The organism is Vibrio sp. Vb339 (assembly GCF_902751245.1).
In the GTDB taxonomy this organism is placed as follows: Bacteria; Pseudomonadota; Gammaproteobacteria; order Enterobacterales; family Vibrionaceae; genus Vibrio; species Vibrio coralliirubri.
Window position 1 is genome coordinate 1 of the sequence record NZ_CADDIS010000012.1, and the last position, 57,671, is coordinate 57,671.

Annotated in this window: 55 protein-coding genes, 1 rRNA gene and 1 riboswitch; of the genes, 17 read left to right on the forward strand and 39 right to left on the reverse strand. The window is 45.1% G+C overall.

All coding sequences use genetic code 11. The annotated features are described in order from the left end of the window. A 16S ribosomal RNA gene (locus HRQ85_RS24965) occupies positions 1-480 on the reverse strand; the annotation flags it as partial. Between the two features lie 623 nt (positions 481-1,103). Here HRQ85_RS24965 and HRQ85_RS24970 point away from each other — a divergent pair. Next, positions 1,104-1,556, forward strand: coding sequence for an RNA recognition motif domain-containing protein (locus tag HRQ85_RS24970; protein WP_017061054.1), 453 nt, complete (start codon positions 1,104-1,106; stop codon positions 1,554-1,556). Here the strand turns inward: HRQ85_RS24970 and murI are convergent. Genes murI through btuB form a run of 3 tightly spaced genes read right to left on the reverse strand, consistent with a single transcriptional unit; the run spans position 1,519 to position 4,935 of the window. Then, positions 1,519-2,325 carry a glutamate racemase gene (murI, locus tag HRQ85_RS24975; RefSeq protein WP_216655524.1) on the reverse strand — a complete coding sequence of 269 codons (807 nt, stop codon included), beginning with the start codon at positions 2,323-2,325 and terminating at the stop codon, positions 1,519-1,521. The genes HRQ85_RS24970 and murI overlap by 38 nt on opposite strands. Before the next feature lie 60 nt (positions 2,326-2,385). Then, complete coding sequence (locus HRQ85_RS24980) at positions 2,386-3,051, reverse strand: adenine nucleotide alpha hydrolase (protein WP_172380849.1); 666 nt, start codon at positions 3,049-3,051, stop codon at positions 2,386-2,388. Positions 3,052-3,099: 48 nt separating this feature from the next. Further along, positions 3,100-4,935 (reverse strand): TonB-dependent vitamin B12 receptor, encoded by a 1,836-nt coding sequence (btuB, locus tag HRQ85_RS24985; protein ID WP_172380850.1) that lies wholly within the window; start codon positions 4,933-4,935, stop codon positions 3,100-3,102. Positions 4,936-4,975: 40 nt separating this feature from the next. After that, a riboswitch (cobalamin riboswitch) is annotated at positions 4,976-5,180 on the reverse strand. 154 nt (positions 5,181-5,334) lie between these two features. Between btuB and trmA the strand changes: the two genes are divergently transcribed. After that, the gene (trmA, locus tag HRQ85_RS24990) at positions 5,335-6,444 is read left to right on the forward strand and encodes a tRNA (uridine(54)-C5)-methyltransferase TrmA (protein WP_081231055.1); all 1,110 of its coding nucleotides are present in this window, start codon (positions 5,335-5,337) and stop codon (positions 6,442-6,444) included. Between the two features lie 80 nt (positions 6,445-6,524). Here the strand turns inward: trmA and HRQ85_RS24995 are convergent, their stop codons facing one another. Then, positions 6,525-6,896 carry a YijD family membrane protein gene (locus HRQ85_RS24995; RefSeq protein WP_004736696.1) on the reverse strand — a complete coding sequence of 124 codons (372 nt, stop codon included), beginning with the start codon at positions 6,894-6,896 and terminating at the stop codon, positions 6,525-6,527. Next, complete coding sequence (gene fabR, locus HRQ85_RS25000) at positions 6,896-7,537, reverse strand: HTH-type transcriptional repressor FabR (RefSeq protein ID WP_010438693.1); 642 nt, start codon at positions 7,535-7,537, stop codon at positions 6,896-6,898. The genes HRQ85_RS24995 and fabR overlap by 1 nt, the downstream gene beginning before the upstream one ends. A 327-nt stretch (positions 7,538-7,864) precedes the next feature. On the opposite strand from fabR, the gene sthA reads away from it, so the two are divergent. Continuing rightward, positions 7,865-9,265 carry a Si-specific NAD(P)(+) transhydrogenase gene (gene sthA, locus HRQ85_RS25005; protein ID WP_172380851.1) on the forward strand — a complete coding sequence of 467 codons (1,401 nt, stop codon included), beginning with the start codon at positions 7,865-7,867 and terminating at the stop codon, positions 9,263-9,265. A 183-nt stretch (positions 9,266-9,448) separates the two neighbouring features. Here sthA and dinF read toward each other — a convergent pair whose 3' ends face one another. From dinF to HRQ85_RS25025, 4 genes are all read right to left on the reverse strand, one after another. After that, the gene (gene dinF, locus HRQ85_RS25010; RefSeq protein WP_172380852.1) at positions 9,449-10,804 is read right to left on the reverse strand and encodes an MATE family efflux transporter DinF; all 1,356 of its coding nucleotides are present in this window, start codon (positions 10,802-10,804) and stop codon (positions 9,449-9,451) included. A 117-nt stretch (positions 10,805-10,921) separates the two neighbouring features. Continuing rightward, positions 10,922-11,800, reverse strand: a complete 879-nt coding sequence (locus tag HRQ85_RS25015; protein ID WP_172380853.1) for a class I SAM-dependent methyltransferase — start codon at positions 11,798-11,800, stop codon at positions 10,922-10,924. 97 nt (positions 11,801-11,897) lie between these two features. Next, positions 11,898-12,518: a transcriptional repressor LexA gene (gene lexA / locus HRQ85_RS25020; RefSeq protein WP_019820514.1), complete on the reverse strand. Its 621-nt coding sequence runs from the start codon at positions 12,516-12,518 to the stop codon at positions 11,898-11,900. 94 nt (positions 12,519-12,612) lie between these two features. Then, a complete protein-coding gene (locus HRQ85_RS25025) occupies positions 12,613-12,975 on the reverse strand; it encodes a diacylglycerol kinase (RefSeq protein WP_048615036.1) in 363 nt (120 codons plus the stop codon). 220 nt (positions 12,976-13,195) lie between these two features. Between HRQ85_RS25025 and plsB the strand changes: the two genes are divergently transcribed. Next, entirely contained in the window at positions 13,196-15,619 is a 2,424-nt protein-coding gene (gene plsB / locus HRQ85_RS25030; protein ID WP_048615034.1) for a glycerol-3-phosphate 1-O-acyltransferase PlsB, read from the forward strand. Between the two features lie 102 nt (positions 15,620-15,721). Here the strand turns inward: plsB and ubiA are convergent, their stop codons facing one another. Continuing rightward, a complete protein-coding gene (gene ubiA / locus HRQ85_RS25035) occupies positions 15,722-16,576 on the reverse strand; it encodes a 4-hydroxybenzoate octaprenyltransferase (RefSeq protein WP_048610746.1) in 855 nt (284 codons plus the stop codon). Beyond that, positions 16,577-17,119 carry a chorismate lyase gene (locus HRQ85_RS25040; RefSeq protein ID WP_172380854.1) on the reverse strand — a complete coding sequence of 181 codons (543 nt, stop codon included), beginning with the start codon at positions 17,117-17,119 and terminating at the stop codon, positions 16,577-16,579. It abuts the gene before it with no gap. Between the two features lie 162 nt (positions 17,120-17,281). On the opposite strand from HRQ85_RS25040, the gene HRQ85_RS25045 reads away from it, so the two are divergent. Next, positions 17,282-17,689, forward strand: coding sequence for a flagellar basal body-associated protein FliL (locus HRQ85_RS25045; RefSeq protein ID WP_048610748.1), 408 nt, complete (start codon positions 17,282-17,284; stop codon positions 17,687-17,689). A gap of 86 nt (positions 17,690-17,775) precedes the next feature. On the opposite strand, the gene glpG is transcribed toward HRQ85_RS25045, so the two are convergent. The 6 genes from glpG to ftsY form a co-directional block, all read right to left on the reverse strand. Next, positions 17,776-18,618, reverse strand: a complete 843-nt coding sequence (glpG, locus tag HRQ85_RS25050) for a rhomboid family intramembrane serine protease GlpG (protein WP_172380855.1) — start codon at positions 18,616-18,618, stop codon at positions 17,776-17,778. A gap of 58 nt (positions 18,619-18,676) precedes the next feature. Then, on the reverse strand, positions 18,677-18,997 hold the full coding sequence (gene glpE / locus HRQ85_RS25055) for a thiosulfate sulfurtransferase GlpE (protein ID WP_017061039.1): 321 nt from the start codon (positions 18,995-18,997) through the stop codon (positions 18,677-18,679). 440 nt (positions 18,998-19,437) lie between these two features. Continuing rightward, positions 19,438-20,295 carry an RNA polymerase sigma factor RpoH gene (gene rpoH / locus HRQ85_RS25060; protein ID WP_017055518.1) on the reverse strand — a complete coding sequence of 286 codons (858 nt, stop codon included), beginning with the start codon at positions 20,293-20,295 and terminating at the stop codon, positions 19,438-19,440. A 177-nt stretch (positions 20,296-20,472) separates the two neighbouring features. Then, positions 20,473-21,441: a permease-like cell division protein FtsX gene (gene ftsX, locus HRQ85_RS25065; RefSeq protein ID WP_017061038.1), complete on the reverse strand. Its 969-nt coding sequence runs from the start codon at positions 21,439-21,441 to the stop codon at positions 20,473-20,475. After that, the gene (ftsE, locus tag HRQ85_RS25070; protein WP_004736585.1) at positions 21,428-22,105 is read right to left on the reverse strand and encodes a cell division ATP-binding protein FtsE; all 678 of its coding nucleotides are present in this window, start codon (positions 22,103-22,105) and stop codon (positions 21,428-21,430) included. The genes ftsX and ftsE overlap by 14 nt, the downstream gene beginning before the upstream one ends. Positions 22,106-22,183: 78 nt before the next feature. Next, a complete protein-coding gene (gene ftsY / locus HRQ85_RS25075; RefSeq protein WP_172380856.1) occupies positions 22,184-23,458 on the reverse strand; it encodes a signal recognition particle-docking protein FtsY in 1,275 nt (424 codons plus the stop codon). Positions 23,459-23,688: 230 nt separating this feature from the next. Between ftsY and rsmD the strand changes: the two genes are divergently transcribed. Both rsmD and HRQ85_RS25085 read left to right on the forward strand, forming a co-directional pair. Then, a complete protein-coding gene (rsmD, locus tag HRQ85_RS25080; protein WP_017066764.1) occupies positions 23,689-24,291 on the forward strand; it encodes a 16S rRNA (guanine(966)-N(2))-methyltransferase RsmD in 603 nt (200 codons plus the stop codon). Positions 24,292-24,301: 10 nt separating this feature from the next. Further along, positions 24,302-24,568 (forward strand): DUF1145 domain-containing protein, encoded by a 267-nt coding sequence (locus HRQ85_RS25085; protein WP_016784000.1) that lies wholly within the window; start codon positions 24,302-24,304, stop codon positions 24,566-24,568. 117 nt (positions 24,569-24,685) lie between these two features. Here the strand turns inward: HRQ85_RS25085 and HRQ85_RS25090 are convergent, their stop codons facing one another. From HRQ85_RS25090 to HRQ85_RS25105, 4 genes are all read right to left on the reverse strand, one after another. Next, positions 24,686-25,270: a YhgN family NAAT transporter gene (locus HRQ85_RS25090; RefSeq protein ID WP_017063768.1), complete on the reverse strand. Its 585-nt coding sequence runs from the start codon at positions 25,268-25,270 to the stop codon at positions 24,686-24,688. Between the two features lie 230 nt (positions 25,271-25,500). After that, on the reverse strand, positions 25,501-25,737 hold the full coding sequence (locus tag HRQ85_RS25095) for a YecH family metal-binding protein (RefSeq protein WP_017061034.1): 237 nt from the start codon (positions 25,735-25,737) through the stop codon (positions 25,501-25,503). Between the two features lie 90 nt (positions 25,738-25,827). After that, on the reverse strand, positions 25,828-26,448 hold the full coding sequence (locus HRQ85_RS25100; RefSeq protein ID WP_050622213.1) for a lysoplasmalogenase: 621 nt from the start codon (positions 26,446-26,448) through the stop codon (positions 25,828-25,830). A gap of 928 nt (positions 26,449-27,376) precedes the next feature. Next, a complete protein-coding gene (locus HRQ85_RS25105; protein ID WP_004736595.1) occupies positions 27,377-27,751 on the reverse strand; it encodes a hypothetical protein in 375 nt (124 codons plus the stop codon). Positions 27,752-27,995: 244 nt separating this feature from the next. Here HRQ85_RS25105 and HRQ85_RS25110 point away from each other — a divergent pair, with 244 nt between their 5' ends. After that, on the forward strand, positions 27,996-28,325 hold the full coding sequence (locus HRQ85_RS25110) for a DUF2500 domain-containing protein (protein ID WP_172380857.1): 330 nt from the start codon (positions 27,996-27,998) through the stop codon (positions 28,323-28,325). A gap of 60 nt (positions 28,326-28,385) precedes the next feature. Here HRQ85_RS25110 and HRQ85_RS25115 read toward each other — a convergent pair whose 3' ends face one another. The 7 genes from HRQ85_RS25115 to rhtB all read right to left on the reverse strand — a co-directional run bounded on the left by HRQ85_RS25115 (position 28,386) and on the right by rhtB (position 34,743). Next, positions 28,386-29,399 carry an acyltransferase gene (locus HRQ85_RS25115; RefSeq protein ID WP_017061031.1) on the reverse strand — a complete coding sequence of 338 codons (1,014 nt, stop codon included), beginning with the start codon at positions 29,397-29,399 and terminating at the stop codon, positions 28,386-28,388. Positions 29,400-29,544: 145 nt separating this feature from the next. Continuing rightward, the gene (arsJ, locus tag HRQ85_RS25120) at positions 29,545-30,765 is read right to left on the reverse strand and encodes an organoarsenical effux MFS transporter ArsJ (RefSeq protein ID WP_172380858.1); all 1,221 of its coding nucleotides are present in this window, start codon (positions 30,763-30,765) and stop codon (positions 29,545-29,547) included. A gap of 97 nt (positions 30,766-30,862) precedes the next feature. Next, positions 30,863-31,354: a cyclin-dependent kinase inhibitor 3 family protein gene (locus HRQ85_RS25125; protein ID WP_172380859.1), complete on the reverse strand. Its 492-nt coding sequence runs from the start codon at positions 31,352-31,354 to the stop codon at positions 30,863-30,865. A 22-nt stretch (positions 31,355-31,376) separates the two neighbouring features. Continuing rightward, positions 31,377-32,378, reverse strand: a complete 1,002-nt coding sequence (locus HRQ85_RS25130) for an ArsJ-associated glyceraldehyde-3-phosphate dehydrogenase (RefSeq protein WP_172380860.1) — start codon at positions 32,376-32,378, stop codon at positions 31,377-31,379. A 40-nt stretch (positions 32,379-32,418) separates the two neighbouring features. Beyond that, complete coding sequence (locus HRQ85_RS25135) at positions 32,419-32,760, reverse strand: metalloregulator ArsR/SmtB family transcription factor (protein ID WP_048610763.1); 342 nt, start codon at positions 32,758-32,760, stop codon at positions 32,419-32,421. 99 nt (positions 32,761-32,859) lie between these two features. After that, positions 32,860-34,080, reverse strand: coding sequence for an EAL and HDOD domain-containing protein (locus HRQ85_RS25140; RefSeq protein ID WP_172380861.1), 1,221 nt, complete (start codon positions 34,078-34,080; stop codon positions 32,860-32,862). Between the two features lie 45 nt (positions 34,081-34,125). Continuing rightward, positions 34,126-34,743: a homoserine/homoserine lactone efflux protein gene (gene rhtB, locus HRQ85_RS25145; RefSeq protein WP_048610767.1), complete on the reverse strand. Its 618-nt coding sequence runs from the start codon at positions 34,741-34,743 to the stop codon at positions 34,126-34,128. Between the two features lie 81 nt (positions 34,744-34,824). Here rhtB and HRQ85_RS25150 point away from each other — a divergent pair, with 81 nt between their 5' ends. Continuing rightward, the gene (locus HRQ85_RS25150; RefSeq protein WP_048613039.1) at positions 34,825-35,805 is read left to right on the forward strand and encodes an alpha/beta fold hydrolase; all 981 of its coding nucleotides are present in this window, start codon (positions 34,825-34,827) and stop codon (positions 35,803-35,805) included. 182 nt (positions 35,806-35,987) lie between these two features. Continuing rightward, a complete protein-coding gene (locus tag HRQ85_RS25155; RefSeq protein WP_172380862.1) occupies positions 35,988-36,815 on the forward strand; it encodes a Cof-type HAD-IIB family hydrolase in 828 nt (275 codons plus the stop codon). A gap of 87 nt (positions 36,816-36,902) precedes the next feature. Here the strand turns inward: HRQ85_RS25155 and HRQ85_RS25160 are convergent, their stop codons facing one another. After that, positions 36,903-37,370 (reverse strand): EVE domain-containing protein, encoded by a 468-nt coding sequence (locus HRQ85_RS25160; protein ID WP_172380863.1) that lies wholly within the window; start codon positions 37,368-37,370, stop codon positions 36,903-36,905. Between the two features lie 39 nt (positions 37,371-37,409). Here HRQ85_RS25160 and HRQ85_RS25165 point away from each other — a divergent pair, with 39 nt between their 5' ends. Further along, positions 37,410-38,954, forward strand: a complete 1,545-nt coding sequence (locus HRQ85_RS25165; protein WP_172380864.1) for a COG3650 family protein — start codon at positions 37,410-37,412, stop codon at positions 38,952-38,954. Positions 38,955-38,956: 2 nt separating this feature from the next. Continuing rightward, complete coding sequence (locus HRQ85_RS25170) at positions 38,957-39,553, forward strand: tRNA-uridine aminocarboxypropyltransferase (RefSeq protein ID WP_172380865.1); 597 nt, start codon at positions 38,957-38,959, stop codon at positions 39,551-39,553. Positions 39,554-39,699: 146 nt separating this feature from the next. Here the strand turns inward: HRQ85_RS25170 and HRQ85_RS25175 are convergent, their stop codons facing one another. From HRQ85_RS25175 to lptM, 8 genes are all read right to left on the reverse strand, one after another. After that, positions 39,700-42,180 carry a bifunctional diguanylate cyclase/phosphodiesterase gene (locus tag HRQ85_RS25175; RefSeq protein WP_172380866.1) on the reverse strand — a complete coding sequence of 827 codons (2,481 nt, stop codon included), beginning with the start codon at positions 42,178-42,180 and terminating at the stop codon, positions 39,700-39,702. Positions 42,181-42,372: 192 nt separating this feature from the next. Next, positions 42,373-44,871 (reverse strand): bifunctional diguanylate cyclase/phosphodiesterase, encoded by a 2,499-nt coding sequence (locus HRQ85_RS25180; RefSeq protein WP_172380867.1) that lies wholly within the window; start codon positions 44,869-44,871, stop codon positions 42,373-42,375. Positions 44,872-45,039: 168 nt separating this feature from the next. Further along, complete coding sequence (gene yigB, locus HRQ85_RS25185; protein WP_172380868.1) at positions 45,040-45,756, reverse strand: 5-amino-6-(5-phospho-D-ribitylamino)uracil phosphatase YigB; 717 nt, start codon at positions 45,754-45,756, stop codon at positions 45,040-45,042. 15 nt (positions 45,757-45,771) lie between these two features. Beyond that, complete coding sequence (gene xerC / locus HRQ85_RS25190; protein WP_019825207.1) at positions 45,772-46,704, reverse strand: tyrosine recombinase XerC; 933 nt, start codon at positions 46,702-46,704, stop codon at positions 45,772-45,774. Next, positions 46,673-47,371, reverse strand: coding sequence for a DUF484 family protein (locus tag HRQ85_RS25195; RefSeq protein WP_017061014.1), 699 nt, complete (start codon positions 47,369-47,371; stop codon positions 46,673-46,675). The genes xerC and HRQ85_RS25195 overlap by 32 nt, the downstream gene beginning before the upstream one ends. 44 nt (positions 47,372-47,415) lie before the next feature. Continuing rightward, positions 47,416-48,246, reverse strand: coding sequence for a diaminopimelate epimerase (gene dapF / locus HRQ85_RS25200; RefSeq protein WP_017061013.1), 831 nt, complete (start codon positions 48,244-48,246; stop codon positions 47,416-47,418). An 11-nt stretch (positions 48,247-48,257) separates the two neighbouring features. Continuing rightward, the gene (gene lysA / locus HRQ85_RS25205; protein WP_172380869.1) at positions 48,258-49,511 is read right to left on the reverse strand and encodes a diaminopimelate decarboxylase; all 1,254 of its coding nucleotides are present in this window, start codon (positions 49,509-49,511) and stop codon (positions 48,258-48,260) included. A 42-nt stretch (positions 49,512-49,553) separates the two neighbouring features. After that, entirely contained in the window at positions 49,554-49,670 is a 117-nt protein-coding gene (lptM, locus tag HRQ85_RS26515; protein WP_063524726.1) for an LPS translocon maturation chaperone LptM, read from the reverse strand. A gap of 75 nt (positions 49,671-49,745) precedes the next feature. Between lptM and cyaY the strand changes: the two genes are divergently transcribed. Next, positions 49,746-50,060 (forward strand): iron donor protein CyaY, encoded by a 315-nt coding sequence (gene cyaY, locus HRQ85_RS25215; RefSeq protein ID WP_017061010.1) that lies wholly within the window; start codon positions 49,746-49,748, stop codon positions 50,058-50,060. Positions 50,061-50,131: 71 nt separating this feature from the next. Here the strand turns inward: cyaY and HRQ85_RS25220 are convergent, their stop codons facing one another. After that, complete coding sequence (locus HRQ85_RS25220) at positions 50,132-52,660, reverse strand: class I adenylate cyclase (RefSeq protein WP_172380870.1); 2,529 nt, start codon at positions 52,658-52,660, stop codon at positions 50,132-50,134. Positions 52,661-53,004: 344 nt separating this feature from the next. On the opposite strand from HRQ85_RS25220, the gene hemC reads away from it, so the two are divergent. The 4 genes from hemC to HRQ85_RS25240 are packed head-to-tail and all read left to right on the forward strand — an operon-like array spanning position 53,005 to position 57,100. Next, on the forward strand, positions 53,005-53,943 hold the full coding sequence (hemC, locus tag HRQ85_RS25225) for a hydroxymethylbilane synthase (RefSeq protein WP_172380871.1): 939 nt from the start codon (positions 53,005-53,007) through the stop codon (positions 53,941-53,943). Positions 53,944-53,945: 2 nt separating this feature from the next. After that, the gene (locus tag HRQ85_RS25230) at positions 53,946-54,674 is read left to right on the forward strand and encodes a uroporphyrinogen-III synthase (RefSeq protein WP_172380872.1); all 729 of its coding nucleotides are present in this window, start codon (positions 53,946-53,948) and stop codon (positions 54,672-54,674) included. An 18-nt stretch (positions 54,675-54,692) separates the two neighbouring features. Further along, positions 54,693-55,919 (forward strand): uroporphyrinogen-III C-methyltransferase, encoded by a 1,227-nt coding sequence (locus HRQ85_RS25235; protein WP_172380873.1) that lies wholly within the window; start codon positions 54,693-54,695, stop codon positions 55,917-55,919. After that, positions 55,919-57,100 carry a heme biosynthesis protein HemY gene (locus HRQ85_RS25240; RefSeq protein WP_048662859.1) on the forward strand — a complete coding sequence of 394 codons (1,182 nt, stop codon included), beginning with the start codon at positions 55,919-55,921 and terminating at the stop codon, positions 57,098-57,100. The genes HRQ85_RS25235 and HRQ85_RS25240 overlap by 1 nt, the downstream gene beginning before the upstream one ends. Positions 57,101-57,671: the final 571 nt, after the last annotated feature.

Here is a 57,671-nt window from a genome sequence, read left to right on the forward strand (position 1 = left end):
GCTATTAACAACACCCCCTTCCTCACAACTGAAAGTACTTTACAACCCGAAGGCCTTCTTCATACACGCGGCATGGCTGCATCAGGCTTTCGCCCATTGTGCAATATTCCCCACTGCTGCCTCCCGTAGGAGTCTGGACCGTGTCTCAGTTCCAGTGTGGCTGATCATCCTCTCAGACCAGCTAGGGATCGTCGCCTTGGTGAGCCATTACCTCACCAACTAGCTAATCCCACCTAGGCATATCTTGACGCGAGAGGCCCGAAGGTCCCCCTCTTTGGCCCGTAGGCATTATGCGGTATTAGCCATCGTTTCCAATGGTTATCCCCCACATCAAGGCAATTTCCTAGGCATTACTCACCCGTCCGCCGCTCGACGCCCATTAACGCMCCCGAAGGATTGTTAGTGTCGTTTCCGCTCGACTTGCATGTGTTAGGCCTGCCGCCAGCGTTCAATCTGAGCCATGATCAAACTCTTCAATTTAAGATTTTGTGACTCAACGAATACTGACTTCAAAACTAATATTTACCGAAGTAAACATGTAATTCTAAAGCTATTACCATTCCAACAGAATGATAATGAATTGACTGTGCCGAATAACTACAAGTAGTTAAACGTATTGGTCACTCAGTTCATTGAAATCATTGTGTTACCGAAGTAACTGTCATTACCTAAGTAATAACGTTTTGATATTCATCAACGAGTGCCCACACAGATTGATAGGTTTAAATTGTTAAAGAGCGCTAGCGTTTTGTGATTCACATCTCAGTCGCTAGGGGTGCGTACTATACCTGCACCACTTTGAGAGTCAAGGGTTATTTTCAAACTCTTTTTCTCTACCGATTTTGCTGTGTGACTTTCGTCTCACTCCGTGTCGGTGAGGCGGCATTATAGAGAGATTGAGATGGAGCACAAGGGCTTTTTGAAATAAAAGTTTTGTTCGCCTAAAAAGCCACCAGATCCGCATTTTTCGAATAAAAACTAAACATTTGAGACGTATCACAGCAATACATTGGAAAAATGGAAGCCATGAACGTAAGATTCATGTGTCTATTTTGTTAATGGTAGATGCGTCTATTTCGTTTATTAATATGTAGTATTCCGATATGAACTCAAAAAAATCGATGTTGTTAATTGTCGCACTGGCTGTATTAGGCGGCATTGTTTTCTCTCAGGTAGATATATCGCCTGCAATTACCTTTATCCTTGGTGTCTTGGCTTCCGCTTTTGTTGTTAACTTTTCAAGCACCGACTCAAAATCAGATTCAGAACCTAAGGCTTCAACCAAAACACTTTATGTGGGTAACCTTCCATACAAAGCGAACGAATCACATGTACGTGAATTATTCTCAGAGCATGGTGAAGTATTTGCAGTACGTTTAATGAAAGACAAACGTACTGGTAAAAGAAGAGGCTTTGGATTTGTTGTTATGGCAAGTAATGATGTGAATCATGCAATCTCTGCACTTAACGATAAAGATTACATGCAACGCACTTTAAAAGTACGTGTTGCAAATGATCCTAAACATCCTGAAGCGGACGAATCTGAACTGAGCTAAACCCTAACTGCTTTAACATACTATTTAGTGCACTTTCTTTTTTAGGAAGTGCACTACAAAAAGCCTCACGCACTCCCTCTTCTTTATTAATGCTTTCCAAACCCAACAAATCTTGAACCCGCTTAGCTATCGCTTTACCAGAATCTATTAGCACTACACTTTCACCCAGTACTTGTTGAATCTCAGATTTGATCAGTGGGAAATGAGTACACCCTAATACAGCCACATCAACAATGTTGATCATCGGTTGAAGGATTAGTTGCAGCTCTTCAAGGTCAATCGCCTCCCCCCTGAGTTTATCTTCGGCCATATCCACCAGCCGAGTAGAACCTAAAAGTTCGACTCTTTTATTACTCGAGAAGTTTTTGATGAGCTCGTGTGTGTACTCACGAGTAATCGTTGCGGGAGTAGCAATGAGACCCACCGCTTTATTGGCAAGTAGGGATGCAGGCTTGATTGCCGGAACAACGCCAACAATTGGGATTTGATTATTAGCGCGGAGTGTAGGCAAGACAATCGTACTTGCAGTATTACAGGCTATCACTACGATATCTATTGCGTGGGTAGCCACAAAGCTGGCGACGATGCTTTGGACTCTGCGAACAAGGACTTGTTGATCGAGTTCACCGTATGGGTAAGCCTCGTTATCGAATACATAAGTATAGTTATGATTCGGTAGTAACTGGCTTATCTCCTTATATACAGATAGGCCACCCACTCCAGAATCAAAGACCAATATATTTTTTTGCAGACTATCCGACACAACGATTACCTATAATAAGTTTCGCTGCAATGATACTCCTTCGCTTAGTTTTCGCCAATCCTCACTCTATATAATGCAAGCTTGATAACGTTGATGAACAAAGCGCTCACCCTGCTCTACATTTTCCATCTCTATCTTAAGCTTTCCTTTAAAGCATGGCGCTGACGTTACTAAGGTATGGAACTCGCCATCTTCGCCACATGGATCGACATGACTCGGTAAGCTGTCTATTAGCTCAAGCGTGTATTCTTTCCCGCAATAGCCCATGTCCAATGCATCACTATCGACTGTGACGAGAAAGGTTTCGATTCCTCTGTCTATTATTTCACTCGCAAGTGCCTGACTGCTCTCTCCCATTAGAGGAAATACACACTCCCAACCCGCTGGTTCTATATAGCTTCTTCGATAATCGGCAATGCCATTGCAAAACATATCGCCGAATGCCACGGCATCGATAGATAAACCAGAGCCTTTAAGCGCCGTAACAATGGTACTTTGATAGATCTCATTACTAGGGAACACTTCCGGAAGTTCAATCGTTATTAATGGCAAACCGACTAATTGCGCCTGCATGGCAACAACATCAATCGGAGTCACTTGGAAAGGAACTTCATCTCCAACATATGTCGTATAGAGAGCAACAACTTCATATTCGGAGCTTTCAAGTAGACGCTCTAGCGTTAATGTCGAGTCTTTACCTGACGACCAACTTATGACGACTTTCTTTTTCATTGATATACCCAATAAGAAAAAACCGCCCGGAGGCGGTTTAGGTGTAAATTAGAATTGGTAAATAGCATTTACGTAATATGTACGCTCTGGAGATGGGTATCCACCAGCTGTCTCATACTCTTCATCAGTCAAGTTATCTACTCGACCATTTAAAGTAAGGTTCTCATTCGCATAGTAGTTAACTGACACATCAAATAAACTATATGCTGCAAGATCTTCAGAGAAGTCAGGTCGCTCACCTACGTATTGGTAACCTAATGAAACATCAACCTCATCAAAACTAGCTATCGCATTATACTTGTAGATCTCTTTGGCGCGGCGGACTAGCTGCTCACCTGATTGGTCTTCAGGATCTTGAAAATTGGCGCTTACTTGATGGTTAATAAAGTAAGTATCAAACCCTACGACCATTTCCACACCACGTAATTGGCTTTCACCATCAGTGTTGTAGTACTTACTCGTCGCATAGTTATAGTCAATCAAGTCTTCGACATTAGTATCATATCCAGTAATCGACCAATCAACACCCTTAACTAGACCACTAAAAGTCAGCTCTACCGAATCAGCTTTTTCTGCATCTAGCTGCTCATTACCGTAGTAGCTATATAATTGATACAAGTTAGGCGCCTTGAAGGATGTACCATAAGCTGCTTTAACAACAAACCACTCCGCATAACGATAGCCTAACCCTGTGTTGTAAGTGGTTTCGGTACCGAATTGCTCATTATCGTCAACACGAAGGCTCAGTTCACCAAACACTTTATCCGCATCTGCGTTTAATGCTGCGAAGTATGCAACGTTAGTTCTGTCATATTCAGTATTCGATGGCTTTACAATGTAAGCTTCATCTCGCCAATCGACACCACCGCTTAACGTCAGTGCTGAAGTAACTTTGTATGAGTTTACCCATTGAACATTAAGTTGCTCAAGCTCATCAGATGTAGCCGAAGAAGAGTTCTTGCCTAGAGACTTTTCGTAATTCCAGTTGTCTTGGTTCTGATAGTTAACAAGAAAATCTGACTTGAGTTCACTACCACTAAATTTAACGCCGGCAGCAACGGTAGAGTTTTGAACTTCAGCTTCTTTGTAAGAGTGAACGGGCGCTCCAGTAATATAATCAACATACGACCCATCATATTGAGAAATCGTCTCGAACATTCGGAAGTTAGCGAAGCCACTCCACTGTTGATCAAAATTATGCACATACCCTATTAAAGCATTACGAGATTCAAAACCGTGACGGTCACCATCGTTGACTCCAGGCATTGGGTGAACGTTATAGCCCTCATCAGAATCGTAACCAACGGATACGTTCAAATGACCGTTTTCACCAACCTTATTACCACTAACAAAGCTAAGCTCTTGATAATCTAGACTTCCCAGACCCGCACTTACTGCTGTTTCTTCGTTGTCAGAACTCGCAACTGTAATGATATTAATAACACCACCGATCGCCTCAGAACCATACATTGATGCACGAGCTCCACGAACATATTCCACTCGGTCAACAAATGTTATTGGTAACTGGCTAAAATCGACACCACCCTTTGCTGCTCGAGCAAAACGAATACCGTCAATTAATACGAGAACCTGATCAGAGTTAGCTCCTCGAACAAAGATCGAAGCTTGTTGGCCTCGGCCTCCATTTTGTGAGACTTGGATACCTGTCAGTCGTCTAAACACATCGGTTAAAGATTTCGCTTGAATACGGGCGATATCTTGGCGAGTCACAACCTCAACTTGAGCAACAACACTTTCGGTGCTTTGCTCAAAACGGTTAGCCGTAACCACCATGGTTTCGTCAGTAGATGCTTCTTGGGCGTGTAAATTGGAGATAGGTGAAAGCAGCGATGCTACAGCAACCGCTAAAAGGGATTTGTTCATGTTGTGATCCTAAATCGCGTAAATTCCTACCAAACCACATTGTATGGTTTAGCTACTGGCAGGTATTCGGACTCAAGAGCACAACCTTATGGTTTACCTCATATTCGACTTCCCACAAAAAGCTATTTGCAGTGTCTTGTGAATATTCGTTCTCTTTTACCGCTGCGCGTCAGTTCTGGATTCACACCAGATTCCCTCTTCAGCCATCTATACATCCAAATGGCACCAGCTTGCGGGAGATAGTATTAACCTATGAATCATTTGTCTAGTCTAAGATAGTTATAAGCTATAGTTTTCATGCTCGATTTACATTGAATGACTCTCAACACTGGACAAGCGCCTGTGATTGAATAAAATCTGCGCTCTTGATTTAAAAGCACGACAGCAAAAGGCATAACAATGGCGAATTTAGATGTAAACCCGCAACGCTACCAAGAACAACTGGCAGAAAAGACAGAGCGTCTTACAGAAATGTTCTCAGAATATGATGTGCCTGAACTGGAAGTGTATGAATCTCCAGAACAACACTACCGCATGCGTGCTGAGTTCCGCGTGTGGCATGAAGGTGACGATATGTATTACGTCATGTTCAATCAAGAGACTAAAGAAAAATACCGCGTAGACCAGTTCCCTGCAGCTAGCCGTCTTATCAATGACCTAATGCCTCTATTAACAGATGCAATGAAGGACAACCACTCTCTACGCCACAAGCTATTCCAAGTAGACTTCCTTTCTACGTTAAGCGGCGAAATTTTGGTGTCATTGCTTTACCACCGTCAATTAGGTGAACAGTGGATTCAAGATGCTAAAGCACTTAAGCAGCAATTAAACGATGAAGGTTTTAACCTAAACCTGATTGGCCGTGCGCGTAAGATGAAAATCGTACTGGACCGCGACTACGTAATTGAAAAGCTAGATGTGAATGGTGATAGCTACATCTACCAACAAGTAGAGAACAGCTTTACTCAACCAAACGGCAAAGTGGCAGAGAAAATGTTGGAATGGGCTGTCGACTGCACTCAAGACAGCAAAGGCGATTTGCTTGAGCTTTACTGCGGTAACGGTAACTTCTCATTAGCGCTGGCACAAAACTTCGAGCGTGTACTGGCAACAGAACTGGCGAAGCCGTCAGTAGAATCTGCACAATACAACATCGCGGCGAACAACATTGAAAATGTTCAGATCATCCGTATGTCTGCAGAAGATTTTACCGTAGCAATGGAAGGCAAGCGTGAATTCCGTCGTCTACAGCAAGCGAACATCGATCTTAAGAGCTACAACTGCAACACTATCTTTGTTGATCCACCGCGTTCAGGTATGGATGTTGACACTTGTAAGATGGTTCAAGGCTACGAGCGTATCATGTACATCTCTTGTAACCCTGAAACATTGAAAGAGAACCTAGACATCCTACGCGAAACGCACGACATCACTCGTTTTGCTCTGTTTGATCAGTTCCCTTACACCCACCACATGGAAGCGGGTGTGTTCTTAGAGCGCAAAGCATAAACCTCGCTTTCTCGGTCTAAGACAAACAGCAGATACAAAAAAACGAGCCAATTGGCTCGTTTTTTTATTTGTAGATTGGTTTAAGCGGTTTTACCGATAAAGCCTAGCTTCTTACCTACCCAGGCTAAAAGCAGCATCGCGACAATAATCGCAAAGAAGTTTGAGCCAGCATCAGGGTGTTGTGCTTTCACGAAAGCCGAGTGGCCAAATGCACCCACGAAGAAACAAGCTAGACCTACTAGTGGGATATCTTCAGATACTGGGTTAGTTAGGTACTCTTGGTAAAGCGCTTGTACTGCCAAAACTAAAGCGATCAGCGGGAAAATAGAGAAGCCCACTTCGCTCATTGTTACCCAAGATAACAATGCATCACCACACACACCAGCTACAACAGCAAGTACGAGTGTCTTTCTTTCAGAACCACGGTTTACAGTATTATTTTCATTCGACATTATTCAATCCCGCCTTTTAATCGGTTACGTTCACGTTCTTTACGATACCAAAAAGCTCCTTTGGCCATCATTCGCAATTGCATGATCAAGCGTTCAGCCAATTCATCTCGCTGACGTCGATCTAAATCTAATGCTTCTGCCCCTGAGTTAAAGACTAAGATGACCGAGGCTTCCGCTTGAGTGAAAGCTTCGTCCCTTGTCATGCCAGTCGTTATCAAATATTCGGTTAACTCAGCAGAGAAGTGCTGTATCTCACGAGCTACCGCTGCACGAAACTCAAATGAAGTTCCTGAGCGCTCTCGCAATAACAGTCTGAATACGTTAGGGCTGCTTTCAATGAATTCCATAAAGGTTTCAACCGATGTGCGAATCACACTGCCTTCTTTGACTATGCGTTGCCTAGCTTGACGCATTAACTGGCGCAACAGTAAGCCACCTTCATCAACCATGGTTAAGCCAAGCTCATCCATGTCTTTGAAATGACGATAAAAGGAAGTCGGTGCTATTCCAGCCTCACGAGCGACTTCTCTCAAGCTTAGATTGGAAAAACTACGATCGGCGCTGAGTTGGCTAAATGCTGCATCGATTAAGCTGCGACGAGTTTTTTCTTTTTGCTGTGCGCGAATGCCCATTGGTTTCATACTTTATCAATTTCTTCTTTTACAGCCTAAACAGGCATGTCTAATACTCTGTTCAATATAACGCGAATCACTTATTTATATAAGGCACTCTGGTTATATAAGACACTAAACATACCTCTTTGTTCACGTACCGAAGTAAATACGTTCGAAGAAAAAATTTCAATATCCACACTGTCATTTGGAGACATACGACATACCAAATATTATTTTTTCGATAACACTGCGTGATCCCACCGACTCTCTGATGCCCTTTTCATGTACCCAAGAACAGAATCAGTTAAAATCTCGCTAAAGCAATGTTAATCAAATATAACAAGGAAGATATCTATGCCGCACTCCAACCACTTTGATGTAATCGTAATTGGTAGTGGCCCCGGAGGAGAAGGGGCAGCGATGGGATTAACCAAAGCCGGGTTGAACGTTGCAATCATTGAAAAAGAGAGCAGCGTTGGTGGTGGTTGTACTCACTGGGGAACCATTCCTTCCAAAGCACTGCGTCATGCCGTAAGTCGTATTATCGAATTCAACAGTAATCCGCTGTTTTGTCAGAACAACAAAAGCATTCACTCAACGTTTTCCAACATTTTGGGTCATGCCAAATCAGTTATCGACAAGCAGACTCGATTACGTCAAGGCTTCTACGACCGCAACCAGTGCACGTTGGTATTTGGTACTGCACGTTTTATCGATACCAACACTGTCTCGGTAATGCAAAGCGATGGCACTGAAGAACATTACAGCGCAGATAAATTTGTTATCGCGACAGGCTCTCGCCCTTACCAACCAGATAACGTCAACTTCCTGCATGAACGTATCTACGACAGCGACTCGATTCTTTCTCTTAAACACGACCCGCAACACATCATCATCTATGGTGCTGGCGTTATTGGTTGTGAATACGCATCGATTTTCCGCGGTTTGGGTGTAAAAACCGATCTTATCAATACTCGTGACCGTCTGTTGTCATTCCTAGACAATGAAACCTCAGACGCGCTTTCTTACCACTTCTGGAACAGCGGCGTCGTGATTCGCAACGATGAAACCTTTGAGAAAATTGAAGGCACGGACGATGGCGTGATTATTCACTTAGAATCTGGCAAAAAGATGCGTGCTGATTGCCTACTGTATGCCAATGGCCGAACGGGTAATACCGATAAACTGAACCTTGGTGCTGTTGGCTTAGAAGCAGACTCGCGTGGGCAAGTCTCAGTAAATACCAATTACCAAACCAATGTTGACCATGTTTACGCTGTCGGTGATGTGATTGGCTACCCTAGCCTAGCAAGCGCTGCTTATGACCAAGGTCGATTTGTGGCTCAGGCAATTGTGAAAGGTGAAGCTGAGCGCCACCTTATCGAAGACATTCCAACCGGTATTTACACCATCCCTGAGATCAGCTCTGTTGGTAAAACCGAGCAAGAACTTACCGCAGCTAAAGTACCGTATGAAGTAGGACGTTCTTCTTTCAAACATCTCGCTCGTGCACAAATCGCGGGTAAAGATATTGGTAGCTTGAAAATCCTATTCCACCGTGAAACCAAAGAGATTTTAGGTATCCACGTGTTTGGTGAGCGTGCTGCTGAGATCATCCACATCGGTCAGGCGATCATGGAACAGAAAGGCGAAGCCAATACCATCGAGTACTTTGTGAATACGACCTTCAACTATCCAACAATGGCCGAAGCTTATCGCGTCGCAGCGCTTAACGGACTTAACCGTTTGTTCTAAACAAAGAACCAATAGGACTATTTGACCACCTGTAGGCCAAATACATAAACAGCAAGCCACGCGCTTGCTGTTTTTACTTAAAGTGTTGAATAGTAAAGCATTGATAGTAATTAGATCATGATGTTCTAAATACCCCTTTACCTGTACAGCCTCATTTACTATCCACAAGCAGAGCCCTCAGAGCTAAGCGAGAAACTCACCCTTCTTCCACTGAGAAACAAACAACACACCAAGACCAATCCCACGCATTGCCATAAAGCTCAGCATCGCTAACCACAGTGCATGGTTCTCTAAACCTGATACTAAATAGAAAATCGCGAAGAAACTGCAGGTCGCAACAAACATACTATTGCGCATATCCTTGCCCTTGGTTGCTCCAACAAAAATACCATCCAACAAGAAGCACCACATAGACACCAATGGCATTGCAATCAGCCATGGCAGATACACCTCAGCTTGGCTCTTCACGTCTGGGATTGTGGTGATCATATTAATTAAGTTAGAGCCAGCGATTGCAAACGCTATGGTCAGTACCAAACAAATATTGAAGCTCCAGAAGAAAGTGCCAATCAATGACTGGTTCAGCTCATCTTTGTCTTTCGCGCCTATCGCCTTACCTACCATCGCTTCCATTGCGTAGGCAAAGCCATCCATCCCATAAGAGATGATCATCAAGAAACTCATCAACACGGCATTGGCCGCAACAACATCATCGCCAAAGCTTGCACCTTGGAAGGTCATGAAAGTGAAAGTCGCTTGTAGACACAATGAACGAAGAAAGATATCGCGATTCAGTTTCACGAAACGACTCAAACCTTGGCTGGTTTTCTTAAGCAGATCCCATGGCGATGGTAATTGTTTCTTCGCCCAGATTCGGTAAACACAAATCAAGCCAAATGTTAGACCGGCATAATCGGCCATTACAGAAGCCAATGCTGCACCTTCCACTTGCCACCCTAAACCGATAACAAAAACGATATCCAAAACGATATTGGTGAGATTGGTGATAATCACCATCCACATGGGCGCTTTGGCATTTTGAGTCCCGAGCAGCCAACCTAAAATAACAAAGTTAGTCAGCGCAGCAGGTGCACTCCAAGCGCGGATTGAGAAATATTGCTGACCATAGTGCTTAACTTGATCACTGGCGCTACTCAATGAGAAAACTAAATCGGCGACTAGACTGTGTAAAAGCAAAAAGATACCAGCAAACCCTAAGGCCATGGTCACGCCTTGCACAAAGACTAAACCAAGTTGCTTGCCATCGTCTGCGCCATAAGATTGTGCTGCAAGCCCAGTTGTCGACATACGCAAGAAACCGAGCAACCAAAAGGTCACGCTGATCATTGTGCCGCCCAGTGCCACACCACCTAAATACCAAGAGTGCTCTAGGTGACCGATAACCGCCGCATCGACTAAGCCCAACAGTGGAACAGTAATATTAGAGAGAACCATCGGGATCGCGAGCAACAGCACTTTTTTATGCATCGCCTGATTGGATAGCGTTTGAAAAATAGTTTGGGGATTAAATAGCTTCACGATCACCTCTTAGATTAGAGGCGATAGTTTAACCTAGTGGCTGGGCTTTCACTATGTTGTGGAATTTTACTTATACCGGCTATGTGCTCAGTTACTCGAAATACAGAACCGCTAGGGTTACCACTTAACGAGCACTAACTGTGGCGTTAAACGCTTTTTGACCTGAGAGATCTTACAAAGAAGTCGCTGCCACAATTTCCAACGGTTGCATTGCTGGTCTAGTGGAGAAAACGCTTTTACCCATTGCGCCCATGGCAGCCAATTAAGGACGCTGTCTACCGGAGAAGACAGGCCATGCGCATACTTTCCTGAACCAAGTTTTTGCCCCAACGTACTTGAGCTTTTATCTCCAGCTAAGACTAAACACGCATGTGCATGAGTAAAATAGCGGCTCAAAGACTGAATGAAATTCGCGGTCTGTTGTTCATTGTAATCCAGCAGAGCATGTTCGCACACCACCATCACTGAGGCTTGTTCTGGAATATTAAGTTCATCCAACCAAGTCAGATCGTCAACCGAACCACACTCCAAACGGTAGCGTTCATTCTTGTGGAACAGGCGTTGGCGCCAAACTAGATTTTCAGTTACATCCAATTCAACCCAATGACAGCGGCCATTATCTAAACGGTAGAAACGAGTATCGAGGCCTGCCCCAACATTGATAATCCAAGCATCTGGATTATGTGATAGAAATTGTTGAACTTGAGAGTCACAAAGCTGAGTCAATGTTGCGTAGAGAAGTTGTTGTTGGTCGAGTTCACCAGTAAGACATTCTGGTGCTAATTGGCAACGCTTGCAGGCTTGAGCTGCGATAGGATCATAAACGAGACCATCATCGGCAAGGCTTTCGCGGCTGCGAAACCAAAGATGTTGAACGAGGTTGGTCGGAACTTGGAATTCTTGATGTGCAGACCCTTGTTCAGAAGAAGCCTTTTGAACAGAGGAGCGCGGCTTACGAGTAAGCGGCTTCATTTGAGGTTTGGTTGGGTTTGGCATCATCATCTTCCTTGTATCTCGACAAAGAAGATGATAATGAATATCAATTACAATAACAAGTTATTGAGAATAAATATCAATAAGCTGTTTGTACTGACTACATCCAGTCGGTGTTGCGAATAATACCAACCGCAAGCCCTTCAATAGACAAGTGTTGAGATTCTAGATCGACATGGATTGGAGAAAACTCTTCATTTTCAGCATGTAACAGAACCGTTGAACCTTTACGTTCTAGGCGTTTTACCGTTACATCATCATCGACACGAGCCACAACAACCTGACCATCGCGGACATCTTGTGTTTTATGAACAGCTAATAAATCACCATCCATAATACCGATGTCTTTCATACTTTCGCCATTTACACGAAGTAAGAAGTCAGCTTGTGGTTTAAACATGCCTGGATCAACTTGGTAATGCATTTCTACATGCTCTTGAGCCAAGATAGGCTCACCAGCGGCAACCTGACCGATTAATGGTAAACCTTGCTCTTCGTTCGCTGCATCTTCAAGCAAAATACGAATACCGCGAGACGCACCCGGGATAATCTCAATCGCTTCTTTACGAGCAAGAGCTTTCAAATGTTCTTCTGCAGCATTAGCAGAACGGAAGCCTAGTTCACGCGCGATTTCTGCACGTGTCGGTGGCATACCGGAATCTTCGATCTTACCTTTGATAAGGTCAAAGACTTGTTGCTGGCGGGGCGTTAACGGCTTCATGATTCACCTGTCTTTTTATACAGTTGACTGTGAGTATATCCAGTAACTGAACAAAAGCAAAGCAATTGGTTGTTTTTAGTTCATTTTTAGCAAATTACAAAAACAAGATCTCTAGCCACACATAACCTGCGAGTGCCAAACAGATGAAAACCGCTGCCGAACCGACATCTTTCGCCATTCCAGATAACTCATGATGCTCACTGCCGATTCGGTCGACAACCGCTTCAATCGCGGTATTGATTAGCTCGACAACCATCACCAATACCACCGATGAGATCATTAAGATTCGTTCAACTTGGCTTACATCTAAGTAAAATGCCAACGGAATAAGCACGGCCGCCATGAACACTTCTTGTCGAAATGCAGCCTCGTTTTTAAACGAACTCGTAATGCCTTGCCATGAAAAGCCTGCAGCTTTGATGATGCGTTTGAATCCGGTGTTTGATTTTTTGGTCATTTTTAACCCTATACTCAATCAGTCGATGAATGATTTTCCACAAACTTAACGGCAATATGACTATTTCCATTAAAAGGTTAGACCAGTTTCTGGTATTCTTGCATCGATTAAATTTACGCCTAGGCTTATCCCTATTTCACTCATAGGATTTATCCTTTTTATCAGAGAAATAGAGATACGCTTCAGCACATTGAAATAACTATTGAGGCAGTGAACCTATATGTCTTCTGGACAATCTTTTTCACGTTCATTAATGAAGCTACCTTTATCCGTATTGGTAAAGGGCACATCAATTCCTTCAAACCCTGTTGAGGATTTGAACATTGATTTGAGCAAACCGATTGTATACGCCTTACCGTTTCGCTCAAGTGTCGACATTCTTACATTGCAAAAACATGCACTTGAATTAGGCCTACCTGATCCGTTGAGCAAGCTTGAAATCAACGGCAAATCACTGCAACGCTACGTTTTTATCTCTTCTCGCAAAACTCTACTGCAAGACGATGATTATGTACCAAGCTCTTCAATTGAAGTGTTCTCTGAACTGCTTTCACTGCACGCTGACGACTCTGAACTCGATGTTCAAGTTATCCCTGCTACAGTGCTGTGGGGACGTAAGCCTGGTAAAGAGAATAACCAGAAGCCTTACCTACAAGCAATGAACGGCTTAGAGAAATCAAAAGCGGTATTGCTCGCAGGTCGTGACTGTCTGGTGCGTTTCAGCCCAGTGGTTTCTCTACGCTACATGGCTAATTCACATGGCACCGACAGCACCATCGCGCACAAATTGGCGCGCGTGGCACGTATTCACTTCTCTCGCCAAAAGCTTGCTGCATCAGGCCCTAACCTGCCAAGCCGCCAAGCTCTGTTTGATCGCCTACTAAAATCAGAAGCGATCAAAAAAGCGATTGAAGACGAAGCGCAAGCAAAGAACATCTCAATCGAGAAAGCGAGCAAAGAAGCTCAAGACATCATGGACGAGATTGCTGCGAACTTCTCTTACTCGCTGATCAAACGCGGTGAGAAGATTCTTGGTTGGCTGTGGAATAAGTTGTACCAAGGCCTGCATATCAGCAACGCTTCAACGGTTCGTAAGTTGGCTCAAGATGGTCACGAGATTGTTTACGTGCCTTGTCACCGTAGCCACATGGACTACTTACTGCTTTCTTATGTGCTTTACCACGAAGGCATGGTGCCTCCGCACATCGCTGCGGGTATCAACCTGAACTTCTTCCCTGCCGGTCCTATTTTCCGTCATGGTGGTGCGTTCTTTATTCGTCGTAGCTTTAAAGGCAACAAGCTGTACTCGACGATTTTCCGTGAATACCTAGCGGAATTGTTCGCTAAAGGTTACTCAGTAGAGTACTTCAGCGAAGGTGGTCGTTCTCGTACAGGTCGTCTACTGCAAGCGAAAACGGGCATGCTAGCGATGACAATCCAAGCAATGCTGCGCGGCATGAACCGTCCGGTGACTTTGGTTCCTGTGTACATCGGCTACGAACACGTGATGGAAGTAGCGACTTACGCGAAAGAACTTCGTGGTAAGCGTAAAGAGAAAGAAAACGCGAGCTTAGTGATTCGTACCATTCGTAAGCTGCGTAACTTTGGTAAAGGCTACGTGAACTTCGGTGAGCCGATTCAGCTTAACCAATATCTGAATGAACACTCACCTGAGTGGACCAAAGACATCGACCCAATGGGTACCAGCAAACCACAATGGATGAATCCGGTGGTTAATGACTTGGCGACCAAAATGATGACGCACATTAACGATGCGGCAGCGACCAATGCACTGACCCTTTGTGCAACGGCACTATTGGCTTCAAGACAGCGCGCATTGTCTCGTGACTCTTTGGTTTCTCAGATCAATTGCTACCTGTCTCTGCTTAAGAACGTTCCATATTCTGCAACGTTCACTGTGCCAAAAGACAGCGCTGAAGATTTGGTAAAACATGCTGAGTCACTGAACAAGTTCTTGATTGAATCAGACTCAATGGGCGACATCATTTCGCTAGACCGTCACCAGTCCATTCTGATGACCTACTACCGAAACAACATCATTCACTTGTTTGCTCTGCCATCGTTAATTGCACAAATGACCATTCGTCAGCGTGGTTTATCGATTGACGCAATTCAAGAGAACGTTGCTGCTATCTACCCGTTCTTGAAGAAAGAGCTGTTCCTAAGCTACGACGAAGACAAGCTTGAAGGCGTGGTTTCTAACATCATTGAAGAGCTGGTTAACCAAGGTATGCTTGTGGTTTCTGATAACGAAGTCACCATCAACCAATCAAACAGCCAAGCACTGATGCTGTTAGGTCGTACGATTTCAGAGACGCTACAACGCTACTCTATTGCTCTGAACCTGTTGGCAGAGAATCCTGATCTGGATAAATCTGATCTTGAACAGAAGAGCCAAGACATTGCACAGCGACTTGGCCGTCTACAAGGCATCAATGCACCAGAGTTCTTCGATAAAGGTGTGTTTGCTTCAATGTTCGCCACTCTGAAACAGCAGCAATATCTGGATAACGATGGTAACTGTGATTTAGAAAAGACTCAGCAATTCGCTAAGCTTCTCTACTCAATGCTTTACCCAGAAGTACGTTTGACGATTCAGGAAAGTATCCACCAAGCGGAATAATCTCAGCTTGGCGTCGCTTTCATTGCAAAGCGAAACACGATCAAAAAAGGCACCCTATGGGTGCCTTTTTCTTTAGCATTCGTTAACTCGAAAAGCTGATGCTTACCAGAAAGTAATGAACAAGCCCGCTGTCACTGCCATTCCAACATAGTTGTTGTTTAGAAAGGCTTGGAAACAAAGGTCTCGATCACGGTGGCGCATTAGATGTTGTTGATACACAAACAAGCTTCCCGCTACCAACAATGCCCAATAGAAGGTATCACCTAGTTGGTAATGCATGCCTAACGCAATCAGCATCGCTAGGGTGACGAGTTGCAAAGAGCCCACAATCAGCTTATCGAAGCGACCAAATAGAATCGCCGTCGATTTAATACCAATCTTCAAGTCATCATCTCGGTCAACCATCGCATATTGCGTGTCGTAAGCAATCGTCCACAACGCGTTAATCACGAAGATAAACCACACAATGCTTGGCAGTTCATTGGTTTGTGCCGCCCAAGCCATTGGTATCGCCCAACTAAACGCTAAGCCGAGAAATAACTGTGGAAGATGCGTAAAACGCTTCATGAAAGGGTAAATGAACGCCAGACCCACACCAATAAATGAGAGCTTAATGGTCAGTGGATTCATAGTGAGTACCAGCAAGAATGAAACCACGGCTAGCACTAAAAAGAGCAGAATCGCTTCTTTACTGGAAACCAAACCTGAAGGTAATGGACGCTGCTTGGTACGTTTAACATGACCATCTACTTTACGGTCAGCAAAGTCATTGATCACACAACCAGCTGAACGCATCAACACTACGCCGAGTACAAAAACAACCAATACATCAAAATCAGGCATACCTTGTGCGGCGATAATCAGTGACCACAAGGTCGGCCAAAGGAGTAACAGGGTACCAATCGGGCGATTCATTCGCGTTAATTGCCAATACGCCTTCGCTTTGGTGGCAAGCATTTACACACTCTCCTTAGAGTAAATGGGTGATGTTGGTAAAAACAGTTCTGCCACAAGCATCGGTTTATGGTTCATCCATAATCGAGAACGACGCGCGAGTAATCGCTCATCGCCTGCGTTAACCCAACCGACTTGCAGCGCATCTCGCTCCACGTTCTCAGCACTGAAAACGGTCAATCCAAGCGGGACATTACCTTGTTGAGAAAGGTCTGAGTGCTGATGATCTTCTAATGTGACTCGGGGAATCAAGGTTCGACCTAACACCCACGGTTCATCATCACCCTTTAAAATCACTTTACGCAGTAAGCAATCAAACGATGATAAAAGATGTTCCTCGTCCTGTTGCAGCATTGAGCGTTCTACAACTTGATTATGAAGCAACTCAACAGACAGGTGCTGACAGCACTTCCCCAACTTGCGGGAAAGAGAACCTTGCTCCATCAGCCACTCTTTGCTGGTTTCATTAGGAAAATCAAATGTTTCTGTACTTTGCCAATCTACATTCATTAACGAATTAAGATACAGCGATATTGGCTGATTCATACTAGTATTCAATAGGTGACTTTACACGTACAATAAAGCTTCAACTTTCGAACAAAATTAAAGCGTTCTTCGAATTGTAAACGTATTTAGATTTAGACCGCTCATTGTAACAAGACTAATGCGTTTCGAATATCGCGAATAAACTAAAGAAAAGTCACAAATATGCACAAACGTTATGTAGCCCAAATATTTCTTGCGATTACCCTACTCTTTTCAGCATCAAGTTTCGCTGAAGAGGAGTCGGCAGCTAAACTCGCCTACTTCACGCTAGAGCCAGACCTGACCACCAATTTTTACACTAAAGGTAAAAAACTGGGCTACATTCAGGTTCGCCTCGACATCATGGTGGCAAATAGTAACGACTTGGCCGCTATTGAGCATCACCAACCACTGATTCGCGATGCGGTGATTGAATTGCTTGGCAAACAAAACGAAGAAACCATTAAATCTCTATCTGGCCGTGAAGACTTAAGAAAATCCTTAGTTGAACACCTCAACAAGATTTTGCTTCCAGAGACAGGTAAAACCCTGATTGCTGACTTACTGTTTACCAAGTACCTTTATCAGTAATGATGCAAAACGAATCCCAATAAAAAAGCGGCTCATCTGGCCGCTTTTTTGTCTCTACCGTTTAGCTACTCACCATAAGAGATGAGTTAACTTCTTGCCGAGCTTGGTGCTTTCATCGCATCGATAAAGCCAATAATCACACCAGCGGCTAGGCCAGCTAAATGCGCCGTATTGGCGATAGCCATAAATGGCTGCATGTACCCAAGTACCAACCACACCAACATAAAGCCGACAATCTGTCTTGGAATGCCTAAACCAAGTTGTGGCGCCTTCGCACCAACCACCCATAAGTAACCAACCAAGGCATACACAACACCAGACAAACCACCGAAGTTTGCCCCTTCAACCCAATACTGCCCAGCGCCTGAAAGCGCAGAAGATACAGCAAAGATCTGAAGCAGCTTGAGGCTGCCTAGTTTCTTCTCAATGTCTCCTCCTAGCTGCCACCACCACAAAATATTAAATGCGATGTGCATAACAGAGAAATGTAGAACGGCATGACTCAGCCAACGCCACAATTGCCATTGCTGTCCATCAACCGCTGGGAAATGCAGGGCATTGAAAATTGCTTGGCCAAAACCGATCTGTTGCAGCGCAAAAATCACCACACACACCAACATCAGACTTAGTGTCACAGGGCCTGCTTTGGCTTTGATCATGCCCATAAAGCTTGGCGTGTGGTAATGGAAGTTGCTCTTTCTGGTCTCTGCCATGTCCCAAGACGCCGCTTGATAGCGCTTATGATTGGGGTCAGCCAGAAAACGATTCAGCTCAGCTTCGGTTTCAACCTGAAATTGGTCATCAAGAAGCCAAAGAGCAAAACGCCCTTCTCCCTCTGGAGACATCTGAATAGGAATCTGACGAGAGGCCATATAATCAATAAATGCTTGAGCAAGACGTGGATTGTCTAACACCATCAATCTAATCATTGTTACTTCCTATTCATTCTATGAGGGATGCTTGAAGCGGTTCAGGTGATGAAAGTAATTAACCTGCGATCACTGGAAGTTCAGCACGATGCCAAGCTTCGAAACCACCATCAACACTATATACCTCTTCAAAGCCTTGGTTCACTAAATATTGTGCTGCACCTTGGCTACTGATGCCGTGGTAGCACATCACTAAGATAGGTTGTTCGAACTCAACCTCATCCATGAACGACACCATCGTATCGTTAGTCAGGTGGTAGGCTGTTTTGGGGTGGGCAACCGCAAAAGATTGCGGGTCACGTATATCGACAAGTCGAGCTTCGCCTTGTTCGATGAGGGCTTGAGCGCCTTTAACATCGATATGTTTAAACTGGTCCATGACTTTCTCTTTTTATACTGATTTACTTTGCTGCCATTGTAACCTATCCCAAGGCTAACATTCACATCCACTTAATAAGGTTATCCACCAGCGATCACTTTTACACCATTTGTGGATAAATCTGTGAATTACGTGAATAGAGTGCCTTTTCAAAAATAGATCCACAACATGTAGTAATGATCCTGTTCTAACTGTGGGTTAACTGAAACATATCCCCACTCGAAAAACCCCGTCAAAGCCTTACTACACCCTGCTTTTAGACAGCTGACGAATAAACTTCTCACAGAGTTATCCACAAAATCATTTTGCAAATTTCGATCGCAAAAGTTGAGAAATCGATCCAAAACAAAAAGGCCGAGATCTCTCGATCTCGGCCTTTTCAAAATTCAGCTATTTGTTAGCTCTACTAGAAAGTAGAAGCTAATAGAAACTAGATGCTATTAGAAATCACCAACGGCTTGTTTCAATTTCTTCATCGCATTCTTTTCTAACTGGCGAACACGCTCAGCTGAGATACTGTAGGTATCCGCTAAGTCTTGCAGTGTTGCTTTGTTGTCGTCTAACCAACGTGAGCGAACAATGTGTTGGCTACGCTCGTCTAAGCTTGCTAGTGCTAGCCCTAGGCGATTATTGGTGTGTGACTCCCAGTTAGCCGCTTCAACCGTCTCAGCAACGTCTGACGCTTTGTCTTCTAGGTAGTAAACTGGAGCAGTGTAAGCAGAACCGCCATCGTCATCGTCCATAGGCGCTTCAAACGTCGCATCTTGTGCTGCTAAGCGAGATTCCATCTCACGAACTTCTGAAGGCTCAACACCCAGTTCACGAGCAACCGTCTCAACTTCACCGTTATTGAACCAACCCAAACGCTTTTTAGACTTACGAAGGTTAAAGAACAGTTTACGCTGTGCCTTAGTGGTCGCAATTTTAACGATACGCCAGTTACGTAGAACGTATTCATGGATTTCAGCTTTGATCCAGTGAACAGCAAACGAGACAAGACGAACACCAACTTCTGGATTGAAGCGCTTAACAGCCTTCATCAAGCCGATGTTACCTTCTTGGACGAGATCAGCCATTGGCAGCCCGTAGCCAGAGTAGCCTCTTGCAACGTGCACCACGAATCGTAGGTGGGAAAGGATCAAGCCTTTCGCAGCGTCGATCTCACCTTTGTAATGTAATCGCTCTGCAAGTCCACGTTCCTCTTCAGGTGTCAGCATTGGGTAGCTGTTCGCTGAGCGGATATAGCTATCTAAACTATCTTGTGTGACTAAAGCCATTTGATACGCTTGGTTTGCCATTCGGTTCCTCATCAATCTCTGATCTGGAGTAATACATCTATTAAAACCCGACAATCTTGAACCTAAAATGAACAGGTTTCAAGGAGGGGGAAGTAATTATGCATAATCAATTCGTCTATACAAGGCAAAAACTGGTTAAGAAGTGCCTATTTTTCGTCTAAATATGACTCTATTCACCTAAACTGGTTCAATTTCTTTTAGGTGACGCTGTGCAGAAAGCTTCGCAGCCACACTACCAAGCAGGGTTCCGACGATCAAAAGCAGTAAAGATTCATCCCAACTCAGACCAATTAAACGGAAGTGGCTGTCGTATAGCTGAGCCAAGTCATCCACTGCGCTGTTCAGCAATACGGTAATCAATGCCGTCATTACCCAAGCGCTAATCGAACCTAAAACGCCAAACCACATCCCTGCATAAAGGTATGGTCGAAGAATGTAGCTGTCGGTCGCACCAATCAGCTTCATGGTTTGAATCTCTTCTTTATGCGCCAACACATTAAATCGTAGTGTATTGCCGATAATCAGAAATACCGCGCCCAACATCAATACCGTTAAGGTAATCACGATGACAGCCGCTAATGCTTTGATCGCATCTAATCGCGCTAACCAATCTTCGTCTAGGCGAACATCGGTGACTAATTCTTGTTGTTTAACTGTGCCTGCCAGCTCTTTAATTAAGGTATCGCTGTGTACGCTTGGCGTAATCACCAGCACACCTGGCAGTGAATAATCGTCGAGGATGGTTAGGGCATCTTCAAAACCAGAATACTGGCTGAGGTCTGCAAGCCCTTGCTGCGGAGAAATGTACTCCACCAGCTCAACTTGATCCCAACTTTCGATTTCATCCTTGAGCACCATTACTCGTGGCTCAGGAATACCATCCTCTACATAAGCACTTATTTGTGACGGGCTAGTGACATCTTGCGCTACTTCACCCACATTTTTACCTAATAGGTACAAACAAGCTGGCATCGCCAACGCCATTGAGATCACCGCAAGGGTCAGCAAGTTGCCTAACGGGCGCTGCCACATTTGCGAGAACGATGACTTGGCTTGTTTCCAGTGAACAACAAAGAAGCCGTCGCTTGAAGCGCGGTTTGCTGCTCGATTAGATTGAGGTTTTTTGATGCGCTTATTCGCGGCCATAATCTTCAACCTCACTCAAAAATCCTTGGTTTAATTCAAGATGGCGGTACTGAGGGCGAGTGTTCACTAACCCGATATCGTGCGTCGCTAGGATGATCGTCACACCTGCGCGGTTGAACTCTTCAAACAAGCGTAATACACGATTAGATAATTCAGGGTCTAGGTTACCGGTGGGCTCATCGGCTAAAAGCAGAGTTGGACGGTTAACCACGGCGCGAGCAATACCCACGCGTTGTTGTTCACCACCCGAAAGTTGGCTTGGCAAGCAACGGGCTTTATCTAATAAACCGGTTTTATCCAACGCAGCACTGACTCGGCGTTTTATTTCGTTTTCAGAAATAGATTCAATACGCATAGGCAGAGCGACGTTATCGAAAATCGAACGGTCCATCAGCAGGCGGTGGTCTTGAAAAACAATTCCAATATTACGGCGTAAGAAAGGAATGTCTTTGGCTGGGATACGAGTGATATCGTGATCGTTGAACCAGACACGTCCATCGGTTGGACGCTCTATCGCGCAGATCAACTTCAGCAAGGTACTTTTACCAGCCCCAGAGTGCCCACCCAAAAAAGCCATCTCTCCACGTTTCAGGTGAAAGTCCACTTTTTGGAGCGCTTGTCTTCCACCTCGGTAGGCTTTACTCACTTGCTGAAATTTGATCACCGAAAATTCCTCTTACGATCACTAATATCAAATTTAAAAACGGTAGCAGATTAAGGATAAACCACTTTGCTACTCGCGTTACTCTTCGCGGCTAAATAGTGCTTCAATGAAGTCTTTAGATTCAAATGGACGCAGGTCATCAATACCTTCACCCACACCAATGTAGCGGATTGGAATCTGGAACTGGTCAGCAATTGAGAAAATTACACCACCTTTCGCCGTACCATCTAGCTTAGTCAGTGTAATACCCGTAACTGGAGCCACTTCACTGAACAACTTCGCTTGGCTGATAGCGTTCTGACCTGTACCTGCATCGAGCGTTAGCATGATTTCGTGTGGCGCAGAGTCATCAATCTTCTTCATTACACGAACGATCTTGCGTAGCTCTTCCATCAGGTTGCTCTTGTTCTGCAAACGACCGGCTGTATCAGCAATCACAACATCAACACCACGAGCCTTCGCTGCTTCAATCGCATCGTAGATAACAGACGCACTGTCCGCACCCGTGTGCTGAGCGATAACTGGCACATCGTTACGCTGCCCCCAAACCTGAAGCTGTTCAACGGCTGCTGCACGGAAGGTATCACCCGCCGCTAGCATCACTTTCTTGCCTTCATTTTGGAATTGTTTCGCCAGCTTACCGATCGTAGTTGTCTTACCTACACCGTTCACACCCACCATTAAGATAACGTAAGGTGTTTTAGTGGTATCAACAACCAGTGGCTGTTCCACTTGGCTTAAGATGTCTGCCATCTCTTCTTTGAGCAGACCATAAAGCGCTTCACCGTCTTTTAGGTCATTGCGAGATGCTTTTTCTGTCAGGTTTTCAATGATCTTAACCGTGGTATTCATACCCACGTCAGCGATCAGAAGTTGCTCTTCTAGCTCTTCAAACAGGTCTTCATCGATTTGCTTGCCTTTGAACAGACCAAAGAAACCCGCACCGATGTTTGCTTTAGTGCGGCTTAGGCTGCGCTTGAGGCGAGCAAAGAAGCTTTCTGTTGGCTTTTCTTGAACTTCTTCAACCTTAGCTTGCGGAGCAGCCACTTCTTCCTGTTCTGCTTCTGCTTCTACTTCTGCTTCTGCTTCTACTTCTACTTCTGCTTCTGCTTCTGCTTCTGCTTCTGCTGCGACAGGTTGCTGCTCTTGTTGAGCTTCTTCAAGCGCTTGCTCAGGTTCAGTTGGCTTAGATTCTTCAGCTTCAGGCGCGACCTGTTCAGCCTCAACTTGTGATTCAACTTCAGTTTGATCTTCAACGCTTTCTACGTTCGCTTCATTCTGAGTTTTTGGGCTTTGTTCTTCTTCACCAAAACCAAGCCACGATAATAATCCGCGCTTCTTTTTTTCCGTCATCAGAGGAGTTTCCTAGATCTACTAATTAGCTGTATTGACTTAATACACGTCGACTCTTTGCTATTGTTATACAATACAAGCTTGTACAAACGAATAGTAAAGAAAAATGACAAAGCAGTGATAAGTTTGCTTTTAGCTTGATACACTTTGTCATTGCAAATTTATTTAATACTCGAACCCACTTAAATTGGGCTCGGTATAGTATCACTTTATTAGCGGTCAAAAAATCTATGGTAAGACGTCGCCAGCAAAACACATCACAAAAAAAGCCATCCGGAGGCTTTGTTCGAATTATTAGTGGCTCATGGAGAGGTAGAAAACTACCTGTTCATGATTTAGAAGGATTACGCCCAACCATTGACCGAGTAAAAGAGACGCTCTTTAACTGGGTGGCTCAAGATATCCCACATTCAACTTGCTTGGATGTATTTGCCGGTTCTGGTGGTCTAGGTTTTGAAGCAGCTTCTCGCCAAGCAAAAATGGTGACACTGCTCGAAATGAATCAAAAGGCGGCCAAACAGCTTTCTGATAACGCGAAAGAGCTCAAGGCAGACAACATTAATGTCGTGAATACTGATGCTATCTCTTTCCTTAAAAAACCGGGCACTCCTTACGATATGGTTTTCCTTGATCCACCATTTCGTCAAGGCTTACTGGCAGAAACAGTACAACTGCTTGAGAGTAATGGTTGGCTTGCAGACAATGCCATCATTTACGTCGAGACAGAGAAAGAACTGAAACTCGAAGCTATGCCAGAGAACTGGGAATTGCATCGCGACAAGACCACCGGACAGTCAAGCTACCGACTGTTCAATCGAATCACTGAAGAATAGGAGTTATTGAATGAAGTTCTTGCTTCCACTAGCAAAAGCAGCCATCGCCTTTGTTTGGTTTATCTTAATCGTAAATATTTTCTACCCGTTTCCGGGTAATGCTGCCATTGCGCTTTATATCATGACAGCATTCTTGTTCTTCATGCACGGCCTGCAGATGCTGATTTTCATCGGTGCATTCGGCGATAAGATCGAGATGTCACGTTGGGAGAAGTGGTCAATATTGATTTTCGGTGTCTTCGCCTTACTCGATATCCGACGCAAACACATGATGTAATCGAGCTTAAGCCTAGATATAAAACGCTTAGCTACAGAAAACATCATGACAGAAACAGTAAAGACAAAAACGCCGCTCATTTGAGCGGCGTTTTTTTATTCAGCAATGATATTGATGTTAGCCCATGTAGCCTTTCACACCATCGAGGAACATTTGCGTCGACAGCATAACCAACAACAAGCCCATCAAGCGTTCGATGGCTTTAAGGCCCCTCTCACCCAGCACTCGCAGGAAGAAGCCATTAAACATCAGAATAAAGAAGGTAGCACCCCAAGCCAGCATCACAGCACCTGAAAGCTCTAACATATTGTCAGGGTGCTGTGTCGACAACAGAATCAATGCCGCAATCACTGAAGGGCCAGCAATCATTGGGATCGCCATCGGCACAATAAACGGTTCTTCACCCGCCGCGAGGCCGGTAATACTGCCCGCACTTGGGAAAATCATCTTAATCGCGATGATGAACAGAATAATACCGCCTGAGATACTCAAGGTTTCAGGCTGCACATGCAGGAAGTTCATGATGCTTTGACCAGCAAACAAGAACAACAGCAGGATAACCAGCGCAAACATCAGTTCACGAACAAGAACAATACGGCGACGCTTCGGATCAATATGCTTAAGGATAGAGAGCACGATTGGTAGATTGCCAAGCGGGTCCATAATAAGAAACAGCATGGTTGCTGCAGATAAAATTTCCATAAGTTTGTCTCGAAAAGCGTAAGTGCGCGGAGTATAGCAGCCTCAACATTGATTTTCGAACGCAGTAATAAAAGGATTAACTTATGTAATTAGAAGGGAATTTTGCGAGAGTAAATAGAAAGGTAGAAAGGAGAAAAGTAAAAAGAGAATTTAAAGAGTGAAGTCGAAACGTCGCATCCACTCTTCTTATCTATAAAAGCCAAAGGCTCTAAAAACCAAGTCACTGGGAATCAGTGGTTACACACACGTTCGCGATTAGTGCAAAGCTTGTCATCAATAACCACGACCTTTTCCATCTTCAGGAAAAACTTCAGCAATCCATCTAAATCCAGGCCGTTTAGCTTACAGGTATGAAAACGCGCTTCTGCGCCATAAGTTTGAGCGAGCTCTTGCGTCAACTCTTCACGAGTCAGTGGCTTTTCACTCAGTAGGTTTAAAACGTTGTGTGCATGAATTTCGGTAGTCATAACTCTATCTCATGTTTAATGAACTAGACGTAGAGTACCTACTTTCATCTGAGCTGCCTTGATGCAGCTCAGAGTTAAGCGAGCTCTACCCTAAATGGTAAGGGAAGCAACAATGAGAGCGTGTGCCAGAAAGTAACTGCCCGTCACCCAAAAGTAGGCACCCTTAATTGGGCTACGATAGAAATTTAGCGCGTACGCCAATGCTGAAAGCAGCAACACGGCACAACCGGCAAAACCGACCGCATGCGACAGTTGAGGATCAAGCAACCAGAGCTCACCAGAAGCCCATGCAAGCTGAATAAGCACGATACCCATGATCACTACAGGAAAGACGAGTTTGTCTAAGCGAGGCAGAAGTAAGAAGAAAGCAACGACACAAGCCGCCAACAGCAGCGCGAACAACCACCAGACCATTTCTCCTGATAGCTGTAGCCAAAATGCTTTGCTGTAACAGAGCTGAGCCAGCAAGAAGCAAACAAAATGCAGTGGACGTTTTTGAGTAACAGTATGCAAGACATCTGCGATCGCAGAGACCGCCAACCCAGCAACGACCCAATAGGTAAAATCAGCAACGACAGATTGAGTTAAAGCAATGGTCGCCAATAATACATAGGTAAAAACCTTATACGATAAGGCCTGACCGAGATGTCCATGTTTCGTTCCTGCTATTGCTCCGATACCAGACAAGGAAACCGCCAACCAACTCCACATACCATTTGCCCTATTGCTTTAAATCGTCGCCAGTCTAGGCACACGAGTGTTGATGTAAAGCCTCAGCCCCTCAAAATTGGATCTTGATTACGCTTCCACTAAAAAGAGTCTCTTTAGATTGAAGTCGTAACAATTACCACCATGACAATGGCCATTCGTTTAAAACTAGAACGAATCATCACAAAACCCATTCAAACTAGCCTTAGAGTCGCCATACTTGAATTTTGGCCAATTCTAACCTATCGGCCTCACCAAAACCGGCCAAATTCCGGCAAATACCACACTTAAAAAATTAAAATAACCACATTCAAAGCAAATAATAACAATAACTTAAATAAACAAACTCAGGCTTAATAGGGAAATAAAAACACCAACCAAGCCTAGACTTGCAAAGTAGCCGGTTTTCTTTTTTAAATCCCAGTTTTGTCAGGTTATTTCAAACCCCCGGTAAAAATCGCCACAAAAACCAAGCCGAAAATTTAAAAAACCAACCAAAACCAACCTAGCCACCACCAGCCCTTATTAATGCAGTTTAACAACCTTTAACAATATAAATTACACAAAACAACCATTATAAAACAACAGGTTAAATCAAATTAGAGCAAACATAAATCACAACGAACAAAATAAGAACACACCATAAAACACAGTTAAATGCAGCCAAACAAGCCAAAAACTCATAGTTTTCTACTACTTTTAAAGCTTTCGAAAGTAATTCTTGATCTAAAGCCATAAGTAGTGCTATTCTTTAAAACATAGCGAGAGACAACCAAATTTAGGAGTAGTGTTATGATTTCATCTTCGCAAAGACAAGGACTTGTAATGATCGCGGTAGTTGTAGGTCTAATGACACTACCGATGATGTACTAAGCAAGTTACAGATAAAAAAAGGGACGCCATGAGCGTCCCTTTTTTTTGTTCAATTTGTTCACTTCGAAAACAGATGCAGTGTTAGCACATCCCAGTTCGCATAATAGAAACCTGCGGCAGCTAAAGTCATTGCCATCATCAGTAAGATCGCAACTCGCCAGATAAAACGACCACTACGTGGAGTCAGCTCCTTCTCACAGTCGTTACACATCATGATGAACTTATGTTGGTCTTCCAACTTAGCCTCATGTTCATTGACTACCTTATTACGACACGTTGCGATATAGCGCAGCTTGCTCACCATATCGTGCGGTAGCCTTTCTTCACAGCTTGTTACAAGCTCATGCAATCCTTCGCCTTCGGCATGATATTGAAGCCTCAATAATTTCTCTATATTGCGAGTTCTTGTCACCACTTTTTCAATATCGGTCATCTTGGCCCTCCCACTCCACACTATAATTCTAGTCGAGCATTTCCCTATTCTTATACAAAATCACTGTTATTTACGAGAGAAAGAGACAATAAATAACAATGCTTTATCCCAAACTGACCATTAAATGTGATGTCTGCCGAAAAATAATCAGCTTGGCTTACAACAGTTCACGAATAACGGCTTTAAACACATATCCCTATTGCCTGAAAGACTAGAATAACCATCACGACTACATGGAGGTTATATGCCTAATTCACTCTTTTTTGCCATCTTTGCACTCGCAGCTCTAGCGGCTTGGGTATTTATTGGTTTCTATCGAAAACACTCGCAAGGTGAAAATGCGCCAGAGAAGAAAGTGAATGTCACGGTGTTAGACAAACAATCCATCGACCTTCATGACGCAGAACCGGGCCAAGAAGATCAAGAGTACTGGATTTACGTTCAACGTGGTGTGGTTGGTCCGAAGCGAGAATTCCAAGTCGGCATCCACTATTTCCACGCCCTTAACCCTGGCGACAAAGGAACCTTAACCTACCAAGGCGATAAGTTCTTACACTTTGCGTTGAAGCGCTAAACGTCAGCCGCTTCAACTTTCGTCCCTAAGCAATCCATCAGAAAGCCTTAGTACTCACCGCTAAGGCAATAACCAACGTGTTTTCTCTGACTTAGACACCAACCAGCTCATCCATAACGCGCCAGCTCCGCTGATCACAATCCATAATGGAATGACCCATGCCGGATGTCCTTGGTACCAACCAAACTCTTTCATCGGCCACAAGAAAATCGGGTGCAGCAGGTAAATACCTAAGCTGTGCTTACTGATAAAGCCAACCACTTGGTTACTCTTCTCAGAAAGGCCTTCACCATAGTAACGGCATACCATGAACACCATGCTCGCGGCTAATACGGTATTCAACGTTTTGTAAGATAACCAGCGCCCTACCGTGTACTCTTCTGCCACCAAGCTTGCATCAACGACCATGTAAACCGTGGTTAGTAACGCTAGCCCACCCAGTAAAACACTCACGCCAACTGTCATCTTGTTAAGTGGCACAATCTTATACAGCAAGTAACCCAATGGTAAGTAACCGGTGTACAACCACAATTCGTGGCTCCAAGGGCCATCGATTTTTAGTAAGAACAGCAATGTTGTGAACAACCATACCGCCGTAAAGGCATAGACCGATCTATCACCGTACTTTCTGACCATGATCTGCAAGAACGGAATCACAAAGTAGAGTGGGATGAAGTAATAGAAGAAACCAAGATGGTAATAGGTGTAATGATGGTAGCTATTAAGCAACACGTCCCAACTGACGTCGGCATCAAAGCCCATTGCCGACCAACCCGACAGATAGGTATAGAAAAGCGACCAGACAATGAAAGGTATCAGTACCTTGCCCAGACGACGCTTGAGGTAGTATTTGGCGTCAAACGGGCGCTGATCACTGAGCATCAGTGCACCAGTAATCAAGATGAACACAGGTACTGCCCAGCGGCTGAAGCCGTTTACCGTAATGGCAGTAAGCCATTCACCGAAAGGAATAGTGCCCAATTCATTGCGATAAGGCGCCAAAACATGAATCGCGATAACCGCTACGGCCGCGACACATCGTGCTAAATCAAAAAAGAGAATTCGCTGCTTCATGTAAATGCCTGATTAATATTCAATCATTCTACTATAGCAATAAAAAAGCTGACCGGAATAAATACCAAGTCAGCTTAGTGTTAAAGGAGATGCTTATCGCGAATTTAGCTCATACGACGCTAGCTTATGCGACTTTGGCTCTCAATCATGCGGCTGAGGTTTGCGGCACTTTCGGTAAACGCAGAGAGATCACCGTCGTTATCGCTAAGAATGCGAAGGAAACCCACAGACACGCAGACAAACCTGCCATTTGGAATACCAAGCCCGACAATATCGTGCCAATCAAACGGCCCATCGCGTTTGCCATGTAGTAGAAACCGACATCAAGAGAAACGCCATCGCCTTTCGCATAACTCACAATCAAATATGAGTGAAGTGATGAGTTCACCGCAAAGATGGCACCAAATACCATCAAACCACCCACGATAACGAGCTCTGGTTGCCAACCAATCTGTACTGCATAAGCGATAGCAGCGGTCACGATAGCCAACGCACCAGCCCATAACAGCGCGGCATGGCCATCTGGCACCTTGCCTTGAGCTTTACCAGTAATCTTCGGCGCAATGCCCTGTACAAAGCCATAAGCGATAGTCCAAGCCGCTAAGAAACCACCAACCCATGAGTGATCCCAACCAAACACACTGCCTAGGTAAATCGGCAAAGCAATTACAAACCACACATCACGAGCGCCAAACAGGAACATACGTGCTGCGGATAGGATGTTGATGGATTCAGACTTAGAGAAGATCTGTTTGAACTTAGGCTTGGTTTTCGCTTTGCCCATGTCCGCTTCTAAGCTCAACACACTGCCAATGAAGACCAATGCCAACACGGCTGCCATCGCGAGCACGGCGTATTGGAAGCCAATCGTTGAAAGCAGCAAACCACCAATAAAGAAGCCAGCCCCTTTAAGCGCATTCTTAGATCCGGTCAGAATCGCAATCCACTTATAAAGTGCGCCCTGTTGTTCATCAGGAACCAAAGTCTTAATTGAACTCTTGGCACTCATCTTATTGAGGTCTTTAGCGATACCAGACAAGGCTTGCGCCGCCATGACCCAAGGAATGGTCAGCATTGCCGTTGGCACAGCGAGCATACCCAAGGCGACAACTTGCATGCCTAACCCGATGTTCATGGTCTTATTGAGGCCAAGACGCGCCCCTAACCAGCCACCAATTAGGTTAGTCACCACACCAAAGAATTCATAGAAAAGGAACAGTGAGGCGATTTCTAACGAACTGTAACCAAGGTCGTAAAAATACAGAACCACCAGCATGCGAAGTGCACCATCAGTAATGGTGAAGTTCCAGTAGTTAAAAGTCACCAACATGTATTGGCGAACGCTCTTACTTAGATTTGAAAACATAACGCTATCTCTGCAATCTAAACAAAAAGAGCTTTTGGATCACGATAAGCTAAACACTCCAGATACCAAAAGCTCCTTGTATAACAACGATGGCTTATTAGCTGTTCGCTACGCCATTAATGTACTCAACCTGAATAGGCTTAGTAAATGCGCCGGGACGCAGTGCCTGCACCTCTTGAACAACTTTGCTCAAATCCCAGCCTTTTTCTAACAGTAGGTGAGCCGCGAACAAACCAGTGCGACCAGAGCCACCCATACAATGCATCGCAACCTTGCCGCCGTTATCAACGATGTTATGTAGCTCAGGGCTAGCCGCTTGCCACTTCGCAGCAAAATCAACACCCGGTGCACAGTCGTCTTCAATTTCGATTTGGAACCATTGCATGCCTAGCGCACGTGTTTTTTCACCAAGTGCCGCCACGTCTTTGCTTGCAAGCTCATGGTCATCAAGTGCTGTCACGATAGCTTCAACGCCTTGCTCTTTTAGTTGAGCCAGTGATGCATCAAGCGTTGCTTCTTTTGTACCTGGGCATGGAGTCAGGATTAGCGAACCTTGCTCTAGGTCTAGTTGCCATGTTGGATGTGTCATTATATCTTCTCCAGATTCTTAATTAAGCAAGGCCAACGGTGCGAACCAGCTCAGCAGTACGTGTTGCGTAACCCATCTCGTTGTCGTACCAAGCGTAGATCTTAACCATGCGCTTACCGACCAACATAGTTGATAGTGCATCCACGATTGTTGAGCGTTGGTCGCCTTTGTAATCGATGGAAACCAGTGGACGCTCTTCAAAGCCAAGAATGCCTTTTAGTTCATTCTGAGACGCTTCTTTCAGCATCGCGTTAACTTCTTCTACCGTGGTGTCTTGCTTCACTTCGAAGATGATGTCTGTTAGAGAAGCGTTCGCTAGAGGTACACGAACTGCGTGGCCGTTGATGCGGTTTTCAAGCTCCGGGAAGATCTCAACAATCGCCTTAGCGCTACCCGTTGTTGTTGGGATAAGGCTCATGCCACATGCACGTGCACGGCGTAAGTCTTTATGGGGCGCATCAAGAATAGTTTGCGTGTTAGTTAGATCGTGAATAGTGGTGAACGCTGCGTTCTCGATACCAAGCTTCTCGTTGATCACCTTAACCACTGGCGCGATACAGTTAGTCGTACAAGACGCTGCCGTTACGATTTTGTGTACCGCAGGGTCGAAGATATTGTCGTTCACACCTACAACGATGTTTGCAATGCCTTCTTCTTTCACTGGCGCAGATACCACAACGCGCTTCACGCCTTGCTCTAGGTATTTGTTTAGGAAAGCAGTCTTACGGTGAACACCTGTCGCTTCGATAACCACATCACAACCAGACCAATCGATCGCATCAATGTCGCGCTCTTTTGTGGTTTTGATGCGTTGACCGTTGATGATCATCTCATCGCCTTCAACAGACACTTCGTGGTTCCAACGACCTTGAACCGAATCGAACTCAAGAAGGTGAGCCAGTGTTGTTGTGTCGCCAGCAACATCGTTAATTTGAACAAATTCTAGCTCATCCCAATCGAATGCTGCGCGAAGTGCTAGACGGCCGATGCGACCAAAACCATTGATACCTACTTTAACTGTCATTGTGTGTTCTCTCAGTTAGTGGTGAAACTTAAATTAAGAATTAAACGCAACATACTGGGCGTGAGTTCATCGACTCTAAGCGCTCAATATCTTGCTGGTATTCAGTTTTCAAACAGTTCGATGCGATAAGGTCATCAATTAACTTTAGCATCCAACCCGGTAAATCTTTTGACAGACGGTAAAATACCCACTGTCCTTGGCGAACATCAGTCAAAATACCGTTTGAACGCAACTGCGCAAGGTGGCGTGAAACCTTTGGCTGACTTTCTTGTAATGCCTGAGTCAACTCACCAACAGAAAGGCACTCTTGGCGCACAATCATCATTAAGCAACGCACTCGCGTTTCATCGGACAGTAATTTAAAAAATTGGTGAGGAAGCATAAAAACATACTCATATATGGATATGCGTATATATTAGTTATAAAAAAACGCACGTCAAGGCGTGCGTTTCAATTGTCATAAAAGTTTAACGAAGAAATATCAGAGCTGGTTAGTCACGGTATGGCTCCAACGGCGCGCTTCAGTAAGCTCCGTTTTGACCTGATCCACGCTTAATCCTAAATCAGCGCAGTGCTCATCAATCTGTTGCCAATCGGCATGCTCAAAGCTCTCTTCAAGTGCGAGCAAGGTACCATATGGCCCTTCTCTACGAAGCAGAGCCACCTTGATACTTTTACACAAAGGCAGTTGCTCTACTAAATTCTCTAACGATAGGTCGAGCAATGCATCCAACAACGAGAACAAACCAATCATAAAGGCTTGCTCGGTATGTCCTTCAAATGCCTGATAACGAGACATACGCTGGCAAAACTGTGCACGCTGCAAAGACAAGCCATACAACTCTTTCGGTTTTTTATCCGAGACGTAAGACGCCACCGCCAGCGAAACAAACATTTTCAGTTTTTCTTGCCCTAGATACACCAAGGCCTGACGAAATGAAGAGATGGTCACTTCTAGACGAGGCGACATGGTGTTCACAAAGCGCAGTAGCTTATAAGACAAGGCTACATCTTTCGCAACTATGTTCTCGACACGCTGAAAGTCGACATCGGGCTTACACACCTCTTGGAACAGCTCCATCGCAATCACTTGCTCAGGGCTGATGTACTTAGTCTTGATTATTTCCGGCTTGCTAAAGAAATAGCCTTGGAAGAACTTAAAGCCCGCATCTTTGGCTTGCTGGAATTCTTGTTCGGTTTCGACTCGTTCAGCAAGAAAGCTAAACTTTTTCCCTTGATGTGCTTTGACCAAATCACACGCCTCATCCAAGCCCATCTGCATGATATCGAGCTTAACAATATGCGTGTATTTGAGGAAACGTTCCCATTCTGGCGTCGAAGTAAAGTCATCTAAGGCAATCATGTACCCCGCTTGATACAGCTCTTTAACGGCTTCTAATAATTCGTCGGTCGGTTGGCAGGTTTCAAGGATCTCAACCACCACCTTGTCTTTCGGCAAGCTCAAAGGTAACCGACGAATCAAGCTTTGGTATGGGAAGTTAATAAAGCAGCGTGAAGATGGGATCGACGGGTTAAGCCCAACCGACAAGAAGTTCTCAACAATTAGACGATACGTTGCTCGATTAGACTCTATATGCGCTGGATAGGCATTCCTTTCTCCGTCACGAAACAGCAGCTCATAACCAAGCGTGTTCTTCTTACGGTTTAAGATAGGTTGTCGAGCAACGTAGGTAGCGGTCATTTCTTGATAACTCTAATTGGTTTAACTATAACTCTATTGCTTTGATTAGGCTTTGGCGGCTGCCAGCAATGCGCCGCAGCCCATGAACATACCACCAAAGATTTTATTTATCTTACCCATTATGCGATCTGAACGAATAAAACGTCCCATTTGTGAAGCTAATGAGGTGTAGCCCAACATAACAACGCTATCAATGAATACTGTTGTAACACCTAACACTAATAATTGTGGTGCTTGCGGCTGTGTTGGATCGATAAATTGAGGGAAAAGAGCCACCAAAAACACAATAGATTTTGGGTTGGTAAGGTTAATCAGCACCGCATTTCTAAGCAGCTTGCCACTCGATAGCGTCGAGTTTTCTTGTGAAGCCACTAAGCTAGAGTTGTCACGCCACTTTTGAATACCCAACCAAAGAAGGTAAACCACGCCCACCCATTTGATGATGGTGAACGCCAACGCGGATTGAGCGACTAATGCACCAATGCCCGCGCCCACCAGCATGATGTGGAATGCAAGACCGAGCTGTAAGCCCGCGATCGACGCAAGTGACTTCTTGGTGCCATAACTTAGCCCATTGCTGATTGAGTTAACGGTACCTGAGCCCGGAGCCAAACTAAACAATATCGCCGTGACGACATAAGCAAGCCAAACATGAGTATCCATTTGCATTTCCTTACTAGTTCTTTAATCTAACAACATTAGTAGCAATAAAGCTCTCACACGCATCAGTTCAGGTAATTTCCCATGGAAAACCACAGCGGCGCCCCGATTTCGTACACGCAAGAACCTCAATTCGAGCAAGCGATTAAACACCCGATCCCCACCCTTTGGCAACAACGAAAAGATGGGTATGTAACAACATCCGGTAAAAAGAAGCTGTACTGGTGTAGCCTGACTTCAGAGACTCATACCAAGGCGATTGTTATTTCAAATGGCCGCATTGAGTGCTGCCAAAAATACCAAGAACTCTTTTATGACTTCTATCAACAAGGCTATGACGTTTATTCATTTGACCACCAAGGTCAAGGCCAGTCTGAACGTATGGTAACAGACTCTGACATTGGTCACATTCATGAGTTTGATGATTATGCATCTGACATGTCTGACGTCATTGCCAGTTTTGATCTCAGTAAGTATTCCAATCGCTACCTGCTCGCACACTCAATGGGCAGCACCATAGCTACTCGCTACCTACAAACCCATCCAGACCACCCGTTTGATAAGGTGACTCTGTGCGCTCCGATGTTTGGTATCAATACCGAGTGGTACCTGAAACCTATCGCGATGATCGTTGGACAAGTGCTTACCGCGTTTTATGCCAAGCCGACTTACGCGCCGGGGCAGCAAGCGTATTATTCGAAGCCATTTGAAAACAACTTACTGAGCCACAGTAAGGTTCGCTATCAGTGGTTCCGCCGCTTATATGACGAGTCTCCATCTTTGCAGGTGGGTGGACCAAGCACGCGTTGGGTGTGGCAAGGGTTAATGGCCGCCAAGCAAGCGATTCAACAAACTCGTCAAATCAAGATCCCTCTGCTATTGATTCAAGCTGGGGACGAAAAAATTGTCAGTAACAGTGCTCAAGTAAAGTTCATCTCTAAGCTGAAGAAAACCAACTCTGATTGTCAGTTTAAGTTGGTTGAGGGTTCTAGGCATGAGGTGTTGTTTGAGCAAGATGAATATCGCAATCAAACACTGGATGCGATCAACCAGTTTTTCGCCTAATGCTAATAGGCTAAGCAACCTACCAAGAAAATAAGCGCTAAAGAGGAAGAGAAGTAAGTGAGCTTTGCCCTCTTTTCTTGCATGAATTTGGCATACAATTTCTACCTAGAGATATTGTAGTTAAAACGATTCTAGCGCTGGCTAGCGTCAATATTGGTTAAGCATTTTGCAATGAGGGTTAAATGAGTATTCTTGCACTAAAAGATTCCGTGAAAATTGTTGCTTCTGATTTAGATGGTACGCTTTTGGCTCCCAACCATCAGCTAAGCGACTTTACCAAGCTAACGCTTAAGAAATTACACGACCAAGGTTATACCTTTATCTTCGCAACGGGTCGTCACCACGTCGATGTGGCGGGTATTCGTCAGATAGCAGGCATTCCGGCGTACATGATCACTTCAAACGGTGCACGCGTGCATGACCAGAATGATCAACTAATGTATAGCCAGAACGTACCTCAGGAACTCGTTCAGCCGGTTATTGATATTGTTCGCCAAGATCCAAACCTCTTTATTCACATGTACCAGAATGAAGATTGGCTACTAGACCGTGAAGATGAAATGTTGGCTAAATTCCACAGTGAGTCTGGCTTTAGCTACAAGCGCTTTGAAGCTGAAAACGCACCAAGCGAAGGCATCGCGAAAGTCTTCTTCACACACCCAGAACAAGACCACGAATATCTCGTCACGTTTGAACAAAAGCTAAGAGATGCTTTTGGCGACAAACTGAACATCGCCTTCTCTACACCTTGGTGTCTGGAAGTGATGGCCGCTGAAGTCTCTAAAGGCCACGCTCTAGACGCTGTTGCGAAATCACTGAACCTGACACTGGACAACTGTATTGCCTTTGGTGATGGCATGAACGACGCTGAAATGCTGGCTATGGCAGGTAAAGGGCTAATCATGGGCACATCACATGAGAAAGTGATGAAAGCACTACCAGACAATGAAGTGATTGGCAGTAACGCAGACGATGCCGTTGCTCACTATCTAGAAAAGCACCTGCTCTAATCTCGCTCGTTGAAGAGATCTGAATAAATAAAAAGGCAGCCAACGGGCTGCCTTTTTTGAACCTTACGTAAAAAGCTCTCTCTAACGCTATCGAGAACCTAGTACTTCTTTGCTTAAGATTGCCTGCCACTCTTGTTCGGTAACCGGCATGATCGATAAGCGATTGCCGCGCTTCACCAATGGCATTTCGGAGAGTTCAGGCATGGCTTTAAGCGTTGCCAAAGGAATCAAGCGATCAGTCACTCGCACAAACTCGACATCCACCATAATCCAGCGCGGGTTATCAGGTGAAGACTTAGGATCGTAGTAATCACTCTCTGGGTCGAACTGAAAGTGGTCTGGGTAGGCTTCTCTGGTTACTTTAGCGATCCCCGCTACGCCAACTTTTTTGCATGATGAATGGTATATCATCACCAAATCTCCAAGCTTGACGTCATCACGCATCATGTTTCGAGCCTGATAGTTGCGTACACCCTCCCAACAAGAGGTTTTTTGTACCCTCAGAGTCTGAATAGAGAAGGTGTCGGGTTCTGTTTTAAATAACCAATATGCCATAATAAATCCAATTAACGGTTGCTCCGAGGAAGATATAACATGAAGGTAATGAAAAACCCAGTGACATGGCTAGTCGCGTTCGCTCTACAAGGCTGTGTTACGGCACCTGATACGCCGCAACAACCTGAACAGCCCCCAGCAACCTTGGATGAGCCACTGAGTATTCAACCACAAACCTTCATCATGCGTGGTCAGGTGGTGGTTGGTCACGAAAGTCGAACCTTCACTCCTTGCGGCAGCCAACAACAATACTGGTTAGACTTACCTCCAGAGTTAGCGCTAGAAGCACAAGGGCTCTCAACGAGACCTTACCAAGCTTTATATGGCGAGCTGATTGGTCACCTAACCGTGCCGAGCCAAACGGGTTATAACGCAGACTTCACAGCACGTTTCGTGGTTGACCAAGTGAACATCCTAACCGCAGAGAACCCAGAGCGCTGCGACCAACCACTGCGTTCAACACGAGTATTTGGTAATGAACCCTTCTGGTCAGCAACCTTCGATAAAGACCAGCTCAAATATACTAAGATGGGCGAACAGCCACAGACCCTCGATATTGAATCAAGCCGCACCACATCGAGCAGCCGTGACTACCAATTAGAAGGTAAAGCTTCGCAAGGCAAACTCAACCTTACGAAAGAGAACTGTAGCGACGGCATGAGCGACTCTATCTATGGATGGCATGCCAAGCTTAACCTCAATGATAGTGACTATAATGGCTGTGCGACGGTCTCTAACCAAGATCCAACACTGGATTGGAGCGGACTCTACTTCGCTAGCTCAACGCAAAACTCAGGGTTCTCTATCAACCTTGAACTCAACAATGACCACAGTGCTATCACGACTTATTCATACAGCAATGGAGACCCTTCTATTGTTGAACAAGGCTTCTGGCAGCAACTGAACCAAAATCAGGTACAAGTGGTTATGACTCGCCACCAGCAACAGTATTTGATCTCCGAGCGCATCTTCACACTCGATAATGGCAAGCTAATCGCTGAAAAAGAGAAAGTGGGTAACGTGGTGTATCCGATTGCCAATGGCGGTCTGGTGCTATTCGAAGCTAAGAGTGCGCAAGCGCAAGTAAACACCACCACTAACGTTGATCTAACCGCAAAGCAGGTGAACTCCAGTGATCAACTTGATCCAAAAGTTGACCAAGCGATCCGCGAATACTTTAAGATCAACAACAGCTCACCTGACGACACCAAATACCGCTGGTTAACCTACGACCTCAACGGCGACGGTAAAGAAGAGCTGTTCGCCCAACTCGATTGGTGTGGTTCTGGTGGCTGTACACTGCTGATTTTCGAAAACCATCAAGATAACTGGCGCTTCAATAGCCGAGTGACACTGGTTAAGGGCGACATACGCTTAGGTAAATCGCAAAACCATGGCTGGCAGGATCTGATCTTCAACGTCAGTGGCGGCGGTGCAACACCGGCGAAACACACACTGTCATACTCTGGAGTCAGCTACCCGCTAAACCCAAGTGTCGCTCCAGTTGCAGATGATGCTGATATCAGCGACGTGGTTTTGTTTGCTGATGGTATCTCACCCGCACAAAGTGGAGTAAAGCTGTAAACATGAGTAACCAACAAGCTTGCCCTGGTTGTGGCTTTACTCACCAATGTATTTGTCACCTGATACCTAGTGTCGAAAGCGAAATCGATCTTGTCCTGCTCACTCATGAGAATGAACTGTCGCGCGATACCAATACCGGAAAGCTGCTTCAGCAATCCCTTGAGCAGTGTCAGTCCATTGTGTGGCAAAGGAAAACACCGCCGGCGGAGCTAATGCCGCTGCTTGACGATGAAACACGACAACCGTTTCTTTTATTCCCAAGTGATCAAAGTGTCGAGTGCCAGCAAGCTGTAATGACCCAAGCCCAGAGTCGTAAGCCGCTATTCATCATCTTGGATGGTACATGGCAAGAAGCGAAGAAGATGCTTAACAAGAGCTCGTGGTTACAAGCCGTTCCGCAAGTTCACCTCGACATCACCAACGAATCCTCTTACACCTTGCGCCGCAATCAAGACAGCGGCCACTTGTGTACTTGTGAAGTGGGGATTGAGCTACTCAAGTCTTTAGGTCAAAGCGAACCTGCCAAGCTCATTGATGACTACTACCAGCATTATCTAAAAGTCTTCCACGCCGACAAGTGTGGTCACGCCCTCAAATAGACCAAGCAGGCGCGCGCGAAGGCAATAAACACATTTCAGGACGGGACAGATACTAAAAACAAAAAAGGTGAGCCATAAGCTCACCTTTTTTACATCGTACTTTCGTTATTTAACCAACCAGTGTTTCACGTGAAACGCTCGCTCGATCAGAACAAACGCTGAGGTTGACCAAAGTAATACCCTTGCAAGTAATCGACCCCCATGTCTTCAGCAATACGACACACCTGCTCGTTATGAACGAACTCAGCCACTGTCTTAGCATTCAGAATCTGGCATAAGCTCACCAACTGCTGAGCGATCTTGCGTTGCTTTTTATCTTTATCAATATTACGAATCAAACTGCCATCAAGCTTGATCACCTGTGGTTCTAGCTTCAATATCTCATCAATGTTCGAATAGCCCGAACCAAAGTCATCAACAATAATATTCACACCAAGATCGCGGAAGTGGTTACACACCTCGATCAAGCGACCGTAATCCTGAATTTGTTCCGTCTCTAACACCTCCAAGCCAATACGCTGTGGGTGACTGATTTTCTTGATGGCTTGCTCAAGGTGAAGAATGGTTTTCTCATTGCTGAAATCTTGTGGCGCTAAATTAATTGAGAACGAATCGGTTCGCTGACTCATAAAATCGAAGGTGCGCGTTATCATCTGACGACTGAGGCGTGTATAGAGATGAGTTCCTTCAATGATTGGCAAGAACTTACCCGGTGCAATCAACTGACCGTCCTCTTCAATTCGAACCAAACACTCGTAGCTCTCTACCTGATGACTGTGTGCTGAGACTATGGGCTGAGAGCACGCCACAATATTCTGATTAAGCACAGCGCGACTCACGCACGACAGCCAACCAAGTTGCTCTTGGCGATGCTTCTCCAATTGAATGAGTGCCTTGGCGCTCACTAGGTGTTTGTTTTGGCTGACTGCGCTGCGCCTCGCATCAATCGCCTTCAACAATAAGTCATCAATAGAGGTAGTAGGAAAATCTCGACGGCTGGCAATACCCGCACAGATAGACACCGACAAGTAATCAATATCAGGTAAACCGGTAGGCTCAAAATTCACATGCTCGGTTTGATCAGCAAATTCCGAGAATCGCTGGTGAATATGTTCTTGGCTCGCCCAACTATCAAACACCACCGCCCACTCACCAATACCGATACTGTAGAGCTGACAGCCCTCATCAAAGAACTGCCACAGCGCCTTTTGAAAGTACTCACTCAAATCATGCAAAAGCTTATCACCCACTCGATAACCATACTTCTCATTGATCTGACCAAAGGTCGTGACCTTCAAAGCTAACAAGTGGCTGTCACTGCTCATCTTTGACAGCTTCTCACGCAACACACTGCGATTGGGTAAGCCAGTACGGTGATCAATTCGGTAACTTGCCGTCAATGCGGTGGCTTGCTGCTGAATCTTACTCGCCATGCTGTTGTTCATGTCATCGACATCAAGCAGTGCATTTCGGATCAATGAAAACAGAGGGGATATGTTGGTCGCGGGTTGTGTCTCTAATGGCAATACCGCCTTACCCTCGCCTTCTCTAAGCGCAAGGTAAGTGAGGCTATGGTGCAAGATTCGCTGTTGGCTATTCTCTTGATAAAGTTCTCCCATGCAGTAAACGCCATAGCTGTCGGCCAATTTTTGGAAAACCTCAACCTCTTGGTTACCATCGATAAAGTCGATACGAGAGGTGCAGTTGTAAATGAAGAACTGTTCTGGTCTATGAGAAGCGATCTGTTGAACGCCCAGTCGTATTTGCTCTAGGGTTAATGATGGATGGTCATAACAAAACCGGACCTCATCGCCCACTTGGAACAGGCCGCTGAATTCTATCTCTCCACTTTCCGTTACCTTGAGCGGTAAGTGAATGTTTTGCTCTTTCGGGTCACCGACCATCAAGGGAAAGTTATGCAGTTGCTCAAAAGGTACTTCGAGGCCATCAGCGAGGTAACGATTATAGAGTTCACGAACAGGCATCCCATCCAACTCCAGCAACCGGTTCTCTTGAGCACCTGTCACCCGGAAAGTCCGACCAATCGGATTCCATTCAGTGTAATAACCCTTAGCGATGGAGAGCTCGCCACTGTGCAGCGCCAACATCACATAGGCATTTTCATAGCAAATGCCGTCTAACATCACCCAACGTCCATTATCTGTGATGGTCGATGCACCGCCACAGATAGGTAATGAATACCTCGACTGCTCAAACGCTGAAAATAGATCTCGGTTATTGATCTGCAAGCGGTCTGCGAAACAGATGATACTTTGAGTATTATCATTGCACTCAAGCTGTTGCCACATAGCGTGGCTATCGAGCAATGGTTGTTCGCTATATTCAACAACACCACAGGAGTATGACGTCGCGTCAAAGCGGGTAACAATCAGATAAAGACCTTGGTGCAGGATGACACCTTGGCTGATGTAGTGGTTAGCACTGCAACCAATCAGTTTGGCATTGGGAAAAGTCGATTGAATCACTTGGCAGGCAGCCAAAACAGAACCTTTCTCGAAAGACGAAAACACCTGAATCAGTAGGCTTTCATGTTGATGAAAATCTATCTTTTCCAATTCACGTTGGGTTTGCTCAATGTCTTGTATCAGGAGAGAAGTCGACTGCATATTCACATTAATCGTTACGTTAATGATTTGTTATTGTGCTTATTATAGATAATGCTTGCACGGAATACTTACGATCGTGTTATGAATAATGTGACCTTAGTTAGACATCATTCATTCCGCCAAAAAGCAGTCATTAATGGCGGCGCAGTACTTTTATAGCCAGTAGTTACACAATGCGGGAAGCTTTAACCGTTAAAACAGTCGCTTAGGCTCACCGAAGTAGTAGCCCTGCAGATAATCGACACCCATTTGCTCTGCTATCTCACAAACTTGTTGGTTATGGACAAATTCAGCGACCGTTTTGGCATTGAACACTTGGCACAAACGAACCAACTGAGAAGCGATGTTTCTTTGTTTTTGGTCTTTGTCGATATTGCGAATCAAGCTACCGTCGAGCTTAATGATCTGCGGCTCTAGCTTGATGATTTCATCGATGTTGGAGTAACCAGAGCCAAAGTCATCAACAATGATTCTCGCCCCGAGTGCTCGGAAGTGATCACACACCTCAATCATGCGGCCATAATCTTTAATCTGTTCTGACTCGAGAACCTCTAAACCAAGTCGAGTAGGATCGTTCATGCCACTGATCGCAGCCTCAAGCACCTCGAGCGTCTTATCGCTCAATAAATCTTGTGGGGATAGATTGATAGAAAACGAGCTCTGCTTATCCGCCATATAGCCAATAGTGCTCTTAATCATGTGTCGACTAAGGCGCGTATAAAGGTGGGTGTCAGCAATGATCGGTAAGAATTTTCCTGGTGGCACAATGGTACCGTCCGACTCCATAATTCTGACCAAACACTCTTGGCCAATCATTTCGTGCGTACCCGATTCCACAATCGGCTGTGAATAGGTGATGATGTTCTGATCTAAAATCGCACGGCTCACACAGCTCAACCAACCGAGTTGCTCTTTGCGGTCCTCTTCGCTCACCTGGATATCTTTGGCATTGGTGATGTGGGTATTGTTACGAACTCCATAGCGTCGAGCTTCGATCGCTTTCAATAAGATCTGGTCACCGCTGTCGGTTAAGAAATCACAACGACTAGCAAAGCCGCCACACAGAGAAACTGACAGGTAATCAATATCAGCCAAACCATACGGCTCAAAATTTATGTGTTCGATGTCATCGGCGAACTCAACGAAACCTTCTTTTATTTTCGTACTACCAACACTAGCATTGAAGATAATCGCCCACTCTCCAACACCAATACTGAACAGCTCAACCTTCACGCGAGGTTCTTTAACGACACGAAGCTGCAATCGTTCGATAAAGTGATTAGACAGATCAAGTAGTAACTGATCACCCACCTGATAGCCGTACTTTTCGTTAACTTGATGGAAATTCGTGAGCTTTAACGTGAGTAAGTGTTCACTAAACAGAATCGTATTGAGGCGTTCTTTCAATACGATACGGTTCGGCAAACCAGTACGCGAGTCAATGCGATAGCTTTCGGTTAAGCGACGCGCTTGTTGATGGAGTTTTTTCTCCATCTGAGTATTCATACTATCGAGATCAGCGACTGCATTTCTCACAAGGTTAAGCAACGGCGACACGGTTGAGCCGCACTGAAAGTCTTCACAATGAAACTCTTTAATCTCGTCAGACTCGCGCATAGCGATATAAGTCAGGCTGTGGTGCAGTATCTCTTGGCGGTCTTCATTACGGTATAGCTCCCCCATGCAGTAGGCACCACATGTATTCACTATCCCTTCAAATGGCTTGAGCTCAAGTTTGCTGTCGATAAATTCAAGTCGAGATACGCAGTTATAAATGATCACCGATTCAGGCTGATGCATGGCTAGCATCTCGGCCCCGTGGCGCACTTTTTCTGCAGTCAACGAGGGGTGGTTATAACAAAACTGCGCCTCTTCACCGACATGCCAAGGGCTATCAAACTCGATACTGCCATCATCATTAATACGTAGCGGCGTCGAGATACCCTTCTTTCTGCCAAGTTCTCGATAAAGCGGAAAGCTCATCAGCTGGCTAAAAGGAAGGTCTTTGCCATCCGCAAGGTAATGTTTGAATACTTCAATGGCCGGCTTGTCATTCAACGCGTATAAGCGATTCCCGATTGCGTGTGTGACTCGTAGCTTCATCCCAATCGGGTTCCACTCTGAGTACGCGTCCGACCAAACCTTCAATCTTGGGTTAGTCAGAGCCACCGCAACACAGGCGTGCTGGTAGGTTTGCTCGTTATACATAACCCAACGGCCAAATTCATTCTCATGACACAGTCCACCAGCGATCGGCAAAGCGTAAGGCAAATTTTCAAAAGCGCTATAGATAGGATAATCACGCCCTTCAACTTGATCGCACAAACTGATGACCGTTTTGGTGTCTTCTGTAAGGCGCAGCTGAAAAGCTAAGTCTTGGCTATCTTGATTTGGATTACCGGTAAAAGGCTGAACCGCAGAGGTTAGATGGGTTTCGTTGAACTCACTGATGATGACTAAGGTGCATACACTTTCAAGGCAATTATCACAGATAACATGACGAGCACTCTGACCAATTAGCGTCGCATTGTTTAAACGATTGAGGGCAACACTCGCGATTTGACGGGCCAGATCTGAAGATTGAGCTGAGAAAATTTGAATAAGGTACTGTTTGCTGTCACACCATTCTCGCTGATCAAATTGAGCTCTAAATAACGCCTCAGTATTTGCGAGAAATGTAAATGTTTGCATGCCAACCCTTGTTCAAAATCGAGTGAAGTAACAACCCGCAACCACTGCTATGACTGAAATGAATCGATAAAAAGTAGTCGCCAATTATCCTAGCCTAATCAGGCTTTTATAGGCGACTAATGTAACAATTCACTATCATAAATGCGACACAATAAGCTTACCGAGCCATTAAATTAGTCGCATAAGATCGCTAAGTTGGTCTATTTCAACATCAGGGAGCACGCTCGCCTTCGGGGAGCGGTATAAATTGGAACCAGTGTCATTAAACCAGCACGCTTGGAAGCCATTTTGCTTGGCTCCATAGACATCCGTTTTAAGGTGATCACCAACATGAAGAATATTATCAGCGTCGCAATCTAGGTGTTGCTGAGCTTTTTCAAACATATCTGGGTAGGGTTTTGCTCTGCCATCAGGGCCAGCTTTAAGGATTAATTGAAAATACTGCCCTAAGCCAATTTTGTGTGGGTCGACATTGCCATTGGTAATCGCAACCAGAGGAATACGTTGGCTAAGCTCAGTCATCACTCGATGTGTTTCTTGAGGAACGTCGACTTGATTGCGCAGCCATAAGGCATGCTCAATGCCCTCTCGAGCCGCTTGCTCTGCTTGCTGCAGAGAGTAACCCAATTGCAGCAAACCACTCTTAATCTGAGTTTCACGCCACACGGTGACATCATGTTTCAAAGCTAGGTTTTCAGATGCGACTTGCTGTTTAATGCCCTGCCACTCTTCAAGCGATAAAGAAGCAGACACTGGGTGCTTTTGATAAAGCCACTGTGCCATCTCTTTCTCAACCTTCATGATCACAGGCCAGTTGTCATACAGGGTGTCATCCAAGTCAAAGGTCATGGCTTTGATGGGCTTTAACCCTCGATAAATTCGCATAGTAAACCCTTTAATCTAATCTTTATTCTTCTTACGAGCTCTCGGGTGAGCCTGATCATAAGCTTGTGCTAAGTGTTGGAAATCTAAGTGGGTATACACTTGGGTCGTCGAGATGTTTTCATGGCCAAGCAACTCTTGCACAGCACGAAGGTTTTGGCTCGACTCCAGCACATGCGTTGCGAAGGAGTGACGCAGTTTATGCGGGCTGATGTGGCTCGCGACAGATTGCTTCTTGCCCCACTCTTCCATACGTTTTTGCACGCTTCGATGAGAAATACGAGTCCCGAGCTTAGAGACAAACAGCGCACTTTCACCCGGTGAAGCCAATTCGCCACGGACTTTGAGCCATTTATCGACCCACTCTTTAGCTAAACCAGAAAAAGGCGCTTTGCGTTCTTTGTCGCCTTTACCAATCACTCGAATTTCTCCTTGTCGACCCAACACATCTTTCAGGTTGATGCCGACCAGTTCTGCCAATCGTAACCCCGCACCATACATCACCTCCATCATCGCCCGGTCACGAATAGACAATGGATCGTCCTCATTCACATCAAGCAGTTGACCGACTTCATCGACATCGAGGTTTTTAGGCAAAGGGCGTTGCTTGCGAGGTGCAGAGACCCCTTTGGCTGGATTGGCGGTCATTTCGCCACGCAACACAAGGAAATCAAAGAAGCTGCGTAGTGAAGACAAACGCGTTGCGATGCTGCTCGCTTTCATTCCCTCACGCATGCCTTTACTGGCAAGTTGTCTTACCCAAGCCGCATCGACTTGACCCCAATCCTTTAGCCCTAGCGTGACTAAATGACCGGCCATGGTTTCAAGTTGTTGTTTGTAATTACGTTGGGTGTGTAAGCTGAGTCCCTTCTCGCTTCTGAGATACTCATAGAAGCGAGAAAGTGGCTTTTGAAGGCTGTTAGGAAGAGGTATTTTGGGCTCTAGGCTCATTATTTATCTGCCAAGGTAAAGTGTCCGCCAAATGAGCGACAACAAGTGCTAAATGGCGTAAAAAGAGCGTATCCATATGGGGTTGGAAATGTCCGCCATCTTCACTAGAAAAGGCGAGCAAGCCCAATGGAGACTGCTTAGCAAGCGGTAGTACTACATAAGAGCCTAGCTCTGGAACTGGATAATCACCAAACAAATCGTGTCTATCGGCTTTTCTCAGGCGTCCTAGATAAGCATCTTTGCCATTAAAATGGTTAAGCGAAAACTTCGAGTAACCCTCAGCACTCAACTGATAAAAGCCAGATTGCGAAAGAATTCGAACATGAGCCTTAAGCCCAAGATCTAACGCTTTTTGTTCAACGGCTTTTATCACCTGCATAAAGTCACTGCATTTCAGCACTTGCGCTTGCAGATCCATAAACTCATAGAAGGTTTTATCGTTATTTGCCGCCAACGACATCAAGCCAGTGATCTCTTCTTCAAGCTCTTCGATTCGATGACGCTGGCGTTTAAGCTGAACCTCAACCAGAGAAACAGCGCCCTGCTCAACGTTATTGATAGCAAGGCGATCAACCAAATCTTTTCGGTCTTGGAAAAAATCTGGGTTATCACGTAAATATTCCGCGACCACTTCTGCGGTGAGTGCGTCGGCTTCAACGTAAGACAAAACCTATCCTTTATTTTTATGAATCTATTTGTTTTGGGTTGTTATTAGCAAGAAAGTTGACCATCAAACACATGCGTTGCAGGGCCGGTCATAAACAGAGGTTTACCCGGGCCTTGCCAGCTAATGTGTAAGTCACCGCCTGGTAGACGAACCTTCACATTCTCAGCCAGTAAGCCTTGAGTGATACCCACTGCAACTGCGCCACACGCTCCGCTGCCACATGCCTGAGTTTCACCCGCGCCGCGCTCGTAAACACGCAAGCGAACTTCTTCACGGTTAACGACCTGCATAAAGCCAGCATTAACACGCTCAGGGAAACGTTCGTGTGATTCAAGTAGCGGGCCTAAAGTGTCCACATCAGCCGTGTCGACATCATCAACCACGGTAACCACATGTGGGTTACCCATGCTTACCGCACCACAGAATAATGTGTGTACATCCGTTCTTAGGATATACGTCTTCTCTGGCTGCTTGGCCTTGAACGGAATTTTGCCGGGTTCGAACTCAGGAATGCCCATGTTCACGGTGATCAAGTCATTCTCTTCAATCTTGAGAACCATTTTACCTTTCTTGGTGCTGACGTTGATGCTGTACTTATTCGTTAAGCCTTTCATGCGAACGAATCGTGCAAAACAACGCGCACCATTGCCACACTGCTCCACTTCACTGCCATCTGCATTGAATATGCGGTAATGGAAATCAGTTTCTGGATCATAGGGAGCCTCAACCACAAGTAGCTGATCAAAGCCCACGCCAGTGTGACGATCCGCCAAACGACGGATCAAATCTGGAGAAAAGAAAATATTTTGAGTAATGCAGTCCACGACCATGAAATCATTGCCCAAACCATGCATTTTAGAAAAGTGGAAGTGCATAACGCTTAAAATTACTCCGGAAGAATGTTTTCAAGTTCCCACAGACTCGTAAGCTCTTCACGCTGACGAACCAAGTGAGTTTTATCGCCATCCACCATCACTTCAGCCGCACGCGAACGAGTGTTGTAGTTAGATGACATCGCGAAGCCATAAGCACCCGCTGAACGAACTGCTAGCAGATCACCTTCTTCAAGAACAAGGTCACGATCTTTACCTAAGAAATCGCCTGTCTCACAGATTGGGCCAACCAAATCGTAAGTCACGGCTTCACCCTGACGAGGGCTCACAGGAACAATATCCTGCCAAGCTTGATAAAGTGCTGGGCGCATTAGGTCGTTCATTGCTGCATCGATGATGGCAAAGTTCTTGTGCTCTGTCGGCTTGAGGAACTCGACTTTCGTTAATAATACACCAGCGTTAGCAGCAATCGCTCTTCCAGGCTCGAAAATCAGCTCTAGATCAGAATGATTTTCTAGGCGAGCCAATAAGGCTTTCGCGTAGTCAGAAGGCTGTGGTGGTAATTCATCACGATAAACCACACCCAAGCCGCCACCGACATCAAGGTGTTTGATGTTGATACCGTTAGCACGTAGCTGGTCGATCAGCGCAAGCAGGCGATCGGTTGCATCGATGAAAGGTTCGATATCCGTTAGCTGAGAACCAATGTGGCAATCAATACCATGGATAGACAAGTTATCGAGTGTTTTTGCAAACTCATAGACAGCAGGAGCACGGTCGAAGGCAATACCAAACTTGTTATCACGCAGACCCGTAGAGATATAAGGGTGAGTGTTGGCATCAACATCTGGGTTGATACGCAGTGAAATCGGCGCTTTAACACCAAGCTCACCAGCTACTTTATTCAGTCGCTCTAGTTCTGGCTCAGACTCTACGTTGAAACACTTAATGTTCAACTCAAGCGCACGCTTCATTTCAGCGGCTGTTTTGCCGACACCAGAGAATACAACTTTTGCTGGATCGCCACCGGCAGCAACCACACGCTCTAGCTCACCGCCAGAAACGATATCGAAACCTGAGCCCAAACGCGCCAAAGTATTCAATACGCCAAGGTTCGAGTTAGCTTTAACGGCATAGCACACCAAGTGCGGATGCTCACCAACCGATGAATCAAACGCATTCCAGTGGCGTTCTAATGTTGCACGAGAATATACATACAGCGGTGTACCATATTGCTCTGCTAGTTGTGAAAGTGCGACGTCCTCAGCCCAAAGCTGGCCATCTTCCTGATAGTTGAAGTAATCCAAAGTTCTTATCCCTTATAAATAACGATTTCTGCGTGTTTTCACTTATTGTGATTGTTCGGTTTGCTGAACTTCATCAGGATCGTACAAAGGACCCGTTTGACCACAACCAGAAAGTCCAATAACGGACAGCATAAATAGAGCAGTAATTAATTTTTTCATTTTGCATATCGTGATTATTAACTCAATGCCCCCTATAATCGCACCACACTCAGGAAAAGCAATAGGATAGAAAGGATGAACGAGACTGAATTTCATCAGCTGGTCGATATACAGATGCAAAACATCGAAGAAGCTATCGATGAATCAGAGGCAGATATTGATTACGAAGTGACTGGTAACGTGATGACGCTGGAGTTTGAGAACCGCAGCCAAATCATCATTAACCGCCAAGAACCAATGAAAGAAATCTGGTTAGCGTCTAAATCTGGTGGCTTTCACTTCAAGCTAGTTGACGACAAGTGGACATGTTCAAAGACGGGCATGGAGCTGTTTGAGATGGTTAAAGAAGAATGCGTGAAGCACGCAGGTGAAGCGATCGATTGGGTCTAATCATTTGTAAGAAAAACTAAAAAGGAGTGAATCAATCACTCCTTTTTCAATATCAATCAGTCTTAGTAAGACTAGATGTTAACTATCTTTGAGCTCCGAGAAGCTAAAGTTGCATCGTTACGATAAGGCACAACGTAGGAATTGCCTTCTTCAGGATGAACGATTTGGTAGTACTGAGGTAGATTAAAGTTAATCAACTTAGACGACATCTTCGACTCATCTTTTACCGACGTGTAGAAAGAATTCACGCTCGCGATCATCTCATCTTTTTCACCGCTGTACTGGTGATACACCTCAACTTGGTTCGACTCGTCCAATACATAAATATTGAAGCCTTTGTCGGTATCTTCGAAGAAGAACTGAATCAAACCCTCACTCGCAAAACCATCAACCACTTCTGGCAGCTGATACTCTTGCTCTTTGTCGAGCATCAGTAAAGGTGAGCCCTTGAGCTTATTGGTTGAAATGCTACGGTAAAAATCGACCGAGTTTTCCAACATCTGTACCGACACACCACGACGTTCGAAGAACAGACCAAACATCTTATTAGCTAAACGAATAGCCTTAAAGCGGCGGCGCTTCTCGGGTTCAATCGGTTTCAATCGTAAATCGATACACTCAGCAAGCAGTTGATACACCATGTTACGCATCACACCACGCAGGTTTTTGCTGTAACAGAACACATCAACCGACTCTGGTGGCAGCGCATCTTGGTGCATTTTGCCAAGTACCGTCTTCAGCGCATCCAGCATTGCCGTATCACCTTGGAAATGCAGCGTACGTACTTCATGCCAAGAGTTACGATAAACCAAATCGACACTGCCGACTAAGCTCTTACCTTCTTCACCAAAGCTGAAGATATCCGCATTTTTGAGATCCACTTTTAATGAACGACCACTTAACTCAGACGTCGGATCATTTTCAAAGTTAATGAACATCGCCAACTGGCTTATCTCACACGGGCTCGCCAGTGCTTGCATACTCGGGCGACGCTTACGCAAAGAAAACGTATTACGCAGGTCGCTCACCATTTGATAGAACTTATCGATATCAATGTGAGCGTCACGAACCACAGAATGCAAACGCGTCGACTCGGTAATCAAGCCATTAAAAAACGACCATGCTACCAACTTACTCAAGTACTCATGGTGTTCAAGAGAAGGCTGGCCAAGAATGCGGTGTGCAACCAGTGGCTGCTTATACAAGTACCAACCGGCTTTATTCGACTGACCCTGACGAACTTCGATGAAGCTCAAGTCTGGTTCATGCAGATCCGGAGAGATTTGCGGGTTCAATAGCGTCACTTTGCCCGGCAAGACCTCAAACGCAGCGTAAAGCTTACGTGCCAAGATACTGATATCTTGTGGGCTGATTGCCGAAGTGATGTCGTTACGACGCGCAAATTGAATCAGATTACGGTAGCTCAACATCAAGGCATCAAGCAGTGCATGGTGCACCACTTTAACCTGCTCAACCTTCCAGTTACGGCGGTTATCGAGCTCAGCAATGGTTTCATGTCCCCAATTCCAAGACTTAGTCATCTCAGTTAGGGCTTCACGACGCCACGCAACAGAACCAATGCCCGCATCTCGTGACAACTTCTCGTGGGTCTTAAGGTAGAAACAGCGTCTCACCAAGTCCAATCGAGTGTGGTCGTTAATACGTTCTAGGTAGCGCGTTACCTTCTCAAGCATCAGATAGTAGCTATCCATGCCATACAGATCCGGTTCATCCGCGAAGAAGCGACGCTTGGTATCAATACTCAACAATTGGGTGTTTGGGTATTCCCATGAATAGGCTTCTAACAGGATCGCCTTCAAAACCGATTTATACGGTGAGTCGATACTCTTATAGAGCTGCCACAGGTTTGAACCAAAGTACTCTTCAGCGGGAATGCGATTCAGCTTGCCGAAATCGATCCACTGCGAGCAATCAAGATAGCCATCCTGACACAAGCCTTGAACATACTCGTCGTAACATTCTTCCATTTCTGGCGGAATGATTTGCCACAACAAACGTTGACCAGCCAAACGAACCGCAGAGCGATAGAACTCATCAAGCAGCAATAAATGCTGTGAAGAACCACAGTTATCGCCTGTCATCTCTTCTGAATGGTTCGAACGGAAACGCTCTTCATCCATCAAGAAGAAGTTCGCTTCTACTCCTAAGGTTTCAGCCCAATCGGTAATCAGCAAACACTTGTTGGTTAGGCTATCGCGAGAGGCGCCATCCATATCCGGGGAAACACACACCCAGATATCAAGATCACTTGAAGTGCTTTGACCAATAGAAGAAGTACTACCCATGGTGTACAAGCCAAGGATTGCAGGTTCATCCGCCTCGGTGAGTTTGCCACCCAGCGTTAATTCGGTATCAGAGACAAATTGCTTTTGGAATTCATTAAGCGTGAAGCTACGAATTCCAAAAGGAACTTGTTGGTCATAATAACCAGGCATCATCGGGTGATTGAAGTGAAGCAGTGCGGGAATAAGGTTGAATACTCGCTGGCCTTGCACATTCATCAACGCCAACGCACGATCAATGCGCTGCTGATTTAGATTGTCTAATCGTTGAATCAAAGTTTGAGTGTAAGCCTGCAAGGTCAGTCCTTGGTTTGAGGTTAAGTGCAGTTCTGTTTAGTTACTGAACGAAAGGAACAACAAAACGTGATCAATTTAACACTTTCACCCTTAATGGTAAAGCAAAGGAACCCGTCATACTGGTCAATTCCTTGATGACAGAAAGTTAAACTCACGGCGCCGTAGTGTCCTCTTTATTGACTATTTCTAATAATAGCCCATGTTTCAAATGAGATACCAATCACACTATTTTGGTGAACTCATGAAAATCTCTCAGCTATCAAAGTATGGAATGATCAAACAGTAAGAATTCTCGCCTCATAATGGTAGGATTAGGCTATTACAGAACCTATAACGGAGACACCATGACAAATTCAGCACCAATCCGTATCGCGACCAGAAAAAGCCCTCTTGCCCTTTGGCAGGCATACTTTGTAAGGGATGCACTACAAGCTGCTCACCCTGGTTTAGAGGTTGAGTTGGTAACTATGGTGACCAAAGGTGACATCATCCTCGACACTCCGCTTGCTAAAGTGGGTGGTAAAGGACTGTTCGTTAAAGAACTTGAAGTAGCAATGCTAGAAGGTCGTGCTGACCTAGCCGTTCACTCAATGAAAGATGTACCTGTCGACTTTCCTGAAGGTCTAGGTCTGGTAACGATTTGTGAGCGCGAAGATCCGCGTGACGCATTCGTATCAAACACTTACAACAACATCGACGAACTCCCACAAGGTGCTGTCGTGGGTACATGCAGCCTGCGTCGCCAATGCCAACTGTTAGAATACCGCCCAGATCTCATCATCAAAGAGCTGCGCGGCAACGTTGGGACTCGTCTAGGTAAACTCGATGATGGTCAATACGATGCGATCGTACTGGCTGCTGCAGGCCTTAAGCGTTTAGAGCTAGAAGAACGTATTCGTAGCTTCATCGAACCAGAACAGTCTCTACCGGCTGTCGGCCAAGGTGCCGTTGGTATTGAATGTCGTCTAGATGATGAACGTCTAATCAAGCTTCTTGAACCGCTGAATCACAAAGACACGGCTGATCGCGTACTTTCCGAGCGTGCAATGAACCTTACTCTAGAAGGTGGTTGCCAGGTGCCTATCGGTAGCTATTCACTATTAGATGGCGACAACATCTGGCTACGTGCATTAGTTGGTGAACCAGATGGTTCTAAGATGGTTCGTGGTGAGATCTCAGGCCCTCGTAAAGATGCAGAAGCACTTGGCGTGACTCTGGCAAATCAATTGCTGGATGATGGTGCAAGAGAAATCTTAACCAAGCTCTACGCTGACCAAGAATAATCATGACAGTGTTGGTGACTCGTCCCGGTTCTGAGGGACAATCGCTTTGCCAACAACTAGCGGATGAAGGTATTCAAGCAATCCATCATCCGCTGATTCGTATCGTTGATAATCCCAACTCTGCGGATTTAAGCACCCAGCTTAATAACAGCGATATCATTATTGCAGTCAGCCACCACGCCGTGACAGCTGCCCAAAACATCCTTTCAAAAACCTCATCCATTTGGCCCACTTCGCCGCTTTATCTTGGCGTTGGTCAAAAAACTGCGCACGTTTTAAGCAAAGTCTGTAAACAAAAAGTAAACTACCCTCAAGTTAGTGATAGTGAACATCTTCTTAAACTTACTGAGCTTAATGGCGTAGAAAATAAGTCCATTCTGATACTACGTGGTAATGGTGGGCGTGAGCTCATTAGAGATTCTCTACTCAATCGAGGTGCACAAGTCTCTTATTGTGAGACCTACCGTAGAGAATATATTCCCATTAGCGATCACAATACCTATCAAACATGGATAAACAAAAAAACGTCCAAAGTTGTCATCACTAGTCAGGAACAATTGGAGTATCTCTGCTCAATTGCCCCTGATGAGTATTTGGCTTGGCTTTCAACAAGACATCTATTTGTCCCAAGCCAGCGCATTGTAGAACGAGCACAACAACTCGGCTTCTCGAACGTGACCAATACTCATAGTGCTACGAACCAAATATTACTGGCTGCTCTCCGGCCCTAGCTAGAACAGGAAATAAGCATGACAAGCAAAAAAAATAATGAGCATATTGAACCTGAAAAGAAACAAGATACTCAGCCAGTAGTTGTTGAAAACGAAAAAGCTGACTCTACAGAGACAAAACAGCCTGAACAGAAGCTTGATGCCTCTGCCTCAAACAGCACTAAAAATGAGCAGCCTCAAGCTGAGCATAAAGAGCAAATAGAGAAAGCAGAAAAGCAAGGTAAGCGCGGTGTCAAACTAGGCGCTATTGCGATCGCTATTTCGATTATTTTCAGTGGCGGTATCGCATTTCAAATGCAGCAAAAGAGCGCTGAGTATTCAGCTCAAATCGCCGCTCTTCAAGCACAGCTTCAAAATACCCAATCTGCAGTAAATAAAGACCTACAAACCATCAAGCAAGAGACTATCCAAGAAGCGTCACACGCGGTGGAGAAAACTCAGGTCGTACAGTCTCAACAGCAGAAGAGTATTCAAAGCCTACAGTTAGCAGTGGCTGACGTTAAAGGTCGCCGCCCGAATGACTGGTTACTTGCCGAAGCCGATTACCTTGTGAAACTAGCGGGACGTAAACTGTTCCTAGAGCATGATGCCGTTAGCGCAACCAAGTTAATGGAAAGTGCCGATCAACGTATCGCAGCACTGAACGACCCTAGCTTAGTGTCACTGCGTCAATCAATGACCAATGATATTACTAAACTTCGCACAATTCCTCTGATCGACCGTGACGGTTTAGTTCTACGCATCACAAGTCTGCAACAGCAAGTCGATACGCTTCCGCTTGCCAATGCGATTCTTCCTGAAGCCGCAGTTGTTGAGAAAAAAGCAGTATCGCAAGATATTAATGATTGGCAAAACAACCTGATGACGTCGATGAAAGACTTCTCAGAAAACTTCATCACATTCCGCAGTCGTGATGGCGAAGTTATCCCTCTACTATCACCAGAACAGCATTTCTACCTGCGTGAAAACATCAAAGGTAAATTAGAAACCGCGATTCGCGCCGTCTACAAAGAACAAGGTGAACTCTATAGTGCAGCTCTTAATACCGCTAGCGAGTGGTCGAAAGCGTACCTAAACCAAGATAACAACTCAGTGATTGAATTTGAGAAAGCAATTAAACAGTTAAGTGAACAGAACATCTCTGTGAAATACCCTGTAAAGCTTGAATCTCAAAATGAGTTGTCAGATGTCATTCGTGAACGTCTACGCCGTGAGGTAACGGTAATGACCTCGGAGGAGAAATAATGATTCGTTTGATTTTTCTTTTCCTGGTACTCGGTGCGGGTCTGTTTGTCGGTACTCAGTTCTCGGGTCAACAAGGTTATGTGCTGATCTCAATTGCCAATAAGACGATTGAGATGAGTGTGACAACAATGGCTATCTTTGTGATTGCCCTTTTGGCCGCACTGTTTGGCTTAGAGTACCTATTTAAGAAGCTTATGTACGCGAGCTCAACAACTTGGAACTGGTTCAGCGTTCGTAAACTAAAACGCTCGCGTCGTTATACCAATGAAGGCATCATCAAGCTTCTTGAGGGTGATTGGAAAGGCGCAGAGAAAAAGGTAACTCGCTGGGCGAATCACCACGACATGCCTCTACTTTGTTATTTAGTCGCTTCTCAAGCGGCTCACGAACAGGGTAATACGAAAGAGCGTGATAAGTACATCGAGCTTGCTAGCCAGCAGGACGACTCTCTACTGGCTGTTGAGCTAACTAAAGCAAAACAACAGATCAGTGAGTCGAACTACGAAGCCGCATTCGATACACTTTCGACCTTAAAAGGTACATACCCTAATAACACCGCTGTACTTGGCCTATTAAAAGCCACCTACATGCAGCTTAAACTCTGGCAGCCATTACTAGAGTTAACGCCTAAGCTAGCTAAAAACAAGCTTCTTACGACTGATGAGCAAGTTGAGTTAGAACAGAAAGCACAATGTGGTTTACTTCATGATGTCGCACAACAGCAAGGTAGCGAAGGCTTAATTAGTCACTGGAACAAGCTTTCAAGAAAGCAGAAGCAGAGCTCACACCTTGTATCATGCTTTGTGAAACAACTTATCGCTCGTAAAGCCGACTCAGAAGCCTTCACAGTGATCAAAGAGAACATTGCTAAGAGCAGTTCAAATGAGCTCTACATGCTGCTTCCAGAGCTTAACCTTGCCGATCACCATCCAGTAGTGGTCATGCTAGAACGTGCAATCAGTAAAGACAGTGGTAATGCCGAAGCACACAGCGCGTTGGCTCAGTTCTACCTAAGAGAGCAGAAGTGGGCGGAAGCACAAAGCCACTTCGAAAAAGCCCTAGCACTTCGCTCAAATGTTTCAGATTACGGATACCTATCCGACGCACTAGAGAAGCAAAACTTGACGAAAGCAGCTCACGAGGTTTCTCGTAAAGCGCTCGCTCTAGTTCAACCCGCTTAAGTCTAACCGATTCAAACGAAGCCGATGCCTAGCATCGGCTTTTTTGTATCTGTTACTTATCCATAGATAACTTCTACAATAGCTATAAACCAAACGCCTCAAACCCTTACCCACCCAATGCTAACAAACCAACTAACCATGAAATTGCTCAACTGAGCTTCTCAAACAGACGGAGAACAACTTTAATTGTCTCTGTACGTAGTTTTACCATTCTTATAAACAAGTCCTTATAAGAGGTTCGAGAGCAGTCATAGAGAAAAGTGACACCTAGAAGCTCAAGAGTAAATGGAGATCATCTTGAGAGAAGGCGTTTAAAGATATTTACCCGCAGAAAGATACCCACTTAAAGTCACACTGAATTAACAATTAAATAGCCATCAATGTTCCAACTATAAACCGTTATAACCGGGGAGTTCACGTAACTGCCTGTAGATCCATCTATTAAGTAGAAGGGATATAGCAGAGTTACCGACCAAAAAAATCTTGTTATTAAAAACTAGGCAGCTTTTATCAGCCAGTTCAAAGTAGTAGGAAGTACAGCTCTCGAGACGCTCTGGAAAAGTTAATCATC

Excerpts from the sequence above, each read along its gene's own strand:
- btuB (WP_172380850.1), bottom strand. The coding sequence starts at position 4,935 with ATGAACAAATCCCTTTTAGCGGTTGCTGTAGCATCGCTGCTTTCACCT.
- hemC (WP_172380871.1), top strand. The coding sequence starts at position 53,005 with ATGACAAATTCAGCACCAATCCGTATCGCGACCAGAAAAAGCCCTCTT.
- HRQ85_RS25160 (WP_172380863.1), bottom strand. The coding sequence starts at position 37,370 with ATGGCATATTGGTTATTTAAAACAGAACCCGACACCTTCTCTATTCAG.
- lptM (WP_063524726.1), bottom strand. The coding sequence starts at position 49,670 with ATGAAAAAATTAATTACTGCTCTATTTATGCTGTCCGTTATTGGACTT.
- yigB (WP_172380868.1), bottom strand. The coding sequence starts at position 45,756 with ATGCGAATTTATCGAGGGTTAAAGCCCATCAAAGCCATGACCTTTGAC.
- HRQ85_RS25105 (WP_004736595.1), bottom strand. The coding sequence starts at position 27,751 with ATGACCGATATTGAAAAAGTGGTGACAAGAACTCGCAATATAGAGAAA.
- glpG (WP_172380855.1), bottom strand. The coding sequence starts at position 18,618 with ATGATTAGATTGATGGTGTTAGACAATCCACGTCTTGCTCAAGCATTT.
- sthA (WP_172380851.1), top strand. The coding sequence starts at position 7,865 with ATGCCGCACTCCAACCACTTTGATGTAATCGTAATTGGTAGTGGCCCC.
- HRQ85_RS25100 (WP_050622213.1), bottom strand. The coding sequence starts at position 26,448 with ATGTGGAGTTGGTTGGCGGTTTCCTTGTCTGGTATCGGAGCAATAGCA.
- rhtB (WP_048610767.1), bottom strand. The coding sequence starts at position 34,743 with ATGGATACTCATGTTTGGCTTGCTTATGTCGTCACGGCGATATTGTTT.
- HRQ85_RS25175 (WP_172380866.1), bottom strand. The coding sequence starts at position 42,180 with ATGCAGTCGACTTCTCTCCTGATACAAGACATTGAGCAAACCCAACGT.
- HRQ85_RS25240 (WP_048662859.1), top strand. The coding sequence starts at position 55,919 with ATGATTCGTTTGATTTTTCTTTTCCTGGTACTCGGTGCGGGTCTGTTT.
- HRQ85_RS25015 (WP_172380853.1), bottom strand. The coding sequence starts at position 11,800 with ATGCCAAACCCAACCAAACCTCAAATGAAGCCGCTTACTCGTAAGCCG.
- ftsY (WP_172380856.1), bottom strand. The coding sequence starts at position 23,458 with ATGACGGAAAAAAAGAAGCGCGGATTATTATCGTGGCTTGGTTTTGGT.
- HRQ85_RS25165 (WP_172380864.1), top strand. The coding sequence starts at position 37,410 with ATGAAGGTAATGAAAAACCCAGTGACATGGCTAGTCGCGTTCGCTCTA.
- HRQ85_RS24980 (WP_172380849.1), bottom strand. The coding sequence starts at position 3,051 with ATGAAAAAGAAAGTCGTCATAAGTTGGTCGTCAGGTAAAGACTCGACA.
- HRQ85_RS25150 (WP_048613039.1), top strand. The coding sequence starts at position 34,825 with ATGGAAAACCACAGCGGCGCCCCGATTTCGTACACGCAAGAACCTCAA.
- HRQ85_RS25170 (WP_172380865.1), top strand. The coding sequence starts at position 38,957 with ATGAGTAACCAACAAGCTTGCCCTGGTTGTGGCTTTACTCACCAATGT.
- HRQ85_RS24970 (WP_017061054.1), top strand. The coding sequence starts at position 1,104 with ATGAACTCAAAAAAATCGATGTTGTTAATTGTCGCACTGGCTGTATTA.
- HRQ85_RS25130 (WP_172380860.1), bottom strand. The coding sequence starts at position 32,378 with ATGACAGTTAAAGTAGGTATCAATGGTTTTGGTCGCATCGGCCGTCTA.
- HRQ85_RS25025 (WP_048615036.1), bottom strand. The coding sequence starts at position 12,975 with ATGACCAAAAAATCAAACACCGGATTCAAACGCATCATCAAAGCTGCA.
- HRQ85_RS25135 (WP_048610763.1), bottom strand. The coding sequence starts at position 32,760 with ATGCTTCCTCACCAATTTTTTAAATTACTGTCCGATGAAACGCGAGTG.
- ubiA (WP_048610746.1), bottom strand. The coding sequence starts at position 16,576 with ATGCTTGCCACCAAAGCGAAGGCGTATTGGCAATTAACGCGAATGAAT.
- rsmD (WP_017066764.1), top strand. The coding sequence starts at position 23,689 with ATGGTAAGACGTCGCCAGCAAAACACATCACAAAAAAAGCCATCCGGA.
- lexA (WP_019820514.1), bottom strand. The coding sequence starts at position 12,518 with ATGAAGCCGTTAACGCCCCGCCAGCAACAAGTCTTTGACCTTATCAAA.
- HRQ85_RS25180 (WP_172380867.1), bottom strand. The coding sequence starts at position 44,871 with ATGCAAACATTTACATTTCTCGCAAATACTGAGGCGTTATTTAGAGCT.
- HRQ85_RS25155 (WP_172380862.1), top strand. The coding sequence starts at position 35,988 with ATGAGTATTCTTGCACTAAAAGATTCCGTGAAAATTGTTGCTTCTGAT.
- HRQ85_RS25085 (WP_016784000.1), top strand. The coding sequence starts at position 24,302 with ATGAAGTTCTTGCTTCCACTAGCAAAAGCAGCCATCGCCTTTGTTTGG.
- HRQ85_RS25125 (WP_172380859.1), bottom strand. The coding sequence starts at position 31,354 with ATGACACATCCAACATGGCAACTAGACCTAGAGCAAGGTTCGCTAATC.
- glpE (WP_017061039.1), bottom strand. The coding sequence starts at position 18,997 with ATGGACCAGTTTAAACATATCGATGTTAAAGGCGCTCAAGCCCTCATC.
- HRQ85_RS25045 (WP_048610748.1), top strand. The coding sequence starts at position 17,282 with ATGCACAAACGTTATGTAGCCCAAATATTTCTTGCGATTACCCTACTC.
- fabR (WP_010438693.1), bottom strand. The coding sequence starts at position 7,537 with ATGAAACCAATGGGCATTCGCGCACAGCAAAAAGAAAAAACTCGTCGC.
- plsB (WP_048615034.1), top strand. The coding sequence starts at position 13,196 with ATGTCTTCTGGACAATCTTTTTCACGTTCATTAATGAAGCTACCTTTA.
- dapF (WP_017061013.1), bottom strand. The coding sequence starts at position 48,246 with ATGCACTTCCACTTTTCTAAAATGCATGGTTTGGGCAATGATTTCATG.
- HRQ85_RS25090 (WP_017063768.1), bottom strand. The coding sequence starts at position 25,270 with ATGGAAATTTTATCTGCAGCAACCATGCTGTTTCTTATTATGGACCCG.
- HRQ85_RS25140 (WP_172380861.1), bottom strand. The coding sequence starts at position 34,080 with ATGACCGCTACCTACGTTGCTCGACAACCTATCTTAAACCGTAAGAAG.
- HRQ85_RS25115 (WP_017061031.1), bottom strand. The coding sequence starts at position 29,399 with ATGAAGCAGCGAATTCTCTTTTTTGATTTAGCACGATGTGTCGCGGCC.
- cyaY (WP_017061010.1), top strand. The coding sequence starts at position 49,746 with ATGAACGAGACTGAATTTCATCAGCTGGTCGATATACAGATGCAAAAC.
- HRQ85_RS24995 (WP_004736696.1), bottom strand. The coding sequence starts at position 6,896 with ATGTCGAATGAAAATAATACTGTAAACCGTGGTTCTGAAAGAAAGACA.
- HRQ85_RS25040 (WP_172380854.1), bottom strand. The coding sequence starts at position 17,119 with ATGAATCAGCCAATATCGCTGTATCTTAATTCGTTAATGAATGTAGAT.
- trmA (WP_081231055.1), top strand. The coding sequence starts at position 5,335 with ATGGCGAATTTAGATGTAAACCCGCAACGCTACCAAGAACAACTGGCA.
- HRQ85_RS25235 (WP_172380873.1), top strand. The coding sequence starts at position 54,693 with ATGACAAGCAAAAAAAATAATGAGCATATTGAACCTGAAAAGAAACAA.
- arsJ (WP_172380858.1), bottom strand. The coding sequence starts at position 30,765 with ATGTTTTCAAATCTAAGTAAGAGCGTTCGCCAATACATGTTGGTGACT.
- rpoH (WP_017055518.1), bottom strand. The coding sequence starts at position 20,295 with ATGGCAAACCAAGCGTATCAAATGGCTTTAGTCACACAAGATAGTTTA.
- xerC (WP_019825207.1), bottom strand. The coding sequence starts at position 46,704 with ATGAGCCTAGAGCCCAAAATACCTCTTCCTAACAGCCTTCAAAAGCCA.
- HRQ85_RS25110 (WP_172380857.1), top strand. The coding sequence starts at position 27,996 with ATGCCTAATTCACTCTTTTTTGCCATCTTTGCACTCGCAGCTCTAGCG.
- HRQ85_RS25095 (WP_017061034.1), bottom strand. The coding sequence starts at position 25,737 with ATGACTACCGAAATTCATGCACACAACGTTTTAAACCTACTGAGTGAA.
- ftsX (WP_017061038.1), bottom strand. The coding sequence starts at position 21,441 with ATGGCCGCGAATAAGCGCATCAAAAAACCTCAATCTAATCGAGCAGCA.
- HRQ85_RS25230 (WP_172380872.1), top strand. The coding sequence starts at position 53,946 with ATGACAGTGTTGGTGACTCGTCCCGGTTCTGAGGGACAATCGCTTTGC.